This is a genomic window from Tsukamurella sp. TY48 (assembly GCF_019656655.1).
GTDB classification, from domain to species: domain Bacteria; phylum Actinomycetota; class Actinomycetes; order Mycobacteriales; family Mycobacteriaceae; genus Tsukamurella; species Tsukamurella strandjordii.
Genome location: NZ_BPMV01000001.1, coordinates 737060 through 792280, shown reverse-complemented (window position 1 = coordinate 792280; position 55221 = coordinate 737060). Strand labels below are relative to the sequence as shown.

The following is a 55221-nucleotide window of genomic DNA, read 5'->3' as shown; positions in this document are numbered from 1 at the left end:
CTCCACGGTGAGACCACGGCCGGTGAGCCGCTCCGTGACCGCCCGGGTGAGGGTGTTCTTGCCCGCCCCGTCGAGCCCCTCGATCGCCACCAGAGTTCCCATAGGCGGCAATGCTAGGTGTCGTAGCGGCGCGAACATTGTCCGCGGTGACAATATGGACAGTATGAAACCCCGCATCCTGGTGATCGACGACGATCCGGCGCTGGCGGAGATGCTCACCATCGTGCTGCGCAACGAGGGCTTCGACTCGATGGTGGTGGGCGACGGCACGCAGGCCCTCGGCGCGGCCCGCGAGTTCCGCCCCGATCTCGTGCTGCTCGACCTCATGCTGCCCGGCATGAACGGCATCGACGTGGCGCGCGTGCTGCGCGCCGACTCCAACGTGCCGATCGTGATGCTCACCGCCAAGGCCGACACCGTGGACGTGGTGCTGGGCCTCGAGTCCGGCGCCGACGACTACGTGATCAAACCCTTCAAGCCCAAGGAGCTGGTGGCCCGCGTGCGCGCCCGGCTGCGCCGCACCGCCGACGAGCCCAGCGAGCTGCTCTCGATCGGCAACGTGATCATCGACGTCCCGGCGCACAAGGTGACCCGCGACGGCGAGGTCGTGCCGCTCACCCCCACCGAGTTCGACCTGCTGGTGACCATGGCCCGCAAACCGCGCCAGGTGTTCACCCGCGACGTGCTGCTCGAACAGGTGTGGGGCTACCGGCACCCGGCCGACACCCGGCTGGTCAACGTCCACATCCAGCGTCTGCGCGCGAAGATCGAGAAGGACCCGGAGAACCCGGAGATCGTGCTCACGCTGAGGGGAGTCGGCTACAAGGCCGGCCCGGCGTGAGGCGCATCGTGAGCGCCGCATGGTGAAGCGTCCCCGCCTGCAGGACCTGCGCGACCTGCCGCGCGACCCCCGTGAACTGCTCACGGGGGTCGCCCGGTTCGCCGGACAGTCCCTCACCTATGCCGGCCGGGTGTGGCGCCGGTCCCTGCAGTGGCGCGTGGTGACCTCCACGCTGGCACTGAGCCTCGCGGTGCTGCTGCTGTTGGGCTTCGTGCTCACCTCGCAGCTCGCCACTCAGCTGGTCCAGGCCAAACTCTCCGCCGGTGAGGAGGAGACGGCGCGGGTCAAGCAGGTGGTCGAGGTCACGCTGAGCCGCAGCGAGGCCCGCCCCGAGGGGGTCGAGACCACGCTGCGGCAGGTACGCGCCAACCTCGTGACCCAGGGCTCCGACGTGGCTCCGTCGGCGGCCCGGTCGGGCAGCTACGACCCGGTGCTGATCGTGCCGCACGGCGCCGGCCGGGCGCCCACCGTGGTGGGCGCCGAGAGCGAGGTCCCGCAGTCGCTGCAGACCTTCGTGCGCAGCGGGCAGACCGCTTATCAGCACGCGACGGTCACCGACAGCACGGGCCGCTACGGCAAGGTGCTGGTGATCGGCACCCCCGTGCAGTCGTCCGTGCAGGGACTGGAGCTGTACCTGGTGTTCCCCCTGACCCAGGAGGAGGACACCCTCAACCTGATGCAGCGCACGCTGGTCACCGGCGCCGCGGTGCTGCTGGTGCTGCTGGCGGCGGTGAGCCTGCTGGTGGCCCGGCAGGTGGTGCTGCCCGTGCGCTCGGCAGCACGGATCGCGGTGCGGTTCGCCGAGGGGCGGCTCAAGGAACGGATGCCGGTGCGCGGCGAGGACGACATCGCGCGGCTGGCGATGAGCTTCAACGACATGGCCGAATCGCTGTCCAAGCAGATCAATCAGCTGGAGGAGTTCGGCAATCTACAACGCCAGTTCACCTCCGACGTCTCGCACGAACTGCGGACCCCGCTGACCACCGTGCGGATGGCCGCCGACATGATCGCCGACTCCGCCGACGAACTCGATCCGGGCCTGCGGCGCACCACCGAGCTGATGGTCACCGAACTGGACCGGTTCGAGCTGCTGCTGGCCGAGCTGCTGGAGATCTCCCGGCACGACGCGGGCGTGGCCGAACTGCACTCGGAGAAGATCGACATCGATGTGCCGATCAACGCCGCCGTCAGCACCGTGCGCCACCTCGCCGACGAGTCCGGCACCGAGCTCATCGTGGACCTGCCCGACGATCCGGTGATCGTGGACGCCGACGCCCGCCGGGTGGAACGCGTGCTGCGCAACCTGCTCGCGAACGCCATCGACCACAGCGAGGGGAAGCCGGTGATCCTCACCATGCGCGCCGACGACGACGCCGTCGCCGTGACGGTGCGCGACTACGGCGTGGGGCTGCGGCCGGGTGAGGAGAAGCTGGTCTTCAACCGGTTCTGGCGCTCGGACCCGTCGCGCGTGCGGCGCTCCGGCGGCACCGGACTGGGCCTGGCCATCAGCATCGAGGACGCCCGGCTGCACAGCGGCCGGCTGGAGGCGTGGGGCGAGCCCGGCAACGGCGCCTGCTTCCGCCTCACCCTGCCCCGGGAGCGCGGCCACCGGATTCTGGTGAGTCCGCTCCCGCTCAAGCCCACCTTCCGCAAGCCCGCGACGGAGGGGGACGACGATGCGTGAGTCCCGGTGCGCGCGACTGCTGATCGCGCTGCTCGCCCTGTCGCTGGCGCTGGCGGGATGCGCCACCATTCCCGGCGATTCCCGGCCCAGTGTGATCGGCGACCTCGGCGGTAAACAGTCGGTCGATCGGAACATCACCCCGCAGAAGGACGCCCCGCCGGAGACGATCGTGCGCGACTTCCTCAAGGCGAACGCGATGGCGGACAACAACTACGCCGCCTCGCGCAAGTTCCTGGTGGCGGCGGGCGCGACCACCTGGCAGGTGCCGCAGCGCGCCGTGGTGGTCAAGAACATCGACGTGCTGCCCACCGAGCGCTCCTCCGATCTCATCAAGGCGACCATCCGCGCGCAGGCCACCGGATTCTTCGGCGCCGACGGCACTTTCGAGCCGACCAGCCAGTCGATCACCCAGAACCTGCAACTGGTGCAGGTCGAGGGGCAGTGGCGCATCCAGGGGCTCAGCGATGTGGGTGCCACCCCGATGCTGGTGATCGACACCCAGCAGTTCCGCGCCGTGTACAGCCGGTACGTGCTCTACTTCCCGGACCCCACCGGCCGCACCCTGGTGCCGGATGCGCGATGGCTCGCCAGCCCCCGCGCGAAACTCCCCGCCGATCTGCTGATGCTGCTGGTGCGCGGCCCGCGGTCGAGCCTGGTGGGCGCCGTCTTCAATCCCTTCGGCAGCACCGCGTCGGTGCGCGGATCGGTGACCGATGCGCAGGGCGCCGAACGCGACCCCGGGGTCGGGTACGCGGGTGTCCGCGTCGATTTCACGGGCCTGCCGCGGATGGACCCCGATGTGGGACGCCTGCTCGCCGGGCAGGTGGTGTGGACGCTGGCCGGCGCCGAGGTGCAGGGACCGTACGTGATCACCGTGGACGGCACGCCGCTCGACGATAAGCACGTCTCGGGCTGGAACCCGAACGACGTGGCCTCCAGCAGCCCGAACGCCTCGTCCGATCTGGCGGTCGGCCTGCACGGCGTGCTCGACGGCCGGTTCGTCAAGGTGTCCGGCGCGGCCGTCACCCCGGTGGCCGGGCCCTTCGGCGTGAGCAATTCGATCCGGTCCGTGGGCCTGTCGGCCTCGGGCCGGCAGGTGGCGGCCGTCCTCGATTCGGGTCCCCGCGGCGGCCCCGGCACGGCACTGTCCATCGGCCCGTACGGCGGCGTGCCCACCCAGGTGCTCACCGCGGGCTCGATGACCCGCCCGTCCTGGATGCCCGACGACGCCACGGTGTGGACGGTGCTCGACGGCACCCGGGTGGTGCGGCTGCGGCAGGACCAGACCACCGGCGAGGTCACGCCGACCGATGTGGATTCGGCGGAGGTCGCCGCCGCGGCACCCGGTCCGATCACCGAACTGCGGCTCTCCCGTGACGGGGTCCGGGTCGCGCTGATCGCGGGCGGCAAGGTGCTGGTGGGCGTGATCCTCACCAAACCCGACGGGCAGCCCACCATCTCCCGGTTGCAGCCGGTGGAGACCGACCGGGACCTGGCTCCGGCCTCGGTGGACTGGCAGACCGGCGACACCTTCGTGGTGGGCCGCAACACCACGGAATCGCCCGTGCTGACGGTGCGCTACGACGCGGGCGATGTCATCGCGCTGCCCAGCCGCAACCTCTCGCCCCCGGTCACGATGGTCGCGGCCTCGCTGAACACGATCTACGCGACCGATTCGTCCGGGGTGTGGAGCATCGCCATCGGCGCGGACAGCGGCGCGCAATACTGGAGCCAGGTGGATCGCCTGGCGGGGGGCCGGGCGAACCCGGTGATGCCGGGCTAGCGCGCCACCGCCGGCGATCGGGGGAGCCGATGCGGATCGCACGTCACCTGGTGGGCGCCGTCGACGATCTCGTCGACCTGGCGATCCCGCGCACCTGCGGCGGCTGCGGCGCGCCCGCGGTGCGCTGGTGCGGCCGCTGCGAGGCGGCGCTGCACGACGTTCCCGCGCGCATCCGCAGCACCGTCGACGTCGGGGTGCCCGTGTGGACGCTGGGCCGGTACGACGGTCCGCGGCGCCGCGCCGTCCTGCAGCTCAAGGAGCGGGGCCGCGGCGATCTGGCGGTCCCGCTGGGCCGCGCGCTGGCGCACGGCCTGCTGCGGCTGCGGGCGTGGCACGAACTCGACGATCCGGTGGTGCTGGTACCCGCGCCCACCACCCGGTGGGCCGCGCGGCGCCGCGGCGGCGATGTGGTGACGGCGATGTGCCGGGCCGCGGCGGAGGCGGCCGGGCCGGTGTCCCGGGTGCGCGTCGCCCCGGTCCTGCGCTCGGCGGGACGGCCCGATTCCGTGGGGCTGAGCGCCGCCGCCCGGGCGGACACGGTGGCCGGCACCGTCCGCGTGCTCGGGCCCCCGCCCGACTGTGCGCTCGTGCTGATCGACGACGTGGTGACCACCGGCGCCACCCTCGCCGAGTCGGTCGCGGCCCTGGCGCGGCGCGGCGTGCGGGTCTCGGCGGCGCTCACGATCGCGGCGGCGTGAGGGTACGCGAACCCGGCGCGTGACGACACGGTGAACTCAAGGTGCGCAAACGGTGGCGGGCGAGCGGCGGCCGGGCTATCTTCGGGTACTACCAGCGGGCTCGTGAAACGGTGCCCGACCGGTTCCACGGATCGGAGGTGATGCGACACCCTCCTGGCGCCCGGCAATCCGCCCGGCGCAGAAGATCTGAGCCCGAAGACGCGCGCGCAGCAAAGACGGCGGACTGGTGATCCGGCCGGAGTGCACCCGTCGGGGCCCACACGAAAGGCATCTTCTATGACCCTTCTGTCCTCTCGCGATACCAACCGCACCGGTGCCAGCACCGTCGAGGTGGATCCGTTCCGCGAACCCGGCCACGTGGCCGACGAGCGCGACAAGGAGTACCTGACGCCCAACGCCCCCCTGACCATCGACGGTCGGAACGTGGAAGTGCCCGAACACTTCCGCGTCTACATAGGCGACAAGCTGGCGCGGCTCGAACGATTCCGGTCCACCATCACCCTCTTCGAAGTGGCACTGCTCCACGAACCCAATCCGCGGCAGTCCAAGTCGTGCCAGAAGCTCGAGCTCACGGTGCGCGGCAAGGGCGGCGTCGCCCACGCGGAGGCGTCCGCGGACAACTTCTACGCCGCGTTCGAACTGGCCCTGTCGAAGGTGCAGTCCCGCATCCGCAAGGCCTCGGACCGCAAGAAGGTGCACTACGGCAACCGCACGCCGGTCTCCGTCTCCGAGGCCACCGCACCGTCGGCCCTGCCGGACGCCTCCGACGCGACGGACGACGATCCGTACGCGGCGCTCGTCGAGGATCACCTGCCCGGTCAGGTGGTGCGCATCAAGGACCATCCGGGCACGCCGATGACGGTCGATGATGCGCTCTACCAGATGGAGTTGGTCGGTCACGACTTCTTCCTGTTCTTCGACAAGGAGACCGAGAAGCCCACCGTGGTGTACCGACGGAAGGCTTTCGACTACGGCCTCCTCCGCCTGACCTGACGTTTCGCCTACGATGGATCCCGGTCGCCGTGACGGCGGCCGGGATCTTCCGCTTGCGGGATCTTCCGCGTACGAGATTGAGGTTGCTCAGTGGTTCTCTCCAAGGTGCTGCGATTCGGCGAAGGCCGGATGGTCAAGCGGCTCGACGGTCTGGCCTCCTACGTGGAGAGCCTGAACGACGAGTACGAGGCGCTCTCCGACGAGAAACTCCAGGCCAAGACCGCCGAGTTCAAGAAGCGACTCGACGACGGCGAGACCCTCGACGACATCCTCCCCGAGGCCTTCGCGACCGCCCGTGAGGCGTCCTGGCGCGTGCTCGGGCAGAAGCCGTACCACGTGCAGATCATGGGTGCGGGCGCCCTGCACCAGGGCGACATCGCCGAGATGAAGACCGGTGAGGGCAAGACCCTGACCTCCGTGATGGCCGCGTACCTCAACGCGCTGTCCGGCAAGGGCGTGCACCTGGTGACCACGAACGACTACCTCGCCAAGCGCGACGCCGACTGGATGGGCCGCGTGCACCGCTTCCTCGGCCTCGAGGTGGACTGCATCCTGGCCGGCCAGGACCCGGACCGCCGCCGCCAGGCCTACGCCGCCGACATCACCTACGGCACCAACAACGAGTTCGGCTTCGACTACCTGCGCGACAACATGGCGCACAGCATCGAGGAACTGGTGCAGCGCGGCCACAACTACGCCATCGTCGACGAGGTCGACTCGATCCTCATCGACGAGGCCCGCACCCCGCTGATCATCTCGGGCCCCGCGGACGGCTCCAGCAAGTGGTACACCGAGTTCGCCCGGATCGTGCCGCAGATGGACAAGGACGTCCACTACGAGGTGGACATCCGGAAGAAGACGATCGGCGTGAACGAGGCCGGCGTGGAGCTGGTCGAGGATCAGCTGGGCATCGACAACCTCTACGACTCGGCCAACTCGCTGCTGGTGAGCTACCTCAACAACGCGATCAAGGCCAAGGAGCTCTACGAGCGCGACAAGGACTACATCGTCCGCTCCGGTGAGGTGCTCATCGTCGACGAGTTCACCGGCCGCGTGCTCGCGGGCCGCCGCTTCAACGAGGGCATGCACCAGGCCCTGGAGGCGAAGGAGAACGTCGAGATCCAGGCCGAGAACCAGACGCTGGCCACCATCACGCTGCAGAACTACTTCCGGCTCTACGACAAGCTCTCGGGCATGACCGGCACCGCCGAGACCGAGGCCGCCGAGCTGCACCAGATCTACAAGCTGGGCGTCATCCCGATCCCCACGAACAAGCCGATGATCCGCAAGGACCAGACCGACCTCATCTACAAGACCGAGGAGGCGAAGTTCGCGGCGATCGTCGACGACATCACCGAGCGGCACGAGGCGGGCCAGCCGGTGCTGATCGGTACCACCTCGGTGGAGCGGTCGGAGTACCTGTCGCGGCAGCTGGAGAAGCGGAAGATCCCGCACACCGTGCTCAACGCGAAGTTCCACGAGCAGGAGGCGGCGATCATCGCCAAGGCGGGCACGCCCGGCGCGGTCACGGTGGCCACCAACATGGCCGGCCGCGGCACCGACGTGGTGCTGGGCGGCAACCCCGACATCATCGCCGACCTGCAGCTGCGCGAGCGCGGCCTCGACCCGGTGACCACGCCGGAGGAGTACGAGGCGGCGTGGGACGAGACCATCGAGCAGGTCAAGAAGGAGTCCAAGGCCTACGCCGAGGACGTGCGCGAAGCCGGCGGCCTGTACGTGCTGGGCACCGAGCGGCACGAGTCGCGGCGCATCGACAACCAGCTGCGCGGCCGCTCCGGCCGCCAGGGCGATCCGGGCGAGTCCCGCTTCTACCTCTCGCTGGGCGACGAGCTGATGCGGCGCTTCAACGGCGCGCAGATCGAGGCGTGGATGAACCGCGTCAACCTGCCCGACGACGTGCCGATCGACAACAAGTTCGTCTCCCGCGCCATCCGCAGCGCGCAGACGCAGGTGGAGCAGCAGAACTTCGAGATCCGTAAGAACGTGCTCAAGTACGACGACGTGCAGAACGAGCAGCGCAAGGTGATCTACGACGAGCGCCGCAAGATCCTCGCGGGCGCTGACCTGTTCGACCAGATCAACCACATGACCGACGACGTGGTCTCGGCCTACGTGGACGGCGCCACCGCCACCGGCTACGTGGAGGACTGGGACCTCGACGAGCTGTGGGAGGCGCTGCGCACGCTGTACCCGATCGAGCTCGACTGGAAGAAGGTCGTCGGCGAGGACGAGAACGGCGACCGCGACGAGATCACCCGCGAGGAGCTCAAGACGGTGCTCCTCGACGACATCCACGACGCCTACGACAAGCATCAGGAGCGGATCGAGACGGCGGCCGGCGAGGGCACCATGCGCCAGGTCGAGCGGTCGGTCCTGCTGTCGGTGCTGGACCAGAAGTGGCGCGAGCACCTCTACGAGATGGACTACCTCAAGGAGGGCATCGGCCTGCGCCAGATCGCCCAGCGCGATCCCGTGGTCGAGTACCAGCGCGAGGGCTACGACATGTTCAACGGCATGCTCGAGGGCCTCAAGGAGGAGTCGGTCGCGACCCTGTTCAAGGTCCAGGTGCAGGAGCCGGAGAACGACGGCGAGGCCGGGACCCCCGCGGGCAGCACCGCGCAGGTGAACGCGCCGATCGCCGAGCCCGATCCGGAGAAGATCACGCTGTCGGGCCCGTCCGAGCAGGGCGATGCCACGGATCTGTCGCAGGCCGCTGATGAGCCGGGCGGTACCCGCGCCGAGCGGCGGGCCGCGCAGCGCGAGGCCGCCAAGGCCGCGAAGCCGGCGCCCGCGGGGCGCCGCCCCAAGCACCGCCGCAAGTAGGCGCGGCAGCACCGGACCCGGCGGCTACTTGCCGCCGGGTTTGGCGTAGGCGGGCACCTGTTCCTGGCCGCTGTGCTTGGCGAGCACGGCCATCAGTTCGTCGGTGGCGCGCCGCACCGAGGCCTCGTCGTCGAGGCTCGCATCGCTGAGATCGAGCGGCGGCAGCACCTCGACGGTGACGGGTTCACGCTTCCAGAAGTTCTTCAGCGTGCGGTCCTCGGTGTTGCGCAAGGCGATCGGGACGATCGGGGTGCCGGTGGCCAGCGCCACCCGCACCGCTCCGGTCTTGCCCTTGTACAGCCGACCGTCGGGCGAGCGGGTGCCCTCGGGGTGGATGCCCCAGGCGCCGCCGTCCTGCACGATCTTCGTCGCCGCGTCCAGCGCGGGGGAGGAGGCGGTGCCGCCGCTGCGGTCCACGGGGATCTGCCCCATGCCGGAGAAGAAGATCTTCTTGAGCTTGCCGCGCAGGCCCGGCTGGGTGAAGTAGTCGGCCTTGGCGAGGAAGCTCACGGGCCGCCGCGCGCTCTGCACCACGTAGAAGGAGTCGGAGATCGCCAGGTGGTTCGCGGCGAGGATCACCGGACCGGTGCGCGGGATGTTCTCCAGGCCGGTGAACTTCGGCCGGCCCCAGGCCCACAGGCCGGGGCCGATCAACAGGTGCCTGGCCACCCGGTAGCGGAAGGCGGCGCGCAATTCGCTGATGGACATGCCCTTGTGTACCGCGGTTCGACGCCGGGCGGGCGGATTCGGGCGAACCGTTGCCGCACCGCTACCGGCTTCGCCCCGCCGGTTCACGCGGCCGCCTCATGCCGCCATCGCATGCCGCACGCTCATGCGGCCGTCTCATGCCGCCGTGGTGAAGGCGACCCACCGCCACCGTCCGGCCGCGGCTTCCACGCGGCCCGCGGCGGCGAGCGTCCGGCCGCCGCGGCTGTAGGTGAGGAAGACCTCCGCACCCACCTCCGGATCGTCGGGACGGGGCCGCAGCCGAGGGGTGAGGGCCCGCGGCGAGGCCACGTGCACCCGACCCCAGCCGGTCACGGTGAGCCCCGTCCCGGAGTCGGCGAGCACGCGCAGGACGTCCACCACGGTCGCGGACGCGATCGCGGTGAGGTGCCGGGCCGGCCGGCGACGATCGAGCACCTCGAACAGCGGGCGCAGTGTGGACAGCACGAAGCGCTGGGCATCGGGGTGCACGGCGGTCACCGGCCCGTCGCCCGACGGAGCCGGCGCGGCCGACGGCGGTGCGGGCTCGGGGACCGGCGGCGCATCGCGGTGCGGGGTGCGGGGCCGGCGCAGCGGCAGCGCCGCGGGTTCGGCGTTCGGCGCACGGAGAATGGTGAATCCGCACGGCGCCGGACCGGTCGGTGGGACCGGCGGATGCAGCGGTGAACGCGGTGTGCGACCTGGCGCGACGACGATTGCCCCCATATCGGTTAGACGCATCAGGGCGGCGTCAGGATCCCTCCGGTCGGTCGCGGTGTCAGCGTATGCTGACGCGGACATCGCGACATGGCATTGCAACGGTGGGGAGGCGTGGATGAAGGGCAGGCTCAGCCAGTCCGATGCGGAGTTCTACGCGCTGGAGGACTCGACCACGCCCACGCACGTCGGTTCGCTGGCGATCGTGCAGCGGCCGGCGGAGGGGCTCGAGTACGAGCAGTTCCTGGCGGCGATCGAGGAGCGGCTCGCGGAGGTCCCGCGCTACCGGCAGAAGGTCCGGACGGTGCCGCTGGGCATCGCCCGCCCGGTCTGGGTCGAGGACCGCGATTTCGACATCACCTATCACGTTCGGGTGTCCGCGGTGCCGCAGCCGGGCAGCGACGATCAGCTGCACGATCTGGTGGCGCGGTTGAATTCTCGCCCGCTCGACAAGGAGCGGCCGCTGTGGGAGGTGTACCTCATCGAGGGCCTCGGCGGCGATCGGCTGGCCGTGTTCACCAAGACCCACCTGGCGCTCGTCGACGGCCGCGCCAACGTCGATCTGATGCAGCTGCTGCTCACCGCCGATCCGCGCCTGCCCGAGCTGCCCGAGGACCTGTGGATGGGGCAGCACGAGCCCAGCGACGGCGAGCTGGTGATGGGCGCCGTGATCGACATGCTCTCGCGGCCGGCGCGCACCGCGTCGATGATCCAGGGCGTGGTGGGCGAGGTCGCCGAATCGATCACCGGCCTGCAGGCGAACGCCGCCGATGTGATCGAGCGGGCCTCCTCGCTGGTCCGTGCGCGCACCGCGGTGACACCGGTGCGCTCGCTCAACGTGCCCATCTCGCGCAGCCGGCGGTTCGCGGTGGTCGCCATGGATCTCGAGGAGTTCCGCCGGCTCCGCGCGGCCTACGGCTGCACCGTGAACGATCTGTTGCTGTCGGTGGTGGCGGGCGGCCTGCGCACCTGGCTGATCTCGCGTGGCGAGCCGATCAGCGCCGGCACCGAGGTGCGGGTGCTGGAGCCGATCGCCGTCGACGATGTGGGCCTGGGCGTGGGGGAGCAGGTGCGGGCGTACATCGTGCGGCTGCCCGTGGCCGAGGGCAACGCGGTGGTGCGGCTGCGGCAGATCGCGCACGGCGCGGCGGCGCAGGTGGACCGCAACCGGCAGGTGGCGGCGCGGGCGCTCGCGACCAGTGGCGGGTTCACTCCGCCCACGCTGCACGCGCTGGGCGCGCGGACCGCGATGAGTGTCTCGCCGCGGTCGTTCAACATCCTGGTCACGAACGCGCCGGGGCCCCAGGCGCCGGTGTACCTGGCCGGGATCGAGGTGCAGCAGGTGTACCCGGTGCCTCCGCTCATCGCGAACCAAGTGGTGTCGATCGGGATCACGTCGTACAACGGAAAGGTGTACTTCGGTCTCAACGCCGACCGCGATGGCATGTGGGACGTGATCTCGATGACCGAGTTCCTGTACGAGGCGCTGGACGAGCTGGCGTCCTCAGCGAAGGGAGATCGATGACAGTCCGGGTGTACGTGCCCTCCACTCTGGCCGGCCTGCAGGTGCTGCAGCGCGATGGTCAGCTGTTCCCGTTGGGCGGCACCGTCTTCGGTGTGACGCCCGCGCTCCGCGAGGCCTACACCTCCGGCGACGAGGAGGAGCTCGCCGAGGCGGCGATGCGGCACGCCGCGCGCGCCTCGCTGCGCCTGCTGGCCGTCGACGACGATGCCCCGGGCGCGACCGCGGAGCCCGAGGAGGGCGCCGCCGAACCGGATCCCGTGCGGCGCGTGGTGATCACGGTGGACGTCCCGGAGGCCAAGGAGCGTCCCGATCTCGACGATGCGGTGCTCAAGGTGACCGAGCCGATCCAGCTGTCGAACGTGCTCTCCGTGCACGTGGACGTCTCCGAGGCGGAGGAGGCGGTGGTCCGGGCCGCGCAGGTGGTCGACGCCGCGGACCTGGGCGACGAGGACGCCGAGCTCGCCGTCGGCGATGCCGAGGACCACGATCTGGCCTGGTACGCGACCCAGGAACTGCCCTTCCTGCTGGAGCTGCTGTAGCGCTCCGTGACCGGGACCACGACTGGGACAAGATCACTGGAATTGTCCCATCGGGTTGCGGCCCTCTAGTCTCAGGGTCATGAGCAACTCGTTCCGTGCCTTCCGTGACTGGCTCGAAGCCCCGGCCAAGAACGTCTCCGCCGAGCACCCGCGCACCAATCTGGTGCGCGGCGCGGTGGCACGGCTGACCACGCCGCTGCTGCCCGACGATTACCTGCACCTGATCAACCCGCTGTGGTCGGCGCGCGAGCTGCGCGGCAAGATCGTCGGCGTCCAGCAGGAGACCGACGAGTCGGTCACGCTCACCATCGAGACCGGCTGGGGCTTCAACACCAAGTACGAGGCCGGCCAGTACGTGGGCATCGGTGTGCTCGTCGGCGGCAAGTGGACCTGGCGGTCGTACTCGCTGACCTCCGTGCCGGACATGGGCGAGGGGCGCGGGCCGCGGCTGGTGTCCATCACCGTCAAGGCGATGACCGAGGGCTTCCTGTCGAACCACCTGGTCACCGGGGTCTCCGAGGGCACGATCGTGCGGCTGCAGGCACCGTCGGGCGATTTCACCCTGCCGAATCCGCTGCCGCCCAAGGTCCTGTTCCTCACCGCGGGCAGCGGCATCACCCCGGTGATGGCCATGCTGCGCACGCTGGAGCGGCGCGGCATCCCCGCCTCCACCGACATCGTGGCGGTGCACTCGGCCCCGAGCGCCGATGCGGCGCTGTTCCGGGACGAGCTCGAGGCCTTCGACGCCAACCACGACAACGTGACCGTGCAGCTGCGGTACACCCGCGACGCGGGCCGGCTCACGCCGCAGAACCTCGACGAGGTGGTCCCGGACTGGCAGGAGCGCCAGACCTGGATCTGCGGCCCGGGCGTCTTCCTCAACGACATGGAGGTGGCCTGGAAGGAGCGCGGCATCGAGTCGCGCCTGCACCAGGAGCGCTTCACTATCGAGCGCGCCGATGTCTCCGCCTCGGGCGGTGATGTCACCTTCCTCAAGTCGGGCAAGACCGCCGAGGTCGACGGTGCCACCACCCTCCTGGAGGCGGGCGAGGCCGCGGGCGTGCAGATGCCCTTCGGCTGCCGTATGGGCATCTGCCAGACCTGCGTGGTGCAGCTGGCCGACGGCCAGGTGCGCGATCTGCGCAGCGGTGATCTGCACACCGAGGGTGAGCGCATCCAGACGTGCATCTCCGTCGCGGTGGGCGACTGCACCCTGGACGTCTAGTCCGGTACCGCCCGGGCGGGCTTCCCCGCCGGGTCCGTCACATGCGTTGACAGCCTACGACCCCGTAACTTACGGTTGCGTAGGTTAGAGACGGCTTCGATGGATCACGAAGGGCGGCACCCCGCATGGCGATCACCGACATCCCCGAGTACGCGCACCTCACGGACGCGGACGTGGTGGCGTTGGGCGCCGAACTCGATGCCATCCGCCGCGATATCGAGGCCGTCCGCGGCGAGTCGGACGTGCGCTATCTACGCAAGACGATCGCGGCTCAGCGGGGGCTCGAGGTGGCCGGTCGCGCGATGCTGCTCGGCGCGCACAAGCGCGGATTCTGGTGGGGCTCGGCGGTATCGCTGGGCGTGGCCAAGATCATCGAGAACATGGAGCTCGGGCACAACATCATGCACGGGCAGTGGGATTGGATGAACGATCCCGAGGTGCACTCGACCACCTGGGAGTGGGACAACGCCGGCACCTCCCGGCTGTGGAAGCACACCCACAACTACGTGCACCACAAGTACACCAACGTCCTGGACATGGACGACGACGTGGGCTACAAGACGCTGCGCGTCACCCGGGATCAGCCGTGGACCCCGTTCAACGCCGGAAACCTGGTCTACAACACGCTTTTGATGATGCTCTTCGAGTACGGCGTGGCGGTGCAGCACCTGGAGATCGGCCGCGCGGTGCAGAAGTGGAACAAGCCCTGGTACGACCAGGCCAAGTTCAAGGCCGACGCCTCGGACGTGGGCCGCAAGATCGGCCGGCAGGTGCTCAAGGACTACGTGGCCGCCCCGCTGGTGGGAATCCCGTTCGGCGGCAAGCGCGGCTGGCGCAAGGCGCTCACCGCGACGATCACGGCGAACGTGATCCGCAACGTGTGGACCAACGCGGTGATCTTCTGCGGCCATTTCCCCGACGGCGCCGAGAAGTTCACCAAGCAGGACGTGGACAACGAGACCCAGGCGGAGTGGTACCTGCGGCAGATGCTGGGCAGCGCGAACCTGTCCGGCGGCCCGGTGATCGACTTCCTCTCCGGGAATCTGAGCTACCAGATCGAGCATCACCTGTTCCCGGACCTGCCGTCGAATCGGTTGTCGGAGATCGGTGTCCGGGTGCGCGCGCTGTGCGAGAAGTACGATCTGCCGTACACGATCGGCCCGCTGCACGTGCAGTACTACAAGTCCTGGCGCACCATCGCCAAGCTCTCGCTGCCCGACAAGTACCTGCGCGACACCGCCGACGACGCGCCCGAGACGGCGAGCGAGGCGATGTTCGCGGGCACCGAGTTCGCGCAGCCCCGGGTCGATGAGCGCACCGGCCGCCGGTTCGGTCTCAAGGCCGCGCGTGCGGCCGTGCACGCACGCCGCCGCCGTCGCGCCTGACGGTCGCGACGGCGGAAGGCGCTGCGGCGGTTACTTCGTGCCGAACTTCGCCTCGAGCTCCTTGAAGTCCTGATCGGCGGAGCCGCCGGCCCGCGTGCCGGCGTCGGTGTTGATGAGCGCCTTGCGCTGCTCCAGCGTGAGGCCGGGCTCGGTGAACGGGTCGACCGACAGGCAGCCCTCCTTGGGGGCGTCCTTGAGCGAGCCGTCCGCGTTGATGTAGGCCGTGCACTTCTGCAGGTTCTCCGTGCCGGTGGGCTCGGCGCCCGCGGCGCCGGCCGCGGCGAAGCCTCCGATGACGGCGCCGGCGGCGACGGCGGTCCCGGCCACGGCGGTGAGGATGCGGGTACGGGTCGAGGTGACGGTGGTACGCATGCTGCGTTCTCCTTCGGTAGGTGACTGCCGCACGGTGTTTGCGACATCACCCACGGTCCCCACGCCATGTCCCGGAACCGTCTCAACGCCGCCTCGGCCCGTCACCGTCTTCGCCGCAGGGCTGTGACGGGGCCGAGGTGTGACCTGAGCCCCACGTGGGACAACAATCGTGATTTCGTCCCACGGGCCTGTTACTCTCGATACCGTTCAAAGACGACGGCCGCCGCATGCGGTCTGACCGATTGGGGATCGCCTCGTGGCTATCACTGACATCGCGGAGTACGCGCACCTCACCGACGCCGATATCGAGGCGCTCGGTGCAGAGCTGGACGCGCTGCGTCGTGAGATCGAGGAGAGCCGCGGCGAGGAGGACGCCAAGTACGTCCGCCGCGTGATCAAGAGCCAGCGCGTCGCCGAGGCCGCCGGCCGCGTCTTCGGCCTGGCCGCCGGCATGAAGGGCTGGAAGGGCAAGGCCGCCTGGGCCGCCTCCGCCGCGTGCCTGTCGTACGCCAAGGTGATCGAGAACAACGAGCTCGGCCACAACATCATGCACGGTCAGTGGGACTGGATGAACGATCCGGAGATCCACTCGACCAGCTGGGAGTGGGACTCGGCCTCGGACGGCAAGTTCTGGCGCCACACCCACAACTACATGCACCACAAGTACACCAACGTCACCGATATGGACGACGACATCGGCTACGGCATCCTGCGCGTCACGCGCGATCAGCCGTGGGAGCCGTACATGCTGTTCAACCCGGTGTACAACTTCATCCTGATGACCGGCTTCCAGTACGGCAAGGCCGTGCAGCACCTCGAGCTGATGAACGCCATGAAGGCGATGTTCAACGGCGGCGAGCAGTACGCGAACTACGACTGGGAAGAGTTCCGCAGCCGGCTCAAGGTGGTGCTCACCAAGATCGGTAAGCAGACCGCCAAGGACTACGTGCTGTTCCCGGCCATGGCCGTGCCCTTCACCGGCGCCCGCGGTTACAAGAAGGCCGCCTCCGCCAACTACGTGGCCAACACCGTCCGCGATGTCTGGGACCACATGACCATCTTCTGCGGTCACTTCCCGGACGACGCCGAGAAGTTCACCATCGAGGACATCGACAACGAGACCCTCCCCGAGTGGTACCTGCGCCAGATGCTGGGCACCGCGAACTTCGAGGGCAGCAACGCGCTGCACTTCATCACCGGTCACCTGGGCCGCCAGATCGAGCACCACCTGTACCCCGATCTGCCCTCGAACCGGTACAACTACCTCGCCGCCCGCGTGCAGGAGATCTGCGAGAAGTACGACCTGCCGTACAACACGGGCCCGATGTGGAAGCAGTACGCCGAGTCCTGGCGCACCGTGATCAAGCTCTCACTGCCCGATCGGTTCCTCAAGGCCACCGTCGATGATGCGCCCGAGACCCACTCGAACAAGCGTTTCTACGACGAGACCGGCACGTCCACCGTGGTCAAGGGCGAGATCGACGCCGAGGGCAACCGCCGTGGCCTGCGCAGCCACGTCGAGGAGCTGGCGGCGAGCAAGTAGCGGGAGAGATCACCGCGCAGACGGCGTAGCCTTAAAGACGTGGCTATCACAGATGTCGGCGAATACGCACACCTCGATGACGCCGACATCGAGCAGCTCGCGCGGGAACTCGACGCGATCCGGGCCGAGATCGAGGCGTCGCGCGGCGACCGGGACGCGCGGTACATCCGCGGCGTGATCCGGGCGCAGCGCGCGCTGGAGTTCTCCGGCCGTCTGGTGCTGCTCGGCGCCAAGAACCGCTGGCTGTGGAGCGCGGGTGCGGGCATGCTCGGGGTCGCCAAGATCATCGAGAACATGGAGCTCGGGCACAACGTGATGCACGGGCAGTGGGATTGGATGAACGATCCCGAGATCCACTCCACCAGCTGGGAGTGGGACATGGCGTGCCCCGGCGCCCACTGGAAGCACTCGCACAACTTCCTGCACCACAAGTACACCAACGTCGTGGGCAAGGACCTCGACGTGGGCTACGGCGTGCTCCGGGTGACGCGGGACGAGCAGTGGCAGGCCAAGCGCTCCGCGCAGTTCCTCAACAACCTCTTCCTCGGGCTCACCTTCGAGTGGGGCATTGCCCTGCACGACATCGAGCTGGCGCAGGCCTTCGCCGGCAACAAGCCCTGGCCGCAGACCCGCAAGCAGCTCCGCGAGATGGGCACCAAGGCGGCCCGCCAGCTGGGCAAGGACTTCCTGATCTACCCGGTGCTCAGCAAGGCCGTGGGCGGCTCCTTCGGGCGCACCATGAGCGCGAACCTCACCGCGAACGTGATCCGCAACGTGTGGACCTACGTGGTGATCTTCTGTGGCCACTTCCCGGACGGCGCCGAGAAGTTCACCACCGAGTCCATCGTCGACGAGACGCCGGGCGAGTGGTACCTGCGCCAGATGCTGGGCAGCGCGAACATCTCGGGCGGCCGCGCCATGGATTTCATGACCGGCAACCTGAGCTACCAGATCGAGCACCACATGTTCCCGGACCTGCCGTCGAACCGGCTGGCCGAGATCAGCGTGAAGGTGCGCGCGCTGTGCGAGAAGTACGACCTGCCCTACACGGAGGGGCCGCTGCTGCGGCAGTACTACCTCTCGCAGCGCACCATCGCCAAGCTCTCGCTGCCGGACCGCTGGCTCCGGGCCACCTCGGACGACGCCCCCGAGACGGCGTCCGAGCTGCGGTTCGCCGCGGCCCGCGAGCGCCTCGCGCAGGCCCAGGAGGCCGCGCACGAGCGGTTGGTGCACGCCCAGGAGAACGCGCACGAGCGCTTCGTGCACGCGCAGGAGAACGCGCACGAGCGGCTGGTGCACGCCCAGGAGGCGGCACAGGCCGCGCAGGAGACGGTGCAGCGGGTGGGGCTGCGCACCGCACTCGCCGAACTGGGTCGCAGGCGCGTCGAGGAGCGGCGCGAACGTCGCAGCCGCAAACGCCGCCGCGTGTGACGTAGACTGCCGACTTTGGGTAGCCCCCGGGGCGCTTCTGGGGACGGGTCGTTTCAGGAGTACGTGGATGAAGCCGTTGCGCGTAGCGATCGTGGGTTCCGGGCCGTCGGGATTCTTCGCCGCCGGGAACCTGCTCGAACAGGACGACATCGAGGTCACCGTCGATGTCTACGACCGGCTTCCCACACCGTTCGGACTGGTCAGATACGGTGTCGCGCCGGATCACCCGGCGATCAAATCGGTCACCAAGATCTTCGACCGCACCGCCCAGCACGAGAACTTCCGCTACTTCGGCAATGTCGAGGTGGCCACCGATGTCACCGCCGCCGAGCTGGCGCAGTGGTACGACGCCGTGATCTACGCGATCGGCGCGTCCGGCGGCCGCCGGCTCGAGGTCGACGGGGCCTGGCTCCCCGGTAACCACCCCTCCAGCGACTTCGTGGGCTGGTACAACGGCCATCCCGACCGCTGCGACCTGGACGTCGACCTCGGCGTGGACCGCGCCGTGGTGATCGGCAACGGCAACGTCGCGCTGGACGCCGCCCGGATCCTGGTCACCGATGTCGAGAAGCTGGCCGGCACGGACATGGCCGATCACGCGCTCGAAGCCCTCCGCCGGTCCGCGGTGCGCGAGGTGGTCGTCCTCGGCCGCCGCGGCGCCGAACACGCCGCGTTCACCCCGTCCGAGGTCGCCGAGCTGGGCAAGCTCCCCGGCGTCGACGTGATCGTCGACCCGGCCGACGTCCCCGTCGAGGACAAGGAGCGCGATAAGGCGCGCCCGCCGGTCGAGCGCAACAACCTCAAGCAGCTGCGCAAGCTCGCCGCGCAGGAGCCGACCGGTGCGGACCGCCGGATCGTGCTCAAGTTCCTCCGCTCGGTGGTCGGCATCGGCGGCGGCGATCGGGTCGGCACCGTCTCGGTCGCCACGAACGAACTGGTCGAGGGCCCGGACGGCACCGTCGAGGCGCAGCCCACGGGGACCGTCGCCGAACACGCTGCGGGCCTGGTCATCCATGCCGTGGGGTACCACGGCACGCCGATCCCCGGCATCCCCTTCGACACCGAGCGCGGCGTCTTCCGCAACGCGGACAGCCGGATCGTGGGCTACGACGGTGCGCCGCTGCCCGGCCACTACGTGGTGGGCTGGATCAAGCGCGGACCGTCGGGCGTGATCCCGACCAACCGGGACTGCGCGCGCGACACCGTCTCGGTGCTGCTCGCCGACGCCGCGGCGGGGAAGCTGGAGCGCAGCGACTTCGACGGTGCGCGGGTGGAGGCGATCATCGCCGAGCGCGTGCCGAATCTCGTGGAGTACGACGGCTGGGTGGCCATCGACGCGCACGAGACCGCGCTCGCGGAGCCCCTGGAGCGGCCCCGGGTGAAGCTCACCAGTGTGGACGCCATGGTCGATGCGGCACAGGGCGGCGCCACCGCGTAACCGTTGACACCGCGCCCGGAGTGATAGAAAGTAGTCAATATTCACTCATGTAGGAATGGCGCGAGCAGAGGCGGTCCACGATGACGCAGCAGCAGGAGATCCCCGCCGAGGTCCTGGAGTTGCACGCCCGCAACGTGACCTTCGACTGGACGGACACACCGCTCGAATGGATCAAGGGCGACCCGTTCGCCAGCGATTTCACGACGGGGCTGCTGCACATGGTGCTGCCCGAGGGGGAGCGCTGGTTCTGCGAGGTGTTCACCGAGGCGCTGCCCTACGTCAAGGACGAGGACCTCGCGCGGGTGATGCGCGGGTTCATCGGCCAGGAGGCCATGCACGCCGAATCGCACGACGGTGCGGTCACCGCCTACCTGGAGCGGCGCGGCGTGGACACGGCCCCGTTCCTGCGCCAGATGGAGTTCGCCTTCCGCCGGATCCTCGGGCCGCGCACGCGGTCCCGCTCGGCGAAGGTCCGCTACAACGACATGGTGCAGCGGCTGTGGCTGGTGGCCGCGATCGAGCACTACACGGCGATCCTCGGCGTCTTCGCGCTCAACGCCGACTGGGAGCGGTTCGACGTGGACCCCACGATGGCCGACATCTGCCGCTGGCACGGCGCCGAGGAGGTCGAGCACCGCGCGGTGGCGCACGATGTGGCGCACTACTTCGATCCCGGCTACCTGCACCGGTGCCGCGCGATGCTCACGGTCCTGGCCTTCATGGTCGTGGGCATCCCGCGGGTGGGGCGCTACGTGACCGGTGCCCGTACCGGCCGCAGGCAGTCGCTCATCGGCTTCGTGCTGCGCTACCTGCGGGCCTCGCACCGCGGTGTGCTGCCGCCCGTGCGCAGCCTGGTATGGTTCACGCTCCTGTACTTCGATCCCCGCTTCCACCCGGACAGTATCGGGTCCACCGAACAGGCCCGCGCCTACCTCGCCACCTCGCCCGCCGTCCGCGCATCGGCCCAGTGACGCAAGCGATCTCGCGCGCCGACTTCGCGGATCCGGCGCTCGCGGAGTTCCTCGCCGCGCACCTGGCGGATATGGCGCCCACGGCGCCGCCCGAGAGCCAGCACGCGCTCGATCTCACCGAGCTGCAACATCCGCGGGTGCGGCTGTGGACCCTGCACGAGCACGGTGCGCTGCTGGGCACCATCGCCCTTGCCGAGGTGGAACCCGGCCACGAGGAACTCAAGAGCATGCGGGCCGCACCGCAGGCGCGGGGCCGGGGGATCGGGCGGGCCCTGCTGGCCTTCGCGATCGACGACGCCCGCTCCCGCGGGATCGCGCGGATCTCCCTGGAGACGGGCAGCCAGGACTTCTTCGCACCGGCGCGGGCCCTGTACCGGGCCCACGGTTTCACCGACACCGGACCGTTCGGCGGCTACGTCGTCGATCCGAACAGCACCTACCTCACGCTCGCGCTGTAGGCGCCGGCCCGGACGGAATGGTGGGCGTACCGTCGATGTTGGAGTAGTCGGCGGCAGAACCCGATCGGGCCGCCGGAGAGGGAGCTCATGACCGACACCGGCACCATCACCACCACCGAAGGCACCGAGACCGCCGTCCTCGCGGGCGGCTGCTTCTGGGGCATGCAGGACCTGATCCGCCGGCAGCCCGGCGTCCTCGCGACGCGCGTCGGCTACACCGGTGGCACCAACCCGAACGCCACCTACCGCAACCATCCCGGTCACGCCGAGGCCGTCGAGATCGTCTTCGATCCGAAGGCCACCGACTACCGGAACATCCTGGAGTTCTTCTTCCAGATCCACGATCCGTCCACGAAGGACCGGCAGGGCAACGACATCGGCTCCAGCTACCGCTCGGCGATCTTCCCGCTGAGCGCGGAGCAGGAGGAGATCGCCCGCGAGACGATCGCCGACGTCGACGCCTCGGGCCTGTGGCCGGGCAAGGCGGTCACCACGATCGAGGCGCCGGGACCGTTCTGGCAGGCCGAGCCGGAGCACCAGGACTACCTGGAGAAGTACCCGGACGGCTACACCTGCCACTTCCCGCGGCCGGGCTGGAAGCTGCCCAAGCGCGCGAGCGCCTAGCTCAGGCCCAGTCGGGCGTGGCGGCCATGTCCGTGAGCAGGGCACGGACCGCCATCGCCCGACGGTGCGCGGTGCCCTCGAGCTGATCGAGGGCGCACTCCGGGTCGGCGGGCGGCCCCAGGTGGGTGCAGCCGCGCGGGCAGTCGGCGGTGGCCTCCGCGAGGTCCGGGAAGGCGGCGATCACGTCGTCGGTGGAGATGTGGGCGAGGCCGAAGCTGCGGATGCCGGGGGTGTCCACCACCCACCCGCCGTCGGGCAGCCACAGCGCCACCGACTGGGTGGAGGTGTGCCGCCCCTTCCCGACCCCGGAGACCACGCCGGTGGCCCGGTTCGCATCGGGCACGAGCCGGTTGACCAGGGTCGATTTGCCGACGCCGCTGTGCCCGATCAGGGCCGTCACCTTCCCGGTGAGCAGATCGCGGGCCTCGTCGATCGGATCGCCCCGCCCGGCGAGCAGCACCTGCAGGTCGAGGTCGGCGAACGCGGCGGTGAACTCGTCCGCGTCGGCGAGGTCGTTCTTGGTCAGGCACAGCACCGGGGTCAGACCGCCGGCGTAGGCGGCGATCAGCGTGCGCTCCACGAAGCCGGTGCGCGGCGGCGGATCGGCCAGGGCGGTCACGATCAGCAGTTGCTCGGCGTTGGCCACCACGATCCGCTCGTACGGGTCGGTGTCGTCGGCGGTGCGGCGCAGCACCGTCTTCCGCTCGTCCACCCGCACGATCCGGGCGAGGGTGTCCTTGCGGCCGGACAGATCGCCCACCACGCCCACGGAATCGCCCACCACGATGGGGGAGCGGCCCAGTTCCCGGGCGCGCATGGCGGTGATGATGCGGTCCGGGTCGCCGTCGAGGGCGCAGCCCCAGCGGCCGCGGTCCACCGAGACCACCATCGCGGTGGCCGCGTCGCTGTGGTCGGGGCGGTTCTTGGTGCGCGGCCGACTGCTCTTGCCCGGGCGCACCCGGACATCGGTCTCGTCGTATTCGCGCTTGCTCAGGATCGACCGTCCAGGAGTGCGTGCCACAGGGCGGGGAAGTCGGGCATCGTCTTGGCGGTGGTGCCGATGTCCTCCACCTGCACGCCCTCGGTGACCAGGCCCAGGATCGCCCCGGCGGTGGCCATCCGGTGGTCGGCGTAGCTGTGCCAGACGCCGCCGTGCAGTGCGGCGGGTTCGATGGTGAGGCCGTCCTCGGTCTCGGTGCAGCGGCCGCCGAGCGCGGTGATCTCCGCGGTGAGGGCGGCCAGCCGGTCGGTCTCGTGGCCGCGCAGGTGGGCGATGCCCCGCAGGTGCGACGGGGAGTCCGCGAGCGCGGCCAGCGCCGCGACGGTGGGCGTGAGCTCGCCGATGTCGCGCAGGTCCCAGTCCACGCCGTGCAGCGTGCCGGTGCCGGTGGCGGTGAGCGCACCGTCGGCGTGGGTCACCCGGGCGCCCATCTCGGCGAGGATGTCCGCGAACTGCACGCCGGGCTGGGTGGACTGCGGATTCCAGTGCGGCACCGTCACGGCGCCGCCGGTCACCGCGGCGGCCGCGAGGAAGACGGTGGCGTTGGACAGGTCCGGTTCCACGGTCCAGTCGTGCCCGCGCAGCCCGCCCGGCGCCACGCGCCAGGTGTTCGCCTCGGAGGTGTCCACCTCGGCACCCGCGGCGCGCAGCATGTCGACGGTCATCTCGATGTGCGGCATCGACGGCACGGGCTTGCCGTCGTGGTGCACGGTGACGCCCTCGGCGAAGCTCGGCCCGCTCAGCAGTAGGCCGGAGACGAACTGCGAGCTCGCCGACGCGTCGATGGTCACGGCGCCGCCGCGGATCGGTCCGTCGCCGTGCACCGTGAAGGGCAGTGCGTCGCCGTCGATCCGGGCGCCCAGCCCGCGCAGTGCGTCGAGCACGGTGCCCAGCGGCCGGACCCGGGCCTGCGGGTCACCGTCGAACCGGGAGGTGCCGCGCGCCCCGGCGGCGAGCGGGGGCAGGAAGCGCATCACGGTGCCGGCCAGGCCGCAGTCCACCGCGCCGCCGTGCAGGGGGCCGCCGGTCACGGTAACCGTGGTGTCAGTAACGAAGTTCACGTTGGCGCCCAGTGCGGAGAGCGCCCCGGCCATCAGGTCGGTGTCGCGACTGCGCAACGTGTTGGTCAGCGTCGAGGCCGACGATGCCTGCGCCGCAAGGATGTACGCGCGGTTGGTGATCGATTTCGAGCCGGGCAGCCCGACGGTGCCCGTCACCGGACCCGATGCGAGGGGCGCATTCCATAGCTCCAACCGCTCCACCAGCTCATCCTTGCACATGAGGGTGGCCTGACCTCCGTGCTACCTTGCTCGGCAGAAAGACGCTGCAGATACACCGCCGGGAGACCTCGAAAATGAAGCGCACTCGTTCGTCCGTGGGCAGGGCAGTCGCCGCTGCCGCCGCCGTGGCCGCCGCCACGGCCGTTCTCGCGCCGTCCGCAGGTGCGGAGCCGCCGAAGCCGGTGGAGCCGCCCAAGAACTCGGCCGGCGAATTGGTGATCGGTTCGGGCAACCTCCCGGATTCGGTGAACTTCTCCGGCGCCGTGCTCTCCGGTGCCGCCGCCGGCTGGAACGCCGCCTGGGCCACCCTGAACTCCGCGCGCGTCGAACCCGCCGAGTGCAAGGCGCTGTACGCGGGCTTCCCGATCCCCAAGGGCACGGACACCGCGCAGATCAACGGTTCGGTGCGCGGCACCACCTGGTCGATGGTGGTCTCGAAGTTCGCCGTCGATCTGGCGCCGCAGCGCGCCGCGCTCCCCAAGTGCGGCACCTTCAAGGCGATCACCGGCGACATCGTCAACGAGGTCAGCGTGCGCACCATCGCCGTGACGGGTGCCCCCGATGGACTGGGCCTGGAGTTCGTGCAGAAGTCCAAGCGCGGCACCCAGGTGCAGTACCTCACCTCGCGGCAGTACACCGCCGTGGTCAACGGCGTCACCATGTCGCTGCGCGGCGGCAAGGAGTCGCGGGAGCCCTCGCCGTACATCGGTGCCGACGATCAGGTGGCGGTCGACCTGCTGACCACGCAGATCGCCATCATCAAGAAGCCGCCGGAGCCCACGGCGAAGCCCGCCCCCGCCCCGGCGAGCGCGGCCCCGTCGGCCAAGCCGGGCGCACCGGCCGCCCCGTCGGCGAAGCCCGCTCCCGCTCCGGCCCCCAAGCCGGCCCCGGCTCCGGCGTCGTCGGCGGCACCGAAGCCCGCCGCACGCTGATCCCTGAACCTTTGTCCAGGTAGGCTGGCGGGGTGGAATCCACCCGGGAATTCAGCGTGGGTCAGCTCGCCGCGCGCAGCGGCGTGGCGGTGTCCGCGCTGCACTTCTACGAGCGCGAGGGCCTGATCACCTCGCGGCGCACCACCGGCAATCAGCGCCGCTTCTCCCGCGAGACGCTGCGCCGGGTGGCCTTCATCCGGATCAGCCACCGCGTGGGGATCCCGCTCGCCACCATCCGCGAGGCGCTCGCCACCCTGCCCGACGGCCGCACGCCCACCAAGAAGGACTGGGAGCGCCTGTCCCGGCACTGGCACAGCGACCTCTCGCACCGCATCGACGAGCTCACCCGGCTGCGCGACAACCTCACCGACTGCATCGGCTGCGGCTGCCTGTCGATGGCCTCGTGTTCGCTGGCCAACCCGCACGATGCGCTCGCCACCACCGGCGCGGGGCCGCGCCGCGTCTTCGACAGCTTCGAGGAGCAGTAGATGTGCGGACGGTACGCCGTGACCACCGATCCGGCGCTGCTGGCGGCGGAGATCGACGCCGTCGATGAGACCGAGGGCACCGAGCTGGACGTGCCCGGCTACAACGTGGCCCCGACGACGAACGTGGTCGCCGTCGTGGCCCGGCACTCGCGCGAGCAGCCCGACGAGCCCGCCACCCGGCGGCTGCGCACCGTGCGCTGGGGACTGCTGCCGTCCTGGCAGAAGACGCTCAGCGGCCCGCCGCTGTTCAACGCCCGCGCCGAATCGGTGGCCGAGAAGCCGGCCTTCCGCACGGCGGTGAAGAACAAGCGCTGCCTGATCCCGATGGACGGCTGGTACGAGTGGCAGCTGCTGGAGGATCCCGAGGTGGTGAAGAAGCCGCGCAAGCAGCCGATGTACCTCACCCCGGTCGACGGCACCCGGATGTACATCGCGGGCCTGTGGTCGGTGTGGCGGCCGCAGGGCGCCGGGCTCGATGTGCCGCCCACCCTGTCGGCCACGGTGCTCACCACCGAGGCCGTGGGTCCGCTGCGCGAGGTGCACGACCGGATGCCGCTCGTGCTCACCCCCGACCTGTTCGACGAGTGGCTCAATCCCGACGGCCCCGCCGACCCGGGCCTGCTGCTGCCGCCCGGGCTCGACGTGGCCGAGCGGATCGAGATCCGCCCGGTATCGGCGCTGGTGAACTCCGTGAAGAACGACGGCCCCGCGCTGATCGAGCGGGCCGAGCCGGGCAGCGAACCGGGCCAGCTCAGCCTGCTCTGATCCCGCTTACTTGACCGTGCGGATGAGCTTCTTGTTGAGGAACTCCTCGATGCCCAGCGGGCCCATCTCGCGGCCGAAACCCGAGCGCTTGATGCCGCCGAAGGGCAGCTCGGCGCCTTCGGCGAGCACGCCGTTGACGAAGACCATGCCGGCCTCGATGCGGTCGGCGATCCGGGCGGCCTGCTCGGCGTCGGTGGTGAAGACGTAGGAGCCCAGGCCGAACGGGGTGTCGTTGGCCAGCGCGACGGCCTCCGCCTCGCCCTCCACCCGGTACACGGTGGCCACCGGGCCGAACAGCTCCTGCCGGAACGCCGGGTTGTCCTCGGTGACACCGGTGAGCACCGCGGGCGGGAAGTGGGCGCCGCGCCGCTCGCCCACGATCACGAGCTTCGCGCCGCCGGTCACGGCCTCCGCGAGCTGCTTCTCCAGGTTCTCCGCGGCCCGCTCGGACGAGAGCGGGGCGATGGAATCGGTGGCGGCCAGGATCTTCTCGGTGAACTTGGCCAGGAAGTCGTCGTACAGATCGCCGGCCACGATGAACCGCTTCGCCGCGTTGCAGGACTGCCCGGTGTTGTCCAGGCGGGCCGCGACCGCGGAATCGACGGTGGCGTCCAGATCGTCGGTGGACAGCAGGATGAACGGGTCCGAGCCGCCCAGTTCCAGCACGCACTTCTTCAGGTTCCGCCCGGCCACCTCGGCCACGGCGGCGCCGGCCCGCTCGGAGCCCGTCAGCGAGACCGCCGCCACCCGGGGGTCGGCGATGATCTCGGCGGCCTGCTCGTTGGTGGCGCGGATGTTCACGTACGCGCCGGACGGCAGCCCCGCCTCGTTGAAGATCAGCTGCATCGCCTCGGCCGACTCCGGGCACTGCGGCGCGTGCTTGAGCAGGATCGTGTTGCCGGCGGCCAGGTTCGGTCCGGCGAACCGGGCCACCTGGTAGTAGGGGAAGTTCCACGGCATGATGCCCAGCAGCACGCCGATCGGGCCGCGCCGGATCACCGCGGAACCGTCGCCCTCCAGCAGCGGCACCGGCTGGTCGGCGAGCAGCTGCTCGGCGTTGTCGGCGTAGTAGGTGTAGATCGCCGCCGAGAAGTCGACCTCGCCGAGGGCGTCCTCCATGGGCTTGCCCATCTCGCGGTGGATGATCTCGGCCAGCATCTGCCGGCGCTCGGTGTGCAGTTCCGCGACGCGGCGAACCAGCGCGGCGCGATCGGCCACCGTCGACTCCAGGGGCCACGTGCGCGCCGCGTGCGAGGCCGCGGCCAGGGCGGCTTCGATCTCGGCGGGCTCGGCGGTGGGGTAGGTCTCGAGCACCTCACCGGTCGCCGGGTTCGTGACTGCGTACTGGACGTCGACCATCTTCGGGATCTCCTCGTGGGGGACGGAACGGGTTCGCTCCCAACGATAGGCGTCCGCGGCGAACGGTGGGTGGTTGTCCGTGCTACTGGTCGGCGAAGAGCTGCACCTGGTACCCGTCCGGATCCTCGACGGCGGCGTACCGCTGGTTCCACGGTGCGTCGAAAGGTTCCATGGCACTGGGACTTCCGGCGGCGACGAGTTCGGCGTGCACCTCGTCGACCACCGCCGGTGCGGCGCACCGCACGCACAACGTGGCGTTCTGCCCGGGCTGCTTGACCCAATCGGGTTCCATCGTGCGGATCACGTCCACGCTGTCCCACATCAGGCGGATCCCGCCGGGCAGGAGGGCCTCGACGTGCGGCTCGTGCTCGGCACCGTCGGGGATGTCCAGGCCCAGGCGGCGGTAGAAGGCGAGGGAGGCGGCGAGATCTTCGGTCACCATACCGATGGCGTCGAAACGCAGTCGTTCAGTCATGGCAGCACCGTATTCGCCGCGACCGCCCGCGGTCTTGAACGTTTCGGACATACTCGAGGGGTGTACAGCGAGCGGCCCGCCTCGATCCCCGGAGCGGTCCGCTGGCGCTCGACGGGCAGTGCCGCACCGGCGCTGATCCTGCCCGACGGCTGCATGGACGTCATCGTGATCGACGGCGCGCCGATCGTCGCCGGACCGGACGCCGTCGCGGCGCGAGTGGCCGGGAACGACGGGGCGCGGATCGACGGGCTGCGGTTCCCGCCGGGGATGCTGCCGCAGCTGCTCGGCCTCGCCGCCGACGAGCTCACCGGCGCGCGGGTCGCCCTCGCCGAGGTGCTTCCGCACCGCCGGATGGTGCTCTCCGCCGATCCGGAGGAGATCGCGGCGAGCCTGCTGGACGGGGTCGACCTGGATCCGCGGATCACCGGCATCGCCGCGCGACTCGGCGCGGGACGCCCGGTGAGCGCCATCGCATCCGAGGCGGGGCTCGGCGAGCGCGCCCTGCACCGGCTGGCCCAGCGGTCCTTCGGCTACGGCCCCAAGACGCTCGCGCGGATCCTGCGGTTCCAGCGGGCCGTGGCCGCGATCCGAGGCGGTGGTCCGCTGGCGGCGGTCGCGGCGGCGGCGGGCTTCGCCGATCAGGCGCACCTGACCCGGGAGGTGCGGGCGCTCACCGGGACCACGCCGCGGGAACTGCGCGCTACCAGTTGATGCCGGGCAGCCGGTTGATCGTCTTGCGGGCGATGCGGCGCAGGCCCTGATCGCCCGAGATCCCGAACAGCGGGCTGGCGACCGCGGTCGAGAGGTCCTTCGCGCCGTCCTTGGTGGCGGCCAGTTTCCCGCGGGGCGCGGGCGGCGCCTCCACCTCGATCACCTCGGCGCCCCGCTCGCGCCCCTCCGCCGCAGCGGATTCGGGGAACAGCAGGTAGCCCTGGTGCTGTGCGGCCGCGGAGATCCGCGGCGAGAGGAACTGTCCGAACTGGGCGAGCGTGCCCAGCGGGGTGTCGATCCGCCGCGGCCGCTCGACGATGGCGCGCACCACGATCTGTCCGGCCTTCTCGACGGGCAGCGCCATCGCGTTGTCGTAGCCGTCGGTGGGCTCGATCATCCGTGTGCGGGTGAGCGGCATGTGGATGTTGGTGAAGGTCACGTGATCCGACATGGTCTCGGACGCGGTGATATCGCTGAACGCCTCCAGCGCCGACTTCGACGCCACGTACGCCGCGAACCGCGGACCCCGCACCTGCACGCCGATCGACGAGACGTTCACCACGTGGCCGGATTTGCGGGCGCTCATGTGCGGCAACAGTTCCAGGATCAGGTACACCGCGCCGAAGTAGTTCACCGCCATGGTGCGCTGGTAGTCGTGGGCGCGGTCGACGGAGTTGATGGTGGCCCGCCGGATCGACCGGCCGGCGCTGTTGACCAACACGTCCACGTGACCGTGTTCGGCCAGGATCTGCTGCACGGTGGTGCGCACGGCCTCGGGATCGGTCACATCGCAGGGGTAGGCGCGGACGATGCCCTTCGGCACGCCGGGCACCCCCGGTTCGGCCTCGATCTCCGCGACCGCGTCGGCCAGGTCCTCCGGCTTGCGGGCCACGATGAAGACGTTGGCGCCCTTGCGGGCCGCCTGCTTCGCGGCCTCCTTGCCGATGCCCGAGGAGCCGCCCGTGAGCAGGATGTGCTTGCCCACCAACGGTCCCCGCGGATCGTCGCGCCGGTTGCGGGACGGATCGAGGTGCTCGGCCCAGTACCGGAAGATGCGGGGGCCGTAGGACTTGAGCCGCGGCAGCCGCACGCCGAGCCGGTCCAGTGCCGCATGCGTCGCGGCGGAATCGAAGCGGGTGTTGAAGAACGGGTAGTCGAGCACCGACGGCGGGATGCCCAGCTGCCGGGCCACGGTGTCGCGCAGGGCGCGCACCTCGTTGCGGCGGCCCACCCGCGCGGCGAACTCGCCGAGCGGCGCGCCCGGCAGCGAGACCGTCTTCGGCCCCGAGAAGGCGGGCGCGACGGCGTCGTACACGGTGGTCATGCTCTGGCCCTTGGGGTCGGCCAGGTGGTACACGGTGCCCGGTTCCTGCGGTGCGGTGACGAGTGCGACCAGCGCCGCGGCCACGAAATCGACCGGCACGATGTTGGTGTAGCCGAGGTTGGCGAAGGGGACCCGCAGGTGGTGCGGGATGGTGCCCATCAGCCGCAGGAACGGGAAGAAGTAGTACGGCCCGTCGATCTTGTCGCTGGCGCCGGTCACCGAATCGCCCACCACGATCGACGGCCGGTACACCTGCCACGGCACGTCGGACTCGCGCACCAGTTTCTCGGCCTCGAACTTGGTGCGGTGGTACGGGCTGGGGAACTCCTGCTCCACATCGAAGTCGGTCTCGGTGAAGCGGCCCTCGAAGTTGCCGGCCACGGCGAGGGAGGAGACGTGGTGCAGCGTGGCGCCGAGCGTGCGGGCGGCCTCGATCACGTTCCGGGTGCCCTCGACATTGGTCAGCTGCTGCGCCTCCTCGGGGGCGTCCATGTCGTACAGGGCGGCGAGGTGGATCACGTGGTCCACGTGCTCGGGCAGATCGCCCGGTGCGATGCCGAGTCCGGGCGCGGTGACGTCGCCGGCCACCGGGACCACCTGGGGTGCCGATTCGTGGCCGAGATCGGCGATGAGGCGCTCGAACCGGGGCAGCGACTGATCACGGACCAGCACGTAGATCGTGGCGTCGCGGTCGGCGGCGGCGAGGCGTGCCACCACGGCGCGACCGATGAAGCCGGTCCCGCCCGTGACGAAGTAGCTGGCCATGCCCTGCAACCTACTTTCCGTGGCGGCCGTCGACAAACGGTTCGCGACCGCGCTCACCCCCTGATTATCACGGTGCGGCGAGCGGCGCCACCACCGCCGTCGTCAGGGCCACCAGGTCCGACGGTGCCAGCTCCACCTCCAGACCGCGCCGCCCGGCGGAGCAGAAGACGGTCTCGAAGGTGAGCGCGGTCTCGTCGATCGCGGTCGGCAGCCGCTTGCGCTGGCCCAGCGGCGACACCCCGCCGAGCACGTAGCCGGTCACCCGCCGCACGTCGGCGGGATCGGCCATCGCGGGCCGGTGCAGGCCCAGCGCGGTGCCCGCGGCCTTGAGGCTGAGCTTGCCGGAGGTGGGCACCACGGCCACCGCGAGCTGCTTGCCGTCGCTGATCACCAGGGTCTTGAAGACGCGTGCCGGGTCGTGGCCGAGCGCCTGCGCGGCCTCGCCGCCGAAGGACTCCGCGCGCGGATCGTGCGTGTACTCGTGCGTGGCGAACTCGACCCCCGCGGCCTGCAGCGCCGCGATCGCCGGCGTGGCCGCGGCGTTCTTCTTCCCCATGCGGCCGATCCTAGTGACCGCCGGGAACAAGCCCGGCCGCGCCGCTGTTGCAGCATTCGTGAGTGCAGGTAGCGGAGCAGCGGTGCTCGACCGACCGGTAGCCTTCGGAGGCATGACGGACGGCGACATCACGGATGTGACCGAGCTGGACCAGGCGCAGGGCGATACCGAAGCCGAGGTCGAGTCGGAGGAGCAGCTCACGGCCCGGTTCGAGGCCGAGGCGCTGCCGCTGCTCGATCAGCTGTACGGCGCCGCGCTGCGGATGACCCGCAACCCGGCCGACGCCGAGGATCTGGTGCAGGAGACCTACGTGAAGGCCTACAGCGCCTTCCGCAGCTTCCGCAAGGGCACCAACCTCAAGGCCTGGCTGTACCGGATCCTCACCAACACCTACATCAACGGCTACCGCAAGAAGCAGCGGCAGCCGGCGCAGTACCCCACGGACGAGATCACCGACTGGCAGCTCGCGGCCACGGCGGAGCACAGCTCCACCGGCCTGCGCTCGGCGGAGATCGAGGCGCTGGACGCGCTGCCCGATGACGAGATCAAGGAAGCGCTCGCGAAGCTCCCGGAGGACTTCCGCATGGCGGTGTACTACGCCGATGTGGAGGGCTTCCCGTACAAGGAGATCGCCGAGATCATGGGCACGCCGATCGGCACCGTGATGTCGCGGCTGCACCGCGGCCGGCGGCAGCTGCGCACCGAGTTGGAAGGGGTCGCGCGCGAGCGCGGCTTCCTGCGGGACGGCACCGCTGCCGACGGCGGCGCCGATCAGGAGGTTGAGAAGTGACGTACTCGTCGGACGGCAATCCGGACCTTGAGCTCGACTGTTCCGCGGTGATGGCCGATATCTGGCTACTCCTGGACAACGAGTGCGATACCGAGGCCAAGGCCCGGCTCAAGGCGCACATCGACGGGTGCTCGCAGTGCCTGTCGCACTACGGGATCGAGCAGCAGATCAAGGCACTCGTGGGCCGCAAGTGCGGCGGCGATCGTGCCCCCGAGAGCCTGCGCGAGCGCCTCACCATCACGCTCCGCCATACCGAGGTGCGGTTCCGCTCCGAGTAGTACTCAGCACACAACGAGGGCCCGTCGGCGATACGCCGACGGGCCCTCGTTCATGTGAAGCTTCGAAACCTGAGCGGGTCAGGAGTTCGGACGCTTGCCGTGGTTGGCAGCGTTCTTCTTGCGCGCGCGCTTCTTACGTCCACGCTTTCCCATGGCGGTCTCCTTCCTGGCCTCGGACATCGCAGTACCCGCTATTGTTTCACGCGGCAGCACGAGACGACAAAAAGGCGGTCGCATGGCATCCCTCGCCGACCTCCTGGCGATCCACACGGATCTGCCCGGACGCGCGGCCCGGCACCTGCAGCGGATCGTCGCCGAGTGGCAGTTGCTCGCCGATCTGTCCTTTGCCGACCTGCGGCTTTGGGTGCGCGAGGACTCGGCCGAGAGCGATTCCCGCGAGCCCGGATACGTGTGCATCGCGCAGTGCCGGCCCAACACCCGGCCCACCGTCTACGACACCGACGGCATCGAGGTCACCGTCGAGCCCTGGCAGGCGCCCACACTGCACGCGGCGTACGAGGGCGGCGTGGTGGTCCGCGGCGTCACCCCCACCTGGACCGGGCCGGTGCGGGTGCGCCGCCAGGCCGTGCCCGTGCTGTGGAAGGGCGAGGTGATCGCGGTGCTCACCCGGGACTTCAACGTGACCCACCCGCGCACACCCAGCCCGCTGGAGGTGGCCTACACCGAGTGCGCCGACGACCTCTCCAAGATGGTGGCCGAGGGCGCCTTCCCGGAACCGGAGGATCACCCCACCGGCGAGGCCTCGCCCCGCGCGGGCGACGGCTTCATCCGCCTCGACCCCGAGGGCACGGTGGTCTTCGCGAGCCCGAACGCGCAATCGGCGTACCGCCGGATGGGGGCCTTCACGGATCTGGAGGGCAGCGTGCTCGCGGAGCTGTCCGCGCAGTTGGTGGGGGACCGGTTCGAATCCGAGGAGCTCACCGACGCGCTCGACGGTGCGCTGGCCCGGGGCGACGGTGCCCGCCTGGAACTGACGACCGGCGGCGTCACGGTGGTGCTGCGGGTGCTGGGCCTGCGCCCGGGCGGCCGTCCCGCGGGGGCGGTGGTGCTGCTGCGCGACGTCTCCGAGCTCAAGCGGCGCGACCGGGCGCTCATCTCCAAGGACGCCACCATCCGGGAGATCCACCACCGGGTGAAGAACAATCTGCAGTCCGTCTCGGCGCTGCTGCGCCTGCAGGCCCGCCGCACCCGCAACGACGAGGCCAAGCGCGCGCTGTTCGAGTCGGTGCGCCGGGTCGCGTCGATCGCTCTGGTGCACGAGACGCTGTCGATGAGCGTCGACGAGCAGGTCGACATCGACGGCGTGGTCGACCGGCTGATCCCGATCATGGCGGATGTGGCGCCCGCCTCGGGCGGTGCCACGGCCGCCGTCACGGTGCTGCGCCGCGGCGACTTCGGGTTCCTGGACGCCGATCGGGCCATGCCGCTGGTGATGGTGGTCACCGAGCTGATCCAGAACGCGATCGAGCACGCCTACGGGGTCGGCGAGACGGGCACCGTCGAACTGCTGGCGGACCGGTCCACCCGGCGGCTGGAGGTGATCGTCCGGGACGACGGTGCCGGCCTGCCCGATGGATTCGCGCTCGGCGACTCGGACCGGCTGGGGCTGCAGATCGTGCGGACGCTGGTCGCGTCCGAACTGGGCGGCGAGATCACGCTGGCGGCCGGACCGTCCGGCGGGACGGATGCGGTACTGCGGGTACCGCTGCAACCGGCCTGATCGTCACCGCCCCCGGACACGAGAAAGCCCGGCGGCCTGTGGCCACCGGGCTTTCTTCGAGTACAGCTGTCAGACAGCGGTGCGCGTACGGGTGCGCGCGTTGCGACGCTTGAGCGCGCGGCGCTCGTCCTCGCTCATGCCGCCCCACACGCCGGCGTCCTGGCCCGACTCGAGCGCCCACGAGAGGCACTCGGCGGTCACGGGGCAGCGGTTGCAGACCAGCTTGGCGTCCGCGATCTGCGCGATGGCCGGACCGCTGTTACCCACGGGGAAGAACAGCTCGGGATCCTCGTCGCGACAGATGGCCTTATGGCGCCAATCCATGTCAGTACTCTCCTTCGGGCGCGCGTGCACCACTCGTAAGTTCTCGGGCTGTTAACGCGGAGTGAACCGAACTGTTTCCGCGCTGTTACGTTTCAAATATTTCCACGTTCTCAGCAGGAGTCAATAGATTCCGGCTCGGAGGTGGGGGATCTCACAGCGGGGGCGGTGAGATCCGACCTGCGGGCGGTGTACTACACTGCTGCCGGTTCGGCGGACTGCCCGCAAGAATAACCGCACAAGCTGCATGTTTGCAATGCTTTTCTTACAACCGTGAGGTAGGCCGCAATCGCGGCGATTCCGATCCGGTCAGCGCGAGCGCTTCGGCCGCCCCGGGAATCGGTCAGCGGACGCGGGGGAGCGGCGGCAGGTCGGCCACCACGCGGATGCGCTCCGGCGAGTACCAGAACCGGATGTCGGTGCGGTCGCCGAGGTGATCGCCGTCCACCTGCGCGGGGACCGGGACCGCGCTGCTGATGCGCAGTTCCCGCAGGTCGTCGTGGCGGATCAGGTGGCGCACCTTCGGACCCTTGGTCCGCCGCGCGGACAGCATCTGCCGCACCAGCATCAGGTTCGGGATGGTGCGCATGCTCCGCGACGCGAAGACCCCCAGGCCGGTGCCGTAGTCGGTGCCCGGATTGGTGAACACGGCGCGGTTGTTGAGGAAGGTCCACGGGCTGGCGTTGGAGACGAAGGCGAAGTGCACGCCGTCGGTGTCCTCCCAGGTTCCGGGCTCCTCGCCGGGCAGGTGCACGGTGAGCTGCGGTTCGCGCCGCGCCGCGGAGAAGAAGGTGCGGATGGCGGTGCGCACGTACCGCGCGGGGGTGGCCGCCTTGCCCTTCTCGCGCAGGGCCTCCATGTTGGCGATCACCTCGGCGTCCACGCCGACGCCGGCGTTGAACAGGAACCAGCGGTCGTCGGCGCAGCCGAGGCCGATGGTGCGGAAACTGCGGCGCTCCAACAGATCCGTGAGGTGCACGGTGGCCTGCTCGGGCTCGCGTGGCACGGCGAGGGAGCGGGCGAAGACGTTGGCGCTGCCGCCGGGGATCACCGCGATCGCGGGCAGCTCGTCGGCGGGGGCGGGCGGCGGACCGTCGGGCATGCCCTCGCGTCCGAGGATGCCGCACACCACCTCGTTCACGGTGCCGTCGCCGCCGTGCACGATCACCAGATCGGTGCCGTCGGCCCGCGCCTGCGCGGCCAGCTCGGTGGCGTGGCCGCGCTGTTCGGTCTGCACCAGGGTGATGTCGAGCTTGGCGGACAGGGCCATCGCCACCAGGTCGCGACCCGCCGGGGTGATGGAGGTCGCGTTGGGGTTGACGATCAGCAGGGCGCGCACATCGCTCAGCGTACCCAGGCGGACCGATACCCTGGGCCGGTGACTTCCTCCCAGGGCGGGCGCCGCTCCGCCGCCAGCAGCACCCGTGCTCATCAATCGGGTGCGACCCGCACCGCCGCCCCGGGCACCGTCCGTGCCGCGGGCGTCATCGTCGGTCTCGAGGGGATCGTCGCGCTGGGCTGGGGCCTGGTCGAGCTGGTCCGCGGCATCACCGGTGCCGCGGAGAGCAGTCGCGGCGCCTACGGCATGGCCTTCTGGATGCTGCCGATCGGTGCGGCGGTGCTGGCGGGCGGGATCGCGCTGCTGCGCGGGCAGCGGTGGGGTCGCACGCTGGGCGTGCTCACCAACCTGTTGCTCGGCTTCGCCGGGATCAGCGGCGCCTTCTCGCAGGGGCGGCCCGAGGTCGGCGTCCCGATGATCATCGTCGCGGTGGTGGTGCTCGGCCTGCTGTTCAGCCCGCCCACGGTGGCCTGGCTGGAGGGCGAGTACCGGCGCGAGCCCGCCGAGTAGCTCAGCGCCCGCCGTAGCCCACGGCGTCGTAGCCGGTGCGGCCGAACTGGTGCAGCTGCGGCACCCCGTCGTGGTCGTAGCCGAAGATCGACGCCGAGGCCGGGAGCACCGGCAGGTGCCGCCCGAACCGCGGGTCGGCGTCCAGGAACCGCGCGGCCAGCACGCGGCCGATGTGCCCGTGCGCCACCAGCACCACGTCGCCGTCGGCCATCGCGGCGCGCGCCTTCGCGATCACGTCGTCGGCCCGTGCGGCCACCGCGTTGATCGACTCGCCGCCGGGGACCGCGGCGTCCCACACCGTCCAGCCGGCCACGCCCTGCCGGATCTCCACGCTGGTCAGGCCCTCGTAGTCGCCGTAGTCCCACTCGGCCAGCTCGGGTTCGACTCCGGTCACCGTGAGGCCCGCCAGTTCGGCGGTGCGGGCGGCCCGCGTGCGCGGGCTCACCCAGACCGTCGGTGACTGCAGCCGCAGCGCGGCGATCACCGGCGCGAGCGCGCGGGCCTGCTCCTCCCCGGTCTCCGTGAGCGGCACGTCCGTGCTGCCGGTGTGCCGCCCCGTGCGCGACCACTGCGTCTCGCCGTGGCGGATGTACACGAGGCGGTGCTGCGGTGCATTGCTCATCGCACCATCGTGGCGCACGACTGGGTAGGGTCGCACCATGACCGGTCTCACCGCCTCCGACGGCGCCCCGTTCGTTCTCGCCGTCGCGAACCAGAAGGGCGGCGTGGCCAAGACCACCACCGTCGCCAGCCTCGGGGCCGCCCTGGCCGAGCTCGGCGCCCGCGTCCTCGTGGTCGATCTCGACCCGCAGGGCTGCCTCACCTTCTCGCTCGGCCACAACCCCGACCGGATCCAGCACAGCGTGCACGATGTGCTGTTGGGCGACAAGACGATCGGCGAGGTGCTGCTGGACACCGAGGACGGCGTCACGGTGCTCCCCGCCACGCTGGACCTGGCCGGCGCCGAGGCGCTGCTGCTCATGCGGGCGGGCCGGGAGTACGCGCTCAAGCGGGCGCTCGCGGAGGTCGCGGACCGGTTCGACGTGGTGCTCATCGACTGCCCGCCGAGCCTGGGCGTGCTCACCCTCAACGGCCTCACCGCCGCCGATGCGGTCGCGATCCCGCTGCAGTGCGAGACCCTCGCGCACCGCGGCGTGGGGCAGCTGCTCAAGACCGTGCGCGATGTGCAGGCCATCACCAATCCGGAGCTCACGATGCTCGGCGCGATCGCCACGCTGTACGACGCGCGCACCACGCACAGCCGCGACATCCTCGCCGATGTCGCCGATCGTTACGAGCTGGCGGTGCTGTCGCCGCCGATCCCGCGCACCGTGCGGTTCGCGGAGGCGAACGCGGCCGGGCGCACGGTGCTCGCGGGCCGGAAGAACAAGGGCGCCACCGCCTATCGGGACCTGGCGCAGAGCCTGCACGCCCATGTGCGCGACGGTGCGCCGCTGGTCACCTGGGAGCCCGAGACCGTCTAGGCTCTCGGCCCCTATGCCGCGGCGTAGGCCTGTACGCGCGTGCCCCACTGCGCCACCAGGCTCTGGCCCGCGAGGGTGAGGAGCACGGGGCCGCCGGTGTATCCGGGGCGGTCCACGGTGACCAGGCGCACCTGGTTGCGGCCGATCAGGTCGTAGGAGGCCAGCGCGGTGGGGCCGGGCACCACGATCTGGCCGCCCACCAGTGCGCCGGGGCCGAGCGTTCCGGGGATCACCATCTCGGCGGCGAGGGTCGTGGTGTCGATCACCACGGTGGACGTGCCGGTGTAGAAGGACGCGATGCCCGCTTCGGCGACCACCGGGACATCGCGCGGGGCGCCGCCGGGTGGCGTCGTGATGTCGACCGAGCGTCGCACGTCGCCGCGGTAGCCCACGGTGACCACGCGGGCCGGTTGGCCGTCGTGCGCGGGCACGTAGGCCACGGCGCCCTCGCGGGAGGCGGTCAGCAGGCGCGGCGCGTCGGCCTCCGAGGTCGCGGCGGTGCCGAGCGCGGGTGCCACCACCGAGGAGGTCTCCTGCGGCCGGTCGGCGTCCTTGGGGGCGGAACCGATCACGGTGAGCCGCGGGTTGGGCTCGGTGGGGCAGCTCTCCAGGATCACCACGGACGGGCTGGCGGGGAGCGCGGAGCCGATGGTGCAGCCGGAACGGGGCTGGACGCCGGTATTGATGGGCACGTCGGGGCGGCCGTACTGGACGGTGAGCACCAGGTCCGAGCGGAAGACGTCCACCCGGCGCGGTCCCTGGGTGACCACGTAGCTGCCGTCGCTCGCCAGGTTCACCTCGGCGTCCTGCTGTCCGGACCGGGTGTACTTGCGCTGCCCGGTGCCGGGGTCGAGGGCGGTGATCTCGCCGCAGCCGCGGGCGTCGGGGTAGTAGGCCAGCACGAGGCCGGCGTTGGAGGTGAGGCCGCAGGTGTCCCGGTCGCGCTGGTAGCGCCAGTTGCGCTTCCCGGTCAGCGGGTCGAGCCCGGAGACCTCACCGCCGCGGGCGGTCACCACGCTGCCCGCCATGCTCAGCGCGGGCCGGTCGGCCTCGGCCTCCCAGATCGGCCGCAGCGCGGCGGGCAGCTCGACCAGGGGCGTGGGCACCGCCGACGGTGCCGGGCCGGTCTCGCTGACCGTCTTGCGGGCGGAGCTGAAGTTCCACGCCGCCGCACCCGCGAGCAGCACCGCGACCACGATCGCCGCCACCACGGCGAAGTCGGTTCGGGTCCGGCGCTCGGGTTTCACCACGGCACCGAGCGTAGCGGGAGGGACTTACGGAGCGGCGAAGCCGACCGAGCGGTTCTCGTTGGTGCCGATCTCGACGTACGCGACGCGGGCCGAGGGGACGAGGTACTGCTTGCCCTTCTCGTCGGTCAGCGCGAGGACCTCGGAGCGGCCCGCGAAGGCGTCGCTGACGGTCTGCTTGACGTCCTCGGCCGAATCCTTGCTCTGCACCACGAGTTCGCGGTTCGAGTCCGCGATACCGATCTTGATCTCCATGCCACGAGGTTATCCGCCCGCGGGGCCGCGCGGCGCGCCGGTTCTGCTGACAGCAGTCAGCCCAATCCGAGGGCGGTCATCCGCTCGGCGTGGCGGGTCTGCAGCGACTCGAAGAACTGGGCGATCCCGGGCAGGTCGGCGTCGGATTCGAAGATCAGCGCCGACAGCTCGTCGCGGGTCGCCAGCACCTCCTGGGCCTGGGTGATCGCATCGGACAGCAGCCGGCGGCCCCACAGCGTGAGCGGCGAGCGCAGCGCGGGATTGGCGGTGATCGCCGCGCGGACGCGGTCCACGACGAAATCGGATTCGCTGGTGTCGGCGAGCACCTCGCGGACCGCGGCGGAGGCGTCGGCGGGGAGGGCACGCGCGATCTCCGAGTAGAAGTCGGCGGCGAGGCCGTCGCCGATGTAGGCCTTGACCAGCGCCTCGTTCCAGTTCCGCGGGGTGGTGCGGGCGTGGTACCGGGAGATCACTGGCTGGAACGGGGCGGTGGCCTCGACCACGTCCTCGCCGCGCAGCTCCAGCTGGGCGGCGAGCTTCTCGAAGTTGCGCATCTGGGTGGCGGCCATGGAACCCACGGCGATCCGCCCGCGGAGGTCGGGCGCCATCTCCGACTCCTTGGCGAGGCGTTCGAAGGCGGCGAGTTCGCCGTAGGCGAGCACCGCGAGCAGCGCCGTGACGCCGGGGTGTTCGTCGGTCGATCCCGGGGTCCGCGCCTGCTCGCTCATGCTGCTCATGCTAGAGCCACGGGCCGGGCGGGGTAGCATGGGCTGCAGCGATCGTTTCGATCGCCGGTATGTTGTGCGCGCACTCCGCCCGCCAGGGCGTCGAGGAGACCTTCAATGGCCCGAAACAGTGCGCGCGAGAGAAGAAGACGCGACGCTATTCGCCGCCGTTGAAAGGCTGAAACCATCACCACCGCATCGAACAACGACATTCACACCGAGCCCGCCGCCGCGGAGGGCCTGCCCGACGTCCACGTGATCGGCGACGATCACGTCTCGCCCAGCTTCGCCGAGCTCGGCGTCGACCAGGGCATCGTCGACGCCCTCGGCAAGCGCGGCATCGAGCGCACCTTCGCGATCCAGGAGCTCACGCTGCCGCTCGCGCTGGCCGGCAACGATCTCATCGGCCAGGCCCGCACCGGCATGGGCAAGACCTACGGCTTCGGCGTCCCGCTGCTCAACCGCCTGGTCACGCAGGCCCGCGCCGATGTCGGCGAGGACGGCCTCCGCGCGCTCGACGGCACGCCACGCGCCCTCATCATCGTCCCCACCCGTGAGCTGTGCGTGCAGGTCACCGACGATCTGGCGCAGGCCTCCGACGGTGTCCGCGTGCAGACCACCAAGGGCGAGCGCGACCTGAAGATCACCTCGATCTACGGCGGCCGCCCGTACGAGGCCCAGATCGAGGCGCTGCAGAAGGGCGTCGACGTGGTCGTCGGCACCCCCGGCCGCCTGCTGGACCTGGCGAACCAGGGCCACCTCGTGCTCGGCAAGATCCAGATCCTGGTGCTCGACGAGGCCGACGAGATGCTCGACCTGGGCTTCCTCCCCGATATCGAGCGCATCCTCACCATGGTCCCCACCGACCGGCAGACGATGCTGTTCTCGGCCACCATGCCCGGCCCGATCATCACCCTGGCCCGCACCTTCCTCAAGCAGCCCACGCACGTGCGGGCCGAGCACCACGACGATTCCGCGGTGCACGAGCGCACCACCCAGTACGTCTACCGCGCGCACGCCCTCGACAAGGTCGAACTCGTGGCGAAGGTGCTGCAGGCCGAGGGCCGCGGCGCCACCATGATCTTCACCCGCACCAAGCGCACCGCGCAGAAGGTGGCCGACGAGCTGGCCGAGCGCGGCTTCAAGGTCGGCGCCGTGCACGGCGACCTCGGCCAGGTGGCGCGCGAGAAGGCGCTCGGCAAGTTCCGTGACGGCACGATCGACGTGCTGGTCGCGACGGACGTCGCCGCCCGCGGCATCGACATCGACGATGTCACGCACGTGATCAACTTCCAGTGCCCCGAGGACGACAAGACCTACGTGCACCGCATCGGCCGCACCGGCCGCGCGGGCAAGACCGGTATCGCCGTCACCCTGGTCGACTGGGACGAGCTGCACCGCTGGCAGCTCATCGACAAGGCGCTCGGACTGGGCCAGCCCGAGCCCGCGGAGACCTACAGCTCCAGCGAGCACCTCTTCACCGACCTGGGCATCGATCCCAAGGTCAAGGGCAGCCTGCCCGGCGTGCGCAAGCGCGCCGAGGGCGAGGTCGTCGAGCGCAAGCCGCGCGAGAAGCGCGAGCCCCGCGCCCGGACCCGCACGCGCACCCGCGGCGGTCAGAAGTCCGACGGTGCCGAGGCCACCCCGCAGGCGAGCGCGCCCGCGGGCGATGCACCCGCGGCGGCCCAGGGCGAGGGCGACGAGGCCGCGCCGCGCAAGCGTCGCCGTCGTCGTCGTTCCGGCGGCGCGAAGACCGAGGGCGCCGCGCCCGCCGAGACCGCGGGCGAGTAGCCACCCACAGGTCCACCGAACGACGGACCCCGCGATCGCCATCCGGCGGTCGCGGGGTCCTCTCGTCTCCGCGAGGGTGATACCCATGACGACGACCACCTCCACCGCGGCCCCCGCGTCGCGACGCATCACCTCGCTCGATGTGGCCCGCGGTATCGCGATCCTGGGCACGCTCGGCACGAACGTGTGGATCTTCACCGAACCCCGCGGCATGATGGGCTACCTCGATTCGGTGGGCACCGAATCGCTGCCGATCCGGGTCCTGCAGACCCTGGCCCAGGGCAAGTTCCTGGGCCTGCTCAGCCTGATGTTCGGTGTGGGCCTGGCGATCCAGCAGGCGTCCGCGCTGCGCCACGGCAAGCCCTGGCCGGGCCGGTACTGGCGGCGCGCGCTGGTGCTCTTCCTGGACGGCCTCGTGCACTTCCTGCTGATCGCCGAGTTCGACGTCCTGATGGGCTACGCGATGGTCTCCTTCCTGGTGTCGGCCCTGCTCATCCTGCAACCGCGGGCGCGCACCCGGTGGGTGGTGGCGAGCGTCGGCGTGCACCTGGCGATGGTCGCCCTCGCGGTGATCGGGATGTCGCTGGCGGGCGGACTGTCCCAGCCCCGTGATCCCGCGCAGTTCAATCCCTATGCGGACGGCTCGTTCTGGGACCTGGTGGTCTTCCGCGCCGATCACGCCCTGGCCTTCCGCGCCGAGGCAATCTTCCTGATCCCGCTCACCATCGCGATGTTCCTCACGGGGGCAAGGCTTTTCCAGTCGGGCCTGTTCACCTCCGACGGTGCCGCCCTACGCCGTCGCCTGATGGTGATCGGTGCCGTGGCCGCCCCGATCGATCTCGCGTTGGGGATCGCCGGTGCGCCGCTGGGGTTCTCGGGGCCTGCCGTCTTCGTCGGCCGGTACGTGGTGGCGCCGGTGGTGGCCCTGGGACTGCTCGCGCTGATCGCGGAGTTCTACCAGCGCCGCGGCATCGGGCGCGTGGGCGGTGCGCTCAGCAAGGTGGGGAAGACGGCGCTCAGCTGCTACGTGCTGCAGAACGTGATCGCCTCGGTGCTCTGCTACGGCTGGGGACTGGGCCTGGCGGCGCGGTACGGCGCCGAGCACCGGCTGGTGTTCACCGTGGCGGTGTACGCGGTGGTGGTGGCGTGCCTGCTCGTGGTCTCGGGCCTGTGGACGCGGAAGTTCTCACGCGGACCGATCGAGATGGCGATGCACCGCCTGGCGTGACTCAGGCCCGGCGCTGTCCCTGCAGCGGAACGTGACTGAGCCCGCCCCAGAGCAGCTCGACCGTGGTGGCCACCGCCTCCTCCTTCGGGATGGGGCGGTCGGCGTAGAGCCAGTACCGGGCGCTCACCTGGCTGGCGCCCACGAGCCCCACCGCCAGCATCCGCGCGCGGTACGGGTCCAGGCCGGAGTCCTGGGAGACCAGGTCGTAGACGGCATCGATGCAGGCATCGACCGCGCCCTCGACGCGCTCCTGCACCACGGGCTCGAGCACATCGGATTCGAAGATCAGCTTGTAGCCCTGGCTGTCGCGGTCGACGAAGTCGAAGAAGGCGCGCACGGCGGCGATCACGCGGTCGTGGTTGGCGGGCGAGCTGCTCAGTGCCTCGCGCACGCCGGTCACCAGGGCCTCGCTGTGGGCGTTGAGCACGGCCACGTACAGCTCGAGCTTGCCGGGGAAGTGCTGGTACAGCACGGGCTTGCTGACACCGGCGCGGACGGCGATCTCGTCCATGCCCGCCGAGTGGTAGCCCAGGTCGACGAAAACGCTGCTGGCCGCCTCGAGGAGCTGGATCCGGCGCGCGCTGCGCGGCAGCCTCGCGGTGCGGCGCGGAGCAGGGTTCACTCCACCGCGGGACTCGCCCGCAGCGGTCGTCGCGCCCAGATCCGCCATCTACTCCACCTCACCGTTCCGGGGGCAAGGTCATCGCCCCGACCTATCGACAATACTCCGCTGCGGCGTCCTCGCTCGCGAGCGCCGCGCGTGCATGGCAAGCTACCCGCGTGTCGGCACTCGCGCCCCTCGACCGCACCAGCGACGTCTGGCCGGGGGAATTCCTCACCGTCCGCGGGCAGCGATTGTTCGTCCGGCACGTCGACGATGCGGCCGCGATCACGGCCCCGCCCGACCCCAGGCCCGCCGTGGTGATGATCCACGGCCTGGGCGGATCGTCGATCAACTGGACCGACCTGGGGCAGGTGCTCGCCCCCACGGCGGCGTCGTACGCCCCCGATCTGCCGGGCTTCGGGCTCTCCGACCCACCGGCCGACGGTGACTACGGGATCGAGGCCTTCGCCGAGATCGTGATCGGCTACCTGGAGACGCTGGTGGCGGCCCGCGCCGGGTACCGGGGCGGAGTGCACCTGGTGGGGAACTCCCTGGGCGGCGCCATCGCCGTCCGGGTCGCCATGCTGCGGCCCGATCTGCTGCGCAGCCTCACCCTGATCTCGCCGGCCTTCCCCGATCTGCGGCCGCGGGTGCGCCGGCTGCAGTTCCTGCCGCTGTCCCTGGTGCGCATCCCGGTGGTGGGCCCCGCCGGCTTCCGGCTGGTGGGCAGCGCCTATCCGGCACGGCAGGTGGACCAGACCTTCCGGGAGATCCTCGTCGACCCCGGCGTGATGGGGCCGGTGCGCCGGGATCAGGCGATCGACCAGGCCGCGGCGCGGGCGTCGATGCCGTGGGCGCCGGACGCGCTGGCGGCGAGCTTCAACGCGCTGGTGCGCAGCTGGATCGTGGACTTCGGGGCCGCGCACTGGGCAGCGGCCCGCGCGGTCTCGGTGCCGACGGCGGTGATCTGGGGCGCCCGCGACCTGCTGGTGAGTGTCGGGGTGGCGCCCAAGGTGGTGCGGCACATCAAGGGCAGCACGCTCACCGTCTTCGAGGACGTGGGCCATGTGGCGCAGATGGAGCGCCCGGTGCAGACCGCCCGCTTGGTGCGCGACCTGGTCACCGCGACGCAGTCCGAGCCGCTCTTTCGGTGATCGAGCTATTCCTGCGACAAACCGTGTCGGTTCTACGCGGGCGGTCCGCTTCGTGGAATTGTTGGCGGCGTGAGTAGTCCTTCGAACCCGAGGCGCCCTCGTCCCGATGGGCGAGCGCCGCTGCGGGCGGAGTGGGATCCGATCAACTCGCCGGGCGACCGCAACCGACCCCCGCGCGAGCGCGCGTACCGCAAGCAGAGCACCCTCTCGCGGATCCTCAGCACCTACGGGTGGCGCGCCTACGCCGTCCCCGTGCTCGCGGTGCTCACGGTGCTCGCCCTGGTCTTCACCTTCTGGGGCAACCCGCTCGATTCGAAGGCGACGCCCACCGACACCACGGCCGAGTCGATGTCGCGCAACCCGACCCCCGGCAAGACCATCGTCGGCGCGCCGACCGGCACATCGGTGCCCGGGCCCGTCCCGCAGGCGGGCCAGCTGCCCGTGGGCGGCGATTTCACCACGCACGGCAGCGGCCTGTGGCACGTGGTCCCGGGTGCGACGAAGAAGGTGGGCGAGGGCAAGCAGAAGGAGTACACCTACATGGTCGCCGTCGAGGACGGCGTCGACATGGGTGGACTCGGTGGCGATCAGCCCTTCGCGCAGATGATCGACCGCACGCTCTCGGACCCGCGCAGCTGGGTGCACGATCCGGCGATCGCCTTCCGGCGGATCGCCGAGGGCAAGGCCGACTTCACCATCTCGCTCACCTCGCCCATGACCACCCGCCAGGCCTGCGGCTACTCCATCCAGCTGGAGTCCTCCTGTTACAACGGCGAGCTGGGCCGAGTGGTGATCAATCTGGCCCGCTGGGTGCGCGGCGCCACCGCCTTCGAGGGTGATCTCACGGGCTACCGGCAGTACGCGATCAACCACGAGGTGGGCCACGCCATCGGCTACGACAGGCACGTGCCCTGCCCCGCACAGGGCGCGCTGGCGCCGATCATGATGCAGCAGAGCTTCGGCGTGGCGAACCGCGACATCTTCAACCTCGACCGCTCCGAGGGCTTCGACAACGATCTGGTGTGCCGCCCCAACGCGTGGGTGGCGCCGGTCCTGCGCTGAGCGGCCTTCACAATCCGGGAATGACGGCGCGCGCGGCGTCGTTCCACCTCACGTGAGTACGCTGCCGCCGCTCGTCGAACCCGCCGCCGAACTGACCCGCGACGAGGTCGCGCGCTATTCGCGGCACCTGATCATCCCGGAGATGGGAGTCGAGGGGCAGAAACGCCTCAAGAACGCCAAGGTGCTGGTGATCGGCGCCGGCGGGCTCGGTAGTCCCGCGCTGCTCTACCTCGCCGCAGCGGGCGTGGGCACCATCGGGATCGTCGAGTTCGACGAGGTGGACGCGTCCAACCTGCAGCGCCAGGTGATCCACGGCGTCTCCGACCTCGGCCGGCCCAAGGGCGAGAGCGCCCGCGACTCGATCGCGGAGATCAACCCGCTGGTCACCGTGAACCTGCACCCGATCCGGCTGGAGCCGGAGAACGCGGTCGAGCTCTTCGAGCAGTACGACCTGATCCTCGACGGCACCGACAACTTCGCCACCCGCTACCTCGTCAACGACGCCGCGGTACTGGCGCACAAGCCCTACGTGTGGGGCTCGATCTTCCGTTTCGAGGGGCAGGCCTCCGTCTTCTGGGAGGACGCACCCGACGGCCCGAACGGCGAGAAGCAGGGCCTGAACTACCGCGACCTGTACCCCGTGGCGCCCCCGCCCGGCATGGTGCCCTCGTGCGCCGAGGGCGGAGTGCTCGGCATCCTGTGCGCCTCGATCGGCGCGATCATGGGCACCGAGGCCGTCAAGCTGATCACCGGTATCGGCGACTCCCTGCTCGGCCGCCTCATGGTCTACGACGCCCTGGACATGACTTACCGGACCATCAAGATCCGCAAGGACCCCGCCTCCCCGACGATCACCGAGCTGATCGACTACGAGGAGTTCTGCGGTGTGGTCTCGGACGATGCGCAGGCCGCCGCCGCGGGCAGCACCATCACGCCTGCCGAGCTGGTGGAGCTGGGCGAGCAGGGCGTGGACTACGAGCTGATCGACGTGCGCGAGCCCGTCGAGTGGGACATCGTGCACATCGACGGTGCCAAGCTGGTGCCGAAGTCGGTGTTCGAGACCGGCGAGGGCCTGGCGCAGGTCTCGGCGGATAAGAAGCTGGTGCTCTACTGCAAGACCGGCATCCGCTCGGCCGAGGTGCTCGCCGCCGTGCAGGGTGCGGGTTACCGCGACGCGGTGCACCTGCAGGGTGGCATCAACGCCTATGCGCGGCAGGTGGATCCGTCGCTTCCGGTGTACTGATCTCCGCGCGGCGCCGCACGATCGCGGACACGGCGCAGGCGACCGCGATGATCACGAGCAGCGCGGTGAGCGCGATGCCGTACGGACGGTCGAGGACCGTCGGATTCGCGGCGCCCTGACCGCTGGGCCGCGGTAGCGCGACGGCCGCCGCCAGCGCGAGCGCGGTCACCGCGGCGACGGCGCCGCCGAGCGCCCCGGGCAACCACGCGCGCGGCAGCAGTCGCACGGCGGTGTGTCCGGCGGCCAGGGCCAGTGGCGCGAACACCCCGTCGTGCAGCACCAGGAGCGCGGCGGCCCACAGTGCCGCCGAGAGCAGGTCGCGCGGCGGGAGGTCGGTGAGCAGCACGGCGCCGTAGCCGACGAGGCCGAGGCCGGCGAGCGTGAGCAGGATCCGCAGTGTGGTCATGCCGCCTCGATCCGTGCGACCCATTTGGTCTGTTCCACGCCCGGCCGGGCCGCGGCGATCAGCCGGCACGGGAAGCCGTGGTCGAGGTCCAGATCGGCGCCGCTGAGCCGGAGCGCGAGCAGCGAGGTCGGGTCCTGCGCCTTCGCCACCTCCAGCGTCGATTGCGCGTACAGGCCCTGCTCCAGCGACCGGAACCGCAGGTCGACGCCGTCGAGCCCGGCCAGTGCGGCGAGGTCGGCCACCCGGACACCGGACCACCAGGCGTACTGGGTCCAGCCCTCGACGCAGGCGATGGGCAGCCGGACGGTGTGCTGCGGCAACGCGCGCAGTTGGTCGAGGCTCAGCTCGACGCGCCGCGGACCGTCCAGCACCAGCCGGAAGTCCGGGGAGGCCGCGTGCTGCTCGACGCCCGCGGCGCGGGCGGTCCGGTTGATGGGCATGCCCTGCGGGCCCTTTCCGGAGCGCGGCGCCAGTACCGCGAGTCGATGCAGCGCCGGGATCGATTGACCGCCCACCACGAGCACCGACATCCCGGCGGCCGCGAGCCCGGCGCCCAGTACGGCGCGGCGGGATACACCGGGCGGCGCGGGCTGTGCGGTGCGTCGGCGGAACTCCTCGACCACCAGCGGCAGCTTGATCGCCAGGTGCACCGAGACCGCGCCCAGCACCACGAAGGCGGTCGCGTAGTGGGCGGCGGGGAAGAAGAACCGCCACGGATACCACTGCGCGATGTTGAGCAGGCCGGTGAACAGTTGGAACAGCATGGACGCCACCAGGACGGCGGTGGCCATCCGCTCCGCGAGGCGGGCCGGCGATCCGATCACGGGGCGGGCGAACAGCTTCGGGTACACCGCGGCCAGTTTGAGCAGGAGCAGCGGGATCGCCGCGACCCCGGAAGCGATGTGCAGGCCCTGCGTCGCCTGGTAGAGCCAGGCGGGGGAGCGCGGGGCGGTGAACCACTGCGGCGGATGCTGGAGCCAGTGGCTGAACACGCCGGTGGCGAAGCAGATCACCACGCACACGCCGAGCATCGCGCCCAGCCGGGCCGCCGTCCCCGGCTGCCGCAGTGCCGGACGCGTCGTGGGCGGGGAGGCGCTCATCGCAGCAACTCGACGCAGGTGCGGCCGCCCAGTACCAGGCGGCGGCGCGGGACGAGTCCGGCCTGGGTGGACAGTGCGGCAATGGCGTCGAATCCGACACGGGCCCAGGGGAACCAGTCGGAGACGGCGCCGGTGGATCGCACCCGGACCCCCTCGGTGACGATCCCGTGGATCGCGGGGTCCACCTCCACGATCACGGTGCCGCCCGGTTCGACCAGTGCGGACGCCCGGCGCAGCAGCCGCGCCGGATCGCCGCCGATGCCGATGTTCCCGTCCAGCAGGATCGCGTGCGACCAGCGGCCCTCACCGGGCAGTGCGGCGAAGACGTCCCTTCGGACGGCGGCCGCGCCCCGGTCCCGGGCGAGCCGTACCGCGTGCGGCGAATCATCCACGCCCAGCGCGGGAATACCGCGTCGCAGGAGTACGTCCACCATCCGGCCTGGGCCGCATCCGAGGTCGACGGTCGGGCCCTGGCACCACCCCGCGACGGCGGCGATGAGCCGGTGGTCGGAGCGGTCGTGGCCGAGCCAGCGGGCCACGGGCAGGCGGCGCACACCCCCGTCCGTGGTGTGCAGTTCGCCGTGTCGTCCGGCGAGCACGGCGTCCCACAGTGCCGCGGTCATCGTCCCGCCCCGATCGTGGTGACGGCGGCTGCGGTGCGGCGGAACCGGGATCCCGCGGGGCAGAGCGCGGCGACCTCGGCGATGTCGTCGGGGCGGTCCACGTCCCGTAGTTCCGGTAGCTCCACCGGGGCGAGTCCCGCCGCTCGGAGCGCGCGGCGCGTGCACTCGCCGGTGTGCGCGGTGGACATCGGGACGTCCAGGAGGCAGTCCAGCCCGTCAGCGCCGCCCGGCGGCACCCCGAGGGCCCACCATCCGCCGTCGCTGGCCGGACCCAAGGCGGCCCCGTCGCGGGCGGCGTCGAGCCCGGAGGCCAGGAGCGCGGCGCTCACCTGCGGGGTGTCCATGCCGATCTGCAGTACCGGCCCGCCGGCCTCCGCGGCCCGCCGGTGCGCCGCCACCAGGCGGGTGGCCAGCCCGCCGCCGACCTGCTCGAAGACCTCGCATTCCGCCAGCGCGGCCCGTAGCCGATCGGATTCGACGGCATCGTCGAGCCGCCCGGCGAGCGCCACCGCACAGCGCGCGCCGCGCACCGCGAGTGCCGCCTCCACCGTGTCCACGAGCGACGCCGCGGCCAGCCGGGCGGCGTCGAGGGGACTGATCGCGCCGATCAGTCGGGTCTTCACGCGGCCCGGGACCGGTGCCTTCGCGACGATGAGGACGGTGTTCATCGTGCCGCCCGCAGGAAGTCGATCGTGGCGCGGGCGCTGCCCGCCGGCGATCCCGAGACCTTCGATCGGCCACCGGTGCGCTTGCCGTACCGGACCGGGGATTCCACCACTCGCCAGCCGGCGGCGCCTGCGCGGGCCAGCAGTTCCACTGGGTAGCCCGATCGCCGGTCGGTGATCCCGAGTGCGAGGAGCGGTTCGCGGCGGGCGGCCCGCATCGGTGCGATGTCGTGCACGTCGATCCCGTAGCGACCGCGCAGTCGCGCCGCCACGAGCGCGGACCCGAGTCGTGCGTGCCAGGGCCAGGCGTCGGGCGAAGCCGGCCGCCGCCGCCCCACGGCGAGATCGGCGCCGCGGCGCACCGCCTCGACCAGGGCCGGCAGATCGGCGGGATCGAGCGAGCCGTCACCGTCGATCGTGCAGACCACATCGCCTCGGGCCGCGGCGATTCCGGTGTGTACCGCGCTGCCGTACCCGGCTCGCGGCTCAGCGATCACCGTGGCGCCCGCGCGCCGCGCGGCGTCGGCGGTTCCGTCGGTGGAGCCGTTGTCGACCACGAGGGCGGTGAATCCCGCTGGTACCGCATCGATCACGCGCGCGATCGACTCGGCCTCGTTGCGGCACGGGATGACCACGGTGACGGTCTGCTCATCGGTGGAGGGCATGGGGCCAACGCTAGGAACTCGGCGGGCTCCTGCACAGGTGATTGCGATGACGAAAGTGTGACGGGGTGCGTGGGAATCGCGTTCGCGCTGGTCGCGGCGGACCGCGATGGCTACGGTCGAAGACATGCCGTCCGATTCCCCGGCGCCGCCCGCCGATGCACGCCGCGACCGCCGGTCGGTGCTGGTGTGGGCCGCGCTGATCGCCGCGGCCGCCGTCCTGCCCATCATGATGGGCAAGGACTTCCGGGACCGTCTGGTCGCGGAGGCGGCCCCGCTCTTCGGCCGGATCGAACCCCACGTGGGAGTCGGCACCGTGCCCGCCGTGGTGATCGGTGCCGTGGTCGTCCTGTGGGGTCCGGCGGCGGCACGCAGACTGTCCCTGGGCCGGCTCGCCGCGCTGTCGACGGTGGTCCTGTTCCTGTGGTCCCTCAGCCTCGGCACGGTTTCGGGCTGGCAGCGGTTCGCCACCAAACTCACGGGCTACGACCAGTACTTGCACGAGGTCCCCGGTGCACGCGGTGATGTGGCCGGTGCCGTGCGCGAATTCGCCCGGCGCATACCCGATTACCAGCCCGACTCCTGGACGGTGCACGTCTCCGGGCATCCGCCGGGCGCCCTGCTGACCTTCGTCTGGCTCGATCGCATCGGGCTGGGCGGCGGAACCTGGGCGGCACTGTTCTGCGTGGCCGCGGGCGCCTCCTCGGCCGCCGCCATCCTGGTGACGGTCCGCGCGCTCGCCGGTGCCGACACCGCGCGGGCCGTGGCGCCGTTCGCGGCCGTCTTCCCCGGCGCGTTGTGGATGGCCCCGTCGGGCGACGCCTACTTCGCGGGGGTGGCCGCGTGGGGGATCGCGGCGCTCGCCCTGGCCGCGACCTCCGGCGGGCGCCGGGCGGTCGGTTTCGGAGTGGCGGCCGGCCTGATCCTGGGCTGGGCGATCTTCCTGAACTACGGCCTGATCCTGATGGGGGTCATGGCGGTCGCGGTCCTGCTGATCGCCCGGAATCCGCGCCCGCTGCTCACCGCGATTCCGGCGGCGCTGCTCGTGGTGGCGGCCTTCGCGGTGGCGGGCTTCTGGTGGCTCGACGGCTACAACGCGGTGGTCGTCCGGTACTACCAGGGCATCGCCTCGTTCCGGCCCTTCGCGTACTGGGGATGGGCGAACCTCGCCGCGGCGGCGTGCGCATTCGGGCCCGCCGGTGCGGCGGCGATCGGCAGGATCCGGGACGGTCGGTGGCGAACGCCCCTGCTCGGACGGCCTGCGGCCCTGCTGGGGCTGGTGGCGGCCGCCGTGCTGATGATGCTGGCCGCCGATCTCTCGGCGCTGAGCAAAGCCGAGGTCGAGCGGATTTGGCTACCGTTCACAGTATGGATCGCGGCCGGAGCGGGACTCGTGCGGTCCGGCGGCGGTGCCCGGGCCTGGTTGGCGGTACAGGTCGCGGGTGCGCTGGTGATCGCGCACGTGCTGATGATCTACCAGTGAGAGGCGTGCAGTGACGGACGAGAGGTACGTGCTGATCGCGGACGATGATCCGGTGGTCAGCGATGTCGTGCGCCGGTATCTGGAACGCGAGGGCCTGGCGACCGAGGTGGTGGCCGACGGTGCGAGCGCGGCCGAGCGGCTCGCCGCCGGGCGGGTGCGGCTCGCGGTGCTCGATGTGATGATGCCGGGGCCCGATGGGATCGAGTTGTGCCACCGCGTCCGGGGTGGGGAGTCCGGCGCACCGTCGGACCTGCCCCTGATCCTGCTCACGGCGCTCGGTGAGGAGGACGATCGGATCACCGGCCTGGCCGCGGGCGCCGACGACTACGTGACCAAACCGTTCAGCCCGCGCGAGCTCGCGCTGCGCGTGGCCTCGGTGCTGCGCCGCTCGCATCGTGAGCCGGCGACGGCGGCCGTCAGTCACGAGGGCGTCACGGTCGACGCGTCCTCGTGCGCCGTGACGGTGCGCGGACGCGCGGTGGCCACCACCCGGCGGGAGTTCGACCTCCTCGTGCACTTCCTGGAGCATCCGGGTGAGGTGTTCAGCCGCGAGGACCTGCTCGAACAGGTGTGGGGTTGGCAGTTCGGGGATCTGTCCACCGTGACCGTGCACGTCAAACGGGTGCGCGCCAAGCTCGGTGACGACCACCGGATCGAGACAGTGTGGGGGCGCGGGTACCGCTGGGGACCGGGGGCCTGCGACGAGGAGGGGGCCGACGATGCCTGATGTACTGAAGATCGCGCTGCTGGCGCTGCTGTGGTCGGGCCCGGTGGTGCTCGCGGGTGGCTTGGTGGTGTGGCGGGCGCGGCGGATATCGCTGCAGATGTCGATGGTGATCCTGGTGCTGATCCCGGTGCTCGCCGTGCTGTCGGGCGTGATCGGCGTGAGCGGTTTCATGTTCACGGCCGACTTCGCCCGGACCTGCGCGGTGCTGGGCGTGGTGCTGGTGGTCACGGTCCCGGCGGCGGTGGCACTGGGGCGCCTCCAGGCCCGGCGCACGGTGTGGGAGAGGCAGATCCGGGAACAGGAGCGGGCGGCGGAGGCGGCCCGGCGTGATCTGGTGGCGTGGGTCAGCCACGACCTGCGCACGCCCCTGGCCGGGATCCGCGCCATGTCCGAGGCGCTACGGGATTCGGTGGTCACCGAACCCGAGGAGGTGACCGAGTTCGCCGACCGGATCGATCGCGAGACCATCCGGCTGTCGTCGATGGTGGACGACCTGTTCGAGATGTCCCGCATCCATTCGGGTGCACTCACACTGGAACTCGAGACCATCGACCTGCGCGAGGTGGCCGACGAGGTACGCGCGGGTCTGGCGCAGGTGGCCGCCCGCTCGCAGGTGGAGCTGGAACTCGATGCCCCGGAACCGGTCCCGGCGCCCGTCGGGGTGTCGGCACTGGCGCGGGTGCTGCGGAACCTGGTGCTCAACGCGCTGGCGCACACCCCGGAGGGCGGGAGGGTGACCATCTCGGTGCTCCGCGACGGCACCGAGGCGGTACTGCGCGTGGACGATACGGGCACCGGGATCCCCGACGACGATCTGGACCGGATCTTCGATCTCGCCTTCCGCGGCACCGAGCACCGTTCACCCGCCGGTGCCGACGGGCTCCCCGCGGGGACGGGAATGGGGCTCGCGATCGCGCGCGGGCTGGTGGATGTGCACGGCGGCACGGTGGTCGCGGCGAATCTGCGGCCCGGCGCGCGCTTCGAGGTGCGCCTGCCGGTGGGAGAGATCAGCGCAGCGGAGCGGTCGCGAACTCGGCCAGGCCGCGCTGCGGAGTGATCTCGGCGCGGAATCCCAACTCCGCCGCGGCGCGCTGCGGTGAGGCCACGATGTGGCGCACGTCCGCGGCCCGGAACTCGCCGGTCACCTCCGGTGCGGGCGCGTCGCCGGGGGTGGCCCCGGCGACGGCGGCGGCCACCTCGCCGATGGTGACGGGCGTTCCCGAGCACACGTTGTAGGCGCGGAACGGTGCGCGCGGAGCCTGTTCGAGCGCAAGGAGATTGGCCCGCGCCACATCGCGGACGTCCACGAAATCGCGGGTCTGCGCACCGTCCTCGTAGACCCGCGGCGCCCGGCCCGCCGCCAGCGCCGACCGGAAGATCGAGGCCACGCCCGCGTACGGGGTGTCGCGGGGCATGCGCGCGCCGTACACGTTGTGGTAGCGCAGGGCGGTCACGGAGCCGCCCGTGGCGCGTGCCCACCCGGCGCCGTAGAACTCCTGTGCCGCTTTGGAGGCCGCGTAGAAACCGGTGGGCCGGACGGGGGCGTCCTCGTGCGTCGGCGCCCAGTGCGCGGGTCCGCCGTCGGCCCGCCGGGGCTCGAATCGCCCCGCCCGCAGGTCCTCGACGGTCCGCGGTACCGGATGCACGGGCCGGCCCTCGTCGTCGACGTAGGTGCCGTCGCCGTACACCACCATCGACGAGGCCAGGATCAGTCGCCGGCAGTCCGCCCGGGCCATCGCCGACAGGAGCTCGGCGGTGCCGAGATCGTTGTTCGCCGCGAACAGTGGGGCGTCCGCGGCGTCCACGCCCGCGCCCACCGCCGCCGCCTGATGGCACACCGCGTCCACCCCGGCCAGGACGCGATCGAGGCCGTCCACGTCCAGCAGGTCCAGGAGCTGCACCCCCGCCGGCGGCGTGACCTCGCCGTGCGCCTGCGGCAGCATCGCGTCGATCGCGATCACCTCGTGCTCCCCGCCCGCGCGCAGCAGATCGGCGATGTGCGAGCCGATGAACCCGGCTCCGCCCGTGAGAAGTACTCGCATACCTCGATCCTGCGCCGACCCCGGCCCGCCCGCGAGGGCTGGGGGCGGGACGTCACCGATTCGTCAGGAAGGCACCGGAGGATCTACAGACTGATCAGGCGCTTGACCAGCTTGCCGGTGGGGGTGCGCGGCAGCGACGGCACGAACCGCACCGAGCGGGGGAGCTTGTAGCGGGCCAGGTCCCGGCCCGCGTGCGCGATCAGCTGGGCCGCGAGTTCGTCGGAGGGCCGGTACCCGGGCGCCAGCTGCACGCACGCCATCGCGACCTCGCCCAGCTCGTCGTCCGGTACGCCGATCACCGCCACATCGG

The 55221-nt window shown here is 70.9% G+C and carries 58 protein-coding genes (2 of these 58 only partly in view); 33 read left to right on the top strand and 25 right to left on the bottom strand.

Annotation, left to right across the window (positions count from 1 at the left end; translation table 11 throughout):
• A protein-coding gene (locus TTY48_RS03870; protein WP_220656249.1) for a dTMP kinase crosses the window boundary here: on the bottom strand, window positions 1-102 show its 5' portion. 540 nt of this gene lie to the left of the window's left edge; the window shows 102 of its 642 coding nt (coding positions 1-102); the start codon lies at window positions 100-102; the stop codon falls past the left edge of the window.
• A 52-nt stretch (window positions 103-154) separates the two neighbouring features.
• On the opposite strand from TTY48_RS03870, the gene mtrA reads away from it, so the two are divergent.
• The 6 genes from mtrA to secA all read left to right on the top strand — a co-directional run bounded on the left by mtrA (window position 155) and on the right by secA (window position 8843).
• Window positions 155-841, top strand: coding sequence for an MtrAB system response regulator MtrA (mtrA, locus tag TTY48_RS03865; RefSeq protein WP_013125746.1), 687 nt, complete (start codon window positions 155-157; stop codon window positions 839-841).
• Between the two features lie 19 nt (window positions 842-860).
• Window positions 861-2525 carry an MtrAB system histidine kinase MtrB gene (gene mtrB, locus TTY48_RS03860; RefSeq protein WP_220656248.1) on the top strand — a complete coding sequence of 555 codons (1665 nt, stop codon included), beginning with the start codon at window positions 861-863 and terminating at the stop codon, window positions 2523-2525.
• On the top strand, window positions 2518-4308 hold the full coding sequence (lpqB, locus tag TTY48_RS03855; protein ID WP_220656247.1) for an MtrAB system accessory lipoprotein LpqB: 1791 nt from the start codon (window positions 2518-2520) through the stop codon (window positions 4306-4308). The genes mtrB and lpqB overlap by 8 nt, the downstream gene beginning before the upstream one ends.
• Before the next feature lie 29 nt (window positions 4309-4337).
• Window positions 4338-5006 (top strand): ComF family protein, encoded by a 669-nt coding sequence (locus TTY48_RS03850; RefSeq protein WP_220656246.1) that lies wholly within the window; start codon window positions 4338-4340, stop codon window positions 5004-5006.
• A 276-nt stretch (window positions 5007-5282) separates the two neighbouring features.
• A complete protein-coding gene (gene hpf / locus TTY48_RS03845; protein WP_255585489.1) occupies window positions 5283-5999 on the top strand; it encodes a ribosome hibernation-promoting factor, HPF/YfiA family in 717 nt (238 codons plus the stop codon).
• Window positions 6000-6128: 129 nt separating this feature from the next.
• Window positions 6129-8843: a preprotein translocase subunit SecA gene (secA, locus tag TTY48_RS03840; RefSeq protein ID WP_374758702.1), complete on the top strand. Its 2715-nt coding sequence runs from the start codon at window positions 6129-6131 to the stop codon at window positions 8841-8843.
• Between the two features lie 24 nt (window positions 8844-8867).
• Here the strand turns inward: secA and TTY48_RS03835 are convergent, their stop codons facing one another.
• Window positions 8868-9551 carry a 1-acyl-sn-glycerol-3-phosphate acyltransferase gene (locus TTY48_RS03835; protein WP_220656244.1) on the bottom strand — a complete coding sequence of 228 codons (684 nt, stop codon included), beginning with the start codon at window positions 9549-9551 and terminating at the stop codon, window positions 8868-8870.
• Window positions 9552-9686: 135 nt separating this feature from the next.
• Complete coding sequence (locus TTY48_RS03830; RefSeq protein ID WP_220656243.1) at window positions 9687-10274, bottom strand: Rv3235 family protein; 588 nt, start codon at window positions 10272-10274, stop codon at window positions 9687-9689.
• Between the two features lie 109 nt (window positions 10275-10383).
• Between TTY48_RS03830 and TTY48_RS03825 the strand changes: the two genes are divergently transcribed.
• The 4 genes from TTY48_RS03825 (at window position 10384) to TTY48_RS03810 (ending at window position 14939) form a co-directional block, all read left to right on the top strand.
• Entirely contained in the window at window positions 10384-11790 is a 1407-nt protein-coding gene (locus TTY48_RS03825) for a wax ester/triacylglycerol synthase family O-acyltransferase (RefSeq protein WP_220656242.1), read from the top strand.
• Entirely contained in the window at window positions 11787-12329 is a 543-nt protein-coding gene (locus TTY48_RS03820; protein ID WP_220656241.1) for a DUF6912 family protein, read from the top strand. The genes TTY48_RS03825 and TTY48_RS03820 overlap by 4 nt, the downstream gene beginning before the upstream one ends.
• A gap of 79 nt (window positions 12330-12408) precedes the next feature.
• The gene (locus tag TTY48_RS03815) at window positions 12409-13554 is read left to right on the top strand and encodes a ferredoxin reductase (protein WP_220656240.1); all 1146 of its coding nucleotides are present in this window, start codon (window positions 12409-12411) and stop codon (window positions 13552-13554) included.
• Window positions 13555-13679: 125 nt separating this feature from the next.
• Window positions 13680-14939, top strand: a complete 1260-nt coding sequence (locus tag TTY48_RS03810; protein ID WP_220656239.1) for a fatty acid desaturase — start codon at window positions 13680-13682, stop codon at window positions 14937-14939.
• A 30-nt stretch (window positions 14940-14969) separates the two neighbouring features.
• Here the strand turns inward: TTY48_RS03810 and TTY48_RS03805 are convergent, their stop codons facing one another.
• A complete protein-coding gene (locus tag TTY48_RS03805) occupies window positions 14970-15311 on the bottom strand; it encodes a hypothetical protein (protein ID WP_220656238.1) in 342 nt (113 codons plus the stop codon).
• 256 nt (window positions 15312-15567) lie between these two features.
• Between TTY48_RS03805 and TTY48_RS03800 the strand changes: the two genes are divergently transcribed.
• The 6 genes from TTY48_RS03800 to msrA all read left to right on the top strand — a co-directional run bounded on the left by TTY48_RS03800 (window position 15568) and on the right by msrA (window position 21776).
• Entirely contained in the window at window positions 15568-16854 is a 1287-nt protein-coding gene (locus TTY48_RS03800; RefSeq protein WP_220656237.1) for a fatty acid desaturase, read from the top strand.
• Window positions 16855-16893: 39 nt separating this feature from the next.
• The gene (locus TTY48_RS03795) at window positions 16894-18285 is read left to right on the top strand and encodes an acyl-CoA desaturase (protein ID WP_220656236.1); all 1392 of its coding nucleotides are present in this window, start codon (window positions 16894-16896) and stop codon (window positions 18283-18285) included.
• A 67-nt stretch (window positions 18286-18352) separates the two neighbouring features.
• The gene (locus TTY48_RS03790; RefSeq protein WP_220656235.1) at window positions 18353-19723 is read left to right on the top strand and encodes an FAD-dependent oxidoreductase; all 1371 of its coding nucleotides are present in this window, start codon (window positions 18353-18355) and stop codon (window positions 19721-19723) included.
• 80 nt (window positions 19724-19803) lie between these two features.
• Complete coding sequence (locus TTY48_RS03785) at window positions 19804-20694, top strand: metal-dependent hydrolase (RefSeq protein ID WP_220656234.1); 891 nt, start codon at window positions 19804-19806, stop codon at window positions 20692-20694.
• Window positions 20691-21152, top strand: coding sequence for a GNAT family N-acetyltransferase (locus tag TTY48_RS03780; RefSeq protein WP_220656233.1), 462 nt, complete (start codon window positions 20691-20693; stop codon window positions 21150-21152). Before TTY48_RS03785 ends, TTY48_RS03780 begins: the two co-directional genes overlap by 4 nt.
• An 87-nt stretch (window positions 21153-21239) precedes the next feature.
• Window positions 21240-21776, top strand: a complete 537-nt coding sequence (msrA, locus tag TTY48_RS03775) for a peptide-methionine (S)-S-oxide reductase MsrA (protein WP_220656232.1) — start codon at window positions 21240-21242, stop codon at window positions 21774-21776.
• A gap of 1 nt (window position 21777) precedes the next feature.
• On the opposite strand, the gene rsgA is transcribed toward msrA, so the two are convergent.
• A complete protein-coding gene (gene rsgA / locus TTY48_RS03770) occupies window positions 21778-22797 on the bottom strand; it encodes a ribosome small subunit-dependent GTPase A (RefSeq protein ID WP_255585488.1) in 1020 nt (339 codons plus the stop codon).
• Window positions 22767-24056 (bottom strand): 3-phosphoshikimate 1-carboxyvinyltransferase, encoded by a 1290-nt coding sequence (gene aroA / locus TTY48_RS03765; protein ID WP_220656231.1) that lies wholly within the window; start codon window positions 24054-24056, stop codon window positions 22767-22769. Before aroA ends, rsgA begins: the two co-directional genes overlap by 31 nt.
• Before the next feature lie 74 nt (window positions 24057-24130).
• On the opposite strand from aroA, the gene TTY48_RS03760 reads away from it, so the two are divergent.
• From TTY48_RS03760 to TTY48_RS03750, 3 genes are read left to right on the top strand one after another with little or no spacing between them, the layout of a single operon-like run.
• Window positions 24131-24988 carry a hypothetical protein gene (locus TTY48_RS03760; RefSeq protein WP_220656230.1) on the top strand — a complete coding sequence of 286 codons (858 nt, stop codon included), beginning with the start codon at window positions 24131-24133 and terminating at the stop codon, window positions 24986-24988.
• A gap of 32 nt (window positions 24989-25020) precedes the next feature.
• Window positions 25021-25476, top strand: a complete 456-nt coding sequence (soxR, locus tag TTY48_RS03755) for a redox-sensitive transcriptional activator SoxR (RefSeq protein ID WP_220656229.1) — start codon at window positions 25021-25023, stop codon at window positions 25474-25476.
• A complete protein-coding gene (locus TTY48_RS03750) occupies window positions 25477-26241 on the top strand; it encodes an SOS response-associated peptidase (RefSeq protein ID WP_220656228.1) in 765 nt (254 codons plus the stop codon).
• A 6-nt stretch (window positions 26242-26247) separates the two neighbouring features.
• Here the strand turns inward: TTY48_RS03750 and TTY48_RS03745 are convergent, their stop codons facing one another.
• Both TTY48_RS03745 and TTY48_RS03740 read right to left on the bottom strand, forming a co-directional pair.
• Window positions 26248-27600: an NAD-dependent succinate-semialdehyde dehydrogenase gene (locus TTY48_RS03745; protein WP_220656227.1), complete on the bottom strand. Its 1353-nt coding sequence runs from the start codon at window positions 27598-27600 to the stop codon at window positions 26248-26250.
• Window positions 27601-27682: 82 nt separating this feature from the next.
• On the bottom strand, window positions 27683-28075 hold the full coding sequence (locus tag TTY48_RS03740; protein WP_220656226.1) for a VOC family protein: 393 nt from the start codon (window positions 28073-28075) through the stop codon (window positions 27683-27685).
• A gap of 60 nt (window positions 28076-28135) precedes the next feature.
• On the opposite strand from TTY48_RS03740, the gene TTY48_RS03735 reads away from it, so the two are divergent.
• Complete coding sequence (locus tag TTY48_RS03735) at window positions 28136-28786, top strand: helix-turn-helix domain-containing protein (protein ID WP_220656225.1); 651 nt, start codon at window positions 28136-28138, stop codon at window positions 28784-28786.
• Here TTY48_RS03735 and TTY48_RS03730 read toward each other — a convergent pair.
• Together TTY48_RS03730 and ybaK are read right to left on the bottom strand one after the other, a co-directional pair.
• Entirely contained in the window at window positions 28776-30875 is a 2100-nt protein-coding gene (locus TTY48_RS03730) for an SDR family oxidoreductase (RefSeq protein WP_220656224.1), read from the bottom strand. The genes TTY48_RS03735 and TTY48_RS03730 overlap by 11 nt on opposite strands.
• 67 nt (window positions 30876-30942) lie before the next feature.
• The gene (gene ybaK / locus TTY48_RS03725; protein WP_220656223.1) at window positions 30943-31431 is read right to left on the bottom strand and encodes a Cys-tRNA(Pro) deacylase; all 489 of its coding nucleotides are present in this window, start codon (window positions 31429-31431) and stop codon (window positions 30943-30945) included.
• A gap of 112 nt (window positions 31432-31543) precedes the next feature.
• Here ybaK and TTY48_RS03720 point away from each other — a divergent pair, with 112 nt between their 5' ends.
• Together TTY48_RS03720 and rsrA are read left to right on the top strand one after the other, a co-directional pair.
• Window positions 31544-32221 carry a sigma-70 family RNA polymerase sigma factor gene (locus tag TTY48_RS03720; RefSeq protein ID WP_304941235.1) on the top strand — a complete coding sequence of 226 codons (678 nt, stop codon included), beginning with the start codon at window positions 31544-31546 and terminating at the stop codon, window positions 32219-32221.
• On the top strand, window positions 32218-32499 hold the full coding sequence (gene rsrA / locus TTY48_RS03715) for a mycothiol system anti-sigma-R factor (protein ID WP_220656222.1): 282 nt from the start codon (window positions 32218-32220) through the stop codon (window positions 32497-32499). The genes TTY48_RS03720 and rsrA overlap by 4 nt, the downstream gene beginning before the upstream one ends.
• 78 nt (window positions 32500-32577) lie before the next feature.
• Here the strand turns inward: rsrA and TTY48_RS21505 are convergent, their stop codons facing one another.
• The gene (locus TTY48_RS21505; RefSeq protein WP_370452957.1) at window positions 32578-32652 is read right to left on the bottom strand and encodes a 50S ribosomal protein bL37; all 75 of its coding nucleotides are present in this window, start codon (window positions 32650-32652) and stop codon (window positions 32578-32580) included.
• 82 nt (window positions 32653-32734) lie between these two features.
• On the opposite strand from TTY48_RS21505, the gene TTY48_RS03710 reads away from it, so the two are divergent.
• Entirely contained in the window at window positions 32735-34240 is a 1506-nt protein-coding gene (locus tag TTY48_RS03710) for a sensor histidine kinase (protein ID WP_220656221.1), read from the top strand.
• 69 nt (window positions 34241-34309) lie between these two features.
• Here the strand turns inward: TTY48_RS03710 and TTY48_RS03705 are convergent, their stop codons facing one another.
• Entirely contained in the window at window positions 34310-34564 is a 255-nt protein-coding gene (locus tag TTY48_RS03705) for a WhiB family transcriptional regulator (protein WP_013125780.1), read from the bottom strand.
• A gap of 340 nt (window positions 34565-34904) precedes the next feature.
• Window positions 34905-35900 carry a diacylglycerol kinase family protein gene (locus tag TTY48_RS03700; RefSeq protein WP_220656220.1) on the bottom strand — a complete coding sequence of 332 codons (996 nt, stop codon included), beginning with the start codon at window positions 35898-35900 and terminating at the stop codon, window positions 34905-34907.
• A 39-nt stretch (window positions 35901-35939) separates the two neighbouring features.
• On the opposite strand from TTY48_RS03700, the gene TTY48_RS03695 reads away from it, so the two are divergent.
• Entirely contained in the window at window positions 35940-36410 is a 471-nt protein-coding gene (locus tag TTY48_RS03695) for a hypothetical protein (RefSeq protein WP_220656219.1), read from the top strand.
• Window position 36411: 1 nt separating this feature from the next.
• On the opposite strand, the gene TTY48_RS03690 is transcribed toward TTY48_RS03695, so the two are convergent.
• Entirely contained in the window at window positions 36412-37032 is a 621-nt protein-coding gene (locus TTY48_RS03690) for a histidine phosphatase family protein (protein WP_220656218.1), read from the bottom strand.
• A 37-nt stretch (window positions 37033-37069) separates the two neighbouring features.
• Here TTY48_RS03690 and TTY48_RS03685 point away from each other — a divergent pair, with 37 nt between their 5' ends.
• A complete protein-coding gene (locus TTY48_RS03685) occupies window positions 37070-37894 on the top strand; it encodes a ParA family protein (RefSeq protein ID WP_220656217.1) in 825 nt (274 codons plus the stop codon).
• A gap of 11 nt (window positions 37895-37905) precedes the next feature.
• On the opposite strand, the gene TTY48_RS03680 is transcribed toward TTY48_RS03685, so the two are convergent.
• From TTY48_RS03680 to TTY48_RS03670, 3 genes are read right to left on the bottom strand one after another with little or no spacing between them, the layout of a single operon-like run.
• Window positions 37906-39144, bottom strand: a complete 1239-nt coding sequence (locus tag TTY48_RS03680) for a PQQ-binding-like beta-propeller repeat protein (RefSeq protein WP_220656216.1) — start codon at window positions 39142-39144, stop codon at window positions 37906-37908.
• 24 nt (window positions 39145-39168) lie between these two features.
• Entirely contained in the window at window positions 39169-39396 is a 228-nt protein-coding gene (locus tag TTY48_RS03675) for a DUF3107 domain-containing protein (protein WP_220656215.1), read from the bottom strand.
• Between the two features lie 56 nt (window positions 39397-39452).
• The gene (locus tag TTY48_RS03670; RefSeq protein ID WP_220656214.1) at window positions 39453-40124 is read right to left on the bottom strand and encodes a ferritin-like fold-containing protein; all 672 of its coding nucleotides are present in this window, start codon (window positions 40122-40124) and stop codon (window positions 39453-39455) included.
• Window positions 40125-40331: 207 nt separating this feature from the next.
• On the opposite strand from TTY48_RS03670, the gene TTY48_RS03665 reads away from it, so the two are divergent.
• Window positions 40332-41912 carry a DEAD/DEAH box helicase gene (locus TTY48_RS03665; protein WP_220658434.1) on the top strand — a complete coding sequence of 527 codons (1581 nt, stop codon included), beginning with the start codon at window positions 40332-40334 and terminating at the stop codon, window positions 41910-41912.
• An 85-nt stretch (window positions 41913-41997) separates the two neighbouring features.
• Window positions 41998-43140 carry a DUF418 domain-containing protein gene (locus TTY48_RS03660; protein ID WP_220656213.1) on the top strand — a complete coding sequence of 381 codons (1143 nt, stop codon included), beginning with the start codon at window positions 41998-42000 and terminating at the stop codon, window positions 43138-43140.
• Window position 43141: 1 nt separating this feature from the next.
• Here the strand turns inward: TTY48_RS03660 and TTY48_RS03655 are convergent, their stop codons facing one another.
• Window positions 43142-43810: a TetR/AcrR family transcriptional regulator gene (locus tag TTY48_RS03655; protein WP_220656212.1), complete on the bottom strand. Its 669-nt coding sequence runs from the start codon at window positions 43808-43810 to the stop codon at window positions 43142-43144.
• A gap of 110 nt (window positions 43811-43920) precedes the next feature.
• Between TTY48_RS03655 and TTY48_RS03650 the strand changes: the two genes are divergently transcribed.
• The 3 genes from TTY48_RS03650 (at window position 43921) to moeZ (ending at window position 47203) form a co-directional block, all read left to right on the top strand.
• Window positions 43921-44898: an alpha/beta fold hydrolase gene (locus tag TTY48_RS03650; protein WP_220656211.1), complete on the top strand. Its 978-nt coding sequence runs from the start codon at window positions 43921-43923 to the stop codon at window positions 44896-44898.
• Window positions 44899-44967: 69 nt separating this feature from the next.
• On the top strand, window positions 44968-45960 hold the full coding sequence (locus TTY48_RS03645; protein ID WP_220656210.1) for a DUF3152 domain-containing protein: 993 nt from the start codon (window positions 44968-44970) through the stop codon (window positions 45958-45960).
• Between the two features lie 61 nt (window positions 45961-46021).
• Entirely contained in the window at window positions 46022-47203 is a 1182-nt protein-coding gene (gene moeZ, locus TTY48_RS03640; protein ID WP_220658433.1) for an adenylyltransferase/sulfurtransferase MoeZ, read from the top strand.
• On the opposite strand, the gene TTY48_RS03635 is transcribed toward moeZ, so the two are convergent.
• Genes TTY48_RS03635 through TTY48_RS03615 form a run of 5 tightly spaced genes read right to left on the bottom strand, consistent with a single transcriptional unit; the run spans window position 47157 to window position 50662 of the window.
• Complete coding sequence (locus TTY48_RS03635) at window positions 47157-47609, bottom strand: hypothetical protein (protein ID WP_220656209.1); 453 nt, start codon at window positions 47607-47609, stop codon at window positions 47157-47159. The genes moeZ and TTY48_RS03635 overlap by 47 nt on opposite strands.
• Window positions 47606-48709, bottom strand: a complete 1104-nt coding sequence (locus tag TTY48_RS03630) for a molybdopterin-dependent oxidoreductase (protein WP_220656208.1) — start codon at window positions 48707-48709, stop codon at window positions 47606-47608. The genes TTY48_RS03635 and TTY48_RS03630 overlap by 4 nt, the downstream gene beginning before the upstream one ends.
• Entirely contained in the window at window positions 48706-49332 is a 627-nt protein-coding gene (locus TTY48_RS03625; RefSeq protein WP_220656207.1) for a bifunctional 2-polyprenyl-6-hydroxyphenol methylase/3-demethylubiquinol 3-O-methyltransferase UbiG, read from the bottom strand. The genes TTY48_RS03630 and TTY48_RS03625 overlap by 4 nt, the downstream gene beginning before the upstream one ends.
• Entirely contained in the window at window positions 49329-50000 is a 672-nt protein-coding gene (locus TTY48_RS03620; RefSeq protein ID WP_220656206.1) for a DUF2064 domain-containing protein, read from the bottom strand. Before TTY48_RS03620 ends, TTY48_RS03625 begins: the two co-directional genes overlap by 4 nt.
• Window positions 49997-50662, bottom strand: a complete 666-nt coding sequence (locus tag TTY48_RS03615; RefSeq protein ID WP_220656205.1) for a glycosyltransferase family 2 protein — start codon at window positions 50660-50662, stop codon at window positions 49997-49999. The genes TTY48_RS03620 and TTY48_RS03615 overlap by 4 nt, the downstream gene beginning before the upstream one ends.
• Window positions 50663-50786: 124 nt before the next feature.
• Between TTY48_RS03615 and TTY48_RS03610 the strand changes: the two genes are divergently transcribed.
• From TTY48_RS03610 to TTY48_RS03600, 3 genes are read left to right on the top strand one after another with little or no spacing between them, the layout of a single operon-like run.
• Window positions 50787-52142 carry a hypothetical protein gene (locus TTY48_RS03610; RefSeq protein ID WP_220656204.1) on the top strand — a complete coding sequence of 452 codons (1356 nt, stop codon included), beginning with the start codon at window positions 50787-50789 and terminating at the stop codon, window positions 52140-52142.
• A gap of 10 nt (window positions 52143-52152) precedes the next feature.
• Window positions 52153-52869, top strand: coding sequence for a response regulator transcription factor (locus tag TTY48_RS03605; protein ID WP_255585484.1), 717 nt, complete (start codon window positions 52153-52155; stop codon window positions 52867-52869).
• A complete protein-coding gene (locus tag TTY48_RS03600; protein WP_220656203.1) occupies window positions 52862-53926 on the top strand; it encodes a sensor histidine kinase KdpD in 1065 nt (354 codons plus the stop codon). Before TTY48_RS03605 ends, TTY48_RS03600 begins: the two co-directional genes overlap by 8 nt.
• Here the strand turns inward: TTY48_RS03600 and TTY48_RS03595 are convergent.
• Together TTY48_RS03595 and TTY48_RS03590 are read right to left on the bottom strand one after the other, a co-directional pair.
• Window positions 53877-54911 (bottom strand): NAD-dependent epimerase/dehydratase family protein, encoded by a 1035-nt coding sequence (locus tag TTY48_RS03595; protein ID WP_220656202.1) that lies wholly within the window; start codon window positions 54909-54911, stop codon window positions 53877-53879. The genes TTY48_RS03600 and TTY48_RS03595 overlap by 50 nt on opposite strands.
• A gap of 83 nt (window positions 54912-54994) precedes the next feature.
• Window positions 54995-55221 carry the 3' portion of an acyl-CoA synthetase gene (locus TTY48_RS03590; protein ID WP_220656201.1) on the bottom strand. The gene runs 1300 nt beyond the window's last position, so 227 of the gene's 1527 nt are visible here — the last part of the coding sequence; its start codon lies off the right edge, out of view; its stop codon occupies window positions 54995-54997.

Coding starts and splice junctions, on each gene's coding strand:
- mtrA (WP_013125746.1), top strand. CDS start 155: ATGGACAGTATGAAACCCCGCATCCTGGTGATCGACGACGATCCGGCG.
- mtrB (WP_220656248.1), top strand. CDS start 861: ATGGTGAAGCGTCCCCGCCTGCAGGACCTGCGCGACCTGCCGCGCGAC.
- lpqB (WP_220656247.1), top strand. CDS start 2,518: ATGCGTGAGTCCCGGTGCGCGCGACTGCTGATCGCGCTGCTCGCCCTG.
- TTY48_RS03850 (WP_220656246.1), top strand. CDS start 4,338: ATGCGGATCGCACGTCACCTGGTGGGCGCCGTCGACGATCTCGTCGAC.
- hpf (WP_255585489.1), top strand. CDS start 5,283: ATGACCCTTCTGTCCTCTCGCGATACCAACCGCACCGGTGCCAGCACC.
- secA (WP_374758702.1), top strand. CDS start 6,129: ATGGTCAAGCGGCTCGACGGTCTGGCCTCCTACGTGGAGAGCCTGAAC.
- TTY48_RS03835 (WP_220656244.1), bottom strand. CDS start 9,551: ATGTCCATCAGCGAATTGCGCGCCGCCTTCCGCTACCGGGTGGCCAGG.
- TTY48_RS03830 (WP_220656243.1), bottom strand. CDS start 10,274: ATGGGGGCAATCGTCGTCGCGCCAGGTCGCACACCGCGTTCACCGCTG.
- TTY48_RS03825 (WP_220656242.1), top strand. CDS start 10,384: ATGAAGGGCAGGCTCAGCCAGTCCGATGCGGAGTTCTACGCGCTGGAG.
- TTY48_RS03820 (WP_220656241.1), top strand. CDS start 11,787: ATGACAGTCCGGGTGTACGTGCCCTCCACTCTGGCCGGCCTGCAGGTG.
- TTY48_RS03815 (WP_220656240.1), top strand. CDS start 12,409: ATGAGCAACTCGTTCCGTGCCTTCCGTGACTGGCTCGAAGCCCCGGCC.
- TTY48_RS03810 (WP_220656239.1), top strand. CDS start 13,680: ATGGCGATCACCGACATCCCCGAGTACGCGCACCTCACGGACGCGGAC.
- TTY48_RS03805 (WP_220656238.1), bottom strand. CDS start 15,311: ATGCGTACCACCGTCACCTCGACCCGTACCCGCATCCTCACCGCCGTG.
- TTY48_RS03790 (WP_220656235.1), top strand. CDS start 18,353: ATGAAGCCGTTGCGCGTAGCGATCGTGGGTTCCGGGCCGTCGGGATTC.
- TTY48_RS03785 (WP_220656234.1), top strand. CDS start 19,804: ATGACGCAGCAGCAGGAGATCCCCGCCGAGGTCCTGGAGTTGCACGCC.
- msrA (WP_220656232.1), top strand. CDS start 21,240: ATGACCGACACCGGCACCATCACCACCACCGAAGGCACCGAGACCGCC.
- aroA (WP_220656231.1), bottom strand. CDS start 24,056: ATGTGCAAGGATGAGCTGGTGGAGCGGTTGGAGCTATGGAATGCGCCC.
- TTY48_RS03760 (WP_220656230.1), top strand. CDS start 24,131: ATGAAGCGCACTCGTTCGTCCGTGGGCAGGGCAGTCGCCGCTGCCGCC.
- TTY48_RS03750 (WP_220656228.1), top strand. CDS start 25,477: ATGTGCGGACGGTACGCCGTGACCACCGATCCGGCGCTGCTGGCGGCG.
- TTY48_RS03745 (WP_220656227.1), bottom strand. CDS start 27,600: ATGGTCGACGTCCAGTACGCAGTCACGAACCCGGCGACCGGTGAGGTG.
- TTY48_RS03740 (WP_220656226.1), bottom strand. CDS start 28,075: ATGACTGAACGACTGCGTTTCGACGCCATCGGTATGGTGACCGAAGAT.
- TTY48_RS03730 (WP_220656224.1), bottom strand. CDS start 30,875: ATGGCCAGCTACTTCGTCACGGGCGGGACCGGCTTCATCGGTCGCGCC.
- ybaK (WP_220656223.1), bottom strand. CDS start 31,431: ATGGGGAAGAAGAACGCCGCGGCCACGCCGGCGATCGCGGCGCTGCAG.
- TTY48_RS03720 (WP_304941235.1), top strand. CDS start 31,544: ATGACGGACGGCGACATCACGGATGTGACCGAGCTGGACCAGGCGCAG.
- TTY48_RS03710 (WP_220656221.1), top strand. CDS start 32,735: ATGGCATCCCTCGCCGACCTCCTGGCGATCCACACGGATCTGCCCGGA.
- TTY48_RS03705 (WP_013125780.1), bottom strand. CDS start 34,564: ATGGATTGGCGCCATAAGGCCATCTGTCGCGACGAGGATCCCGAGCTG.
- TTY48_RS03690 (WP_220656218.1), bottom strand. CDS start 37,032: ATGAGCAATGCACCGCAGCACCGCCTCGTGTACATCCGCCACGGCGAG.
- TTY48_RS03685 (WP_220656217.1), top strand. CDS start 37,070: ATGACCGGTCTCACCGCCTCCGACGGCGCCCCGTTCGTTCTCGCCGTC.
- TTY48_RS03675 (WP_220656215.1), bottom strand. CDS start 39,396: ATGGAGATCAAGATCGGTATCGCGGACTCGAACCGCGAACTCGTGGTG.
- TTY48_RS03670 (WP_220656214.1), bottom strand. CDS start 40,124: ATGAGCGAGCAGGCGCGGACCCCGGGATCGACCGACGAACACCCCGGC.
- TTY48_RS03660 (WP_220656213.1), top strand. CDS start 41,998: ATGACGACGACCACCTCCACCGCGGCCCCCGCGTCGCGACGCATCACC.
- TTY48_RS03655 (WP_220656212.1), bottom strand. CDS start 43,810: ATGGCGGATCTGGGCGCGACGACCGCTGCGGGCGAGTCCCGCGGTGGA.
- TTY48_RS03635 (WP_220656209.1), bottom strand. CDS start 47,609: ATGACCACACTGCGGATCCTGCTCACGCTCGCCGGCCTCGGCCTCGTC.
- TTY48_RS03630 (WP_220656208.1), bottom strand. CDS start 48,709: ATGAGCGCCTCCCCGCCCACGACGCGTCCGGCACTGCGGCAGCCGGGG.
- TTY48_RS03625 (WP_220656207.1), bottom strand. CDS start 49,332: ATGACCGCGGCACTGTGGGACGCCGTGCTCGCCGGACGACACGGCGAA.
- TTY48_RS03620 (WP_220656206.1), bottom strand. CDS start 50,000: ATGAACACCGTCCTCATCGTCGCGAAGGCACCGGTCCCGGGCCGCGTG.
- TTY48_RS03615 (WP_220656205.1), bottom strand. CDS start 50,662: ATGCCCTCCACCGATGAGCAGACCGTCACCGTGGTCATCCCGTGCCGC.
- TTY48_RS03610 (WP_220656204.1), top strand. CDS start 50,787: ATGCCGTCCGATTCCCCGGCGCCGCCCGCCGATGCACGCCGCGACCGC.
- TTY48_RS03600 (WP_220656203.1), top strand. CDS start 52,862: ATGCCTGATGTACTGAAGATCGCGCTGCTGGCGCTGCTGTGGTCGGGC.
- TTY48_RS03595 (WP_220656202.1), bottom strand. CDS start 54,911: ATGCGAGTACTTCTCACGGGCGGAGCCGGGTTCATCGGCTCGCACATC.